The following is a 57671-nucleotide window of genomic DNA, read 5'->3' on the forward strand; positions in this document are numbered from 1 at the left end:
GAGTCTGGGCCGTGTCTCAGTCCCAGTGTGGCCGTTCACCCTCTCAGGCCGGCTACCGATCGTCGCCTTGGTGAGCTATTACCTCACCAACGAGCTAATCGGACGCGGACCCATCCAAGAGCGGATTGCTCCTTTGGTTGTCCGGGGATGTCCCCAAACAACGTTATGCGGTATTAGCAGCCCTTTCGGGCTGTTATCCCCCACTCTCAGGCAGGTTATCCACGCGTTACTCACCCGTCCGCCACTAAGCACTTCCACCGAAGTATCCGTGCTCCGTTCGACTTGCATGTGTTAGGCATGCCGCCAGCGTTCGTCCTGAGCCAGGATCAAACTCTCCACAAAAAATGTAGATAAGCTTGAGTCAAGCTCTCATTAATGAAATCATTGTCCGTCCCGTTTGCACGGGCCAAATTAACTTTGGTTTCGCACGCTTTTGCTTTAACAACTGTTTGATTTTCAAGGACCAAAGTTTCGCGCCGTAACAACCGGCGACAGTGATAAAGTATAGCACCACTTAATCGCTTTGGCAAGAGCTTTTTTCTACCATTTTCACTGGCAGTATTTCTCTTTGGCGCGAAACTTATACTAGCACTAGTTTCTGAAAAGGTCAATAGTTTTTTCGACTTTTCCTCTGGTTCAATTTAATTTTAGCAATTTCCCTTTCTCCCGTTGCCTCTTCCATACTCCAATGCTCAACATGATACCGATGAGACCGATGCCGTAGAGTGCTGCCATTTCTTTAGGCACTGCCGTTAAAGAAGCACCTTTTATACCAACGATTCGGAAGGCACTTAAAAATTGAGTTAATGGTAGGCAATTAGACAGGCCGACAATCAAGGCCGGCATTTTGCTCAGCGGCCACGTAAATCCGGAGATTAGAAAAGATGGTGCAGCAATCAGTAGCAATATTTGGTTCGCCCGAAGCTCATCAGGAACTAACACCGAGATGAGAGATGCCATGCCGACCAACGCCAACACAAATCCGAGAGCAACACAAAAAAGCTCTAATCCGCTTCCACGTACTCCAATTCCGGTCGTCACGTTGGCCAATAAGATCAGGAAGAATATATTTAGCAGGCTGATCGTGAAATAGGGGATGATTTTTCCCAAGACTACCCTGTTCGCAGAAATTCCTGATGCGACCAAAATCATGTTCGTTCCCTTATCTTTTTCCCGGCAAAAGGAACCGGCCATGGTCGTCAACAACACTTGCTGCAGTACCGTCGATACAAGGCCAAAGAGCAGAAAGATGCGATAGTTATAAGTGGGGTTATAGCCAATCCGAATCGTCGAGTTGATCGGCTGTAGGATAGACATGGCTTTCACTGGTACGATGCCGTTGGCTTCCATCAACCGCAGACTTACCCCGGCTGATAAGGTTTGGAGCACCTGGGTAGCTCCCTTGGTCGCGCCGTTAGAGATCAGCATATTTGTTCCGTCGACGAGTGTCATCACCGTCGTGGGCCGTCCATCTTTCACATCTCGGTTAAAGTGTTCCGGAATGATGACGGCCACGTCTGTTTTTCCTTCTTGAAGCCGTTTTTCTGCTTCTTCATAGGAATCGACCAACCCTTGATAGGAGAACAATTCCGATTGGCCAAATTCATTGATCAGTTCGCGACTCAAGGAACTATGATCTTGGTCCACAATGACTAGGGTCATGTCGGTCACCCGCTGACCTGTATACATATAGGCAAAGAGGACGAATGTCACCAGCGGTGCTAGGAAAAGTAAGAAGATGGTCCGTTTGTCCCGCAGGATATGGATGAATTCCTTGGTGGCCATCAGCAAAATCAGCTGCATGGTGACACCTCCTTGAACCGCTTCCCTAAATCGATCTGCGTGGTGCAACGGTATATTTCTTCCTTGTTATGGCTGAGAAAAATAATTCCCTTTAGGAAAGTACCCTCTGCTGCATGTTCTCCTTCGATAACCTTCCAGAATTGCTCCTTGTCTCTTGAAGCCATTTCCCGGGTCGCTTCATCCAGCAATATCAGTTCAGATTCGGTCACAAGAGACGCCGCCAGTTGCAAAAACATCTTTTCCGTAAAGCTTAATCGGCCCGCTCGTTGTTTTCGGTATTCGCTGAGATAGCAAGCTTCTATCGACCGATCGATCCGTTCTGCCCGCAATGCCTCCGGTACGGTATAGAGCTCAGCGACAAACTGAATGTTTTCTTCCACCGTTAAATCGGGATAAAGAAAAAAACGTTCCGGTACAAGACCGATAGTCTGAACAAAACTCAGTACTTCACCGGATAATGGCTGCATCAATCCGGCAGCCACTTGAAAAAACATCCAACGGGCATCGCCATCCGGTAAGTATATTCCTGTTAAGCTTCCAGCTTTGATCTCTAAGGAGATATCCCTTAGTACAGGTCTGTTTGGGAGACCGATAGTGACCTTTTTGAATTCTAGAACCGTTTTATTCATAGCTGCTGCCCTCCTTACTGCGGAGGGGGGTTGTCAATATAGATTCGCGCGGACATGCCGTTTTTCATCAGACCGTTGGTATTGGCAAACTCGATCTTGATGCCGAAGGTTTTACGATCAAAGTCTCCTGAATCCTGACTCGCTTTTTTTGTCGCAAAATCGGCACTGGCGCTGATCCAAGTGAGCTTGCCGATCAAATTTTGTTCGATTCCTTCGATGCGGACGGAAACGTCCTGTCCGATCGTTAACTTAGCCACCTGGTTTTCTGGAACATTGGCTTTTACCCAAACCGTATCGGTATCGACGATCGTCGCAATCGGCAATCCCGCCGAGATCATTTCCCCGGTCTGTACCATTTTTGCCGTTACATATCCCTTTTGAGGTGCCTTGATGACGGTATTGTCTACCATAGCTTGGGCAGCCTCCACGACAGCTTTCGCTTGGTCGATAGCAGCTTCTTTTAATGGCACTTGTGATTTATTGGCAATAGCCAGTTGGACGGTGGCTGCCGCTTGGTCAACTTGGGCTTTGGCACCGTCTATCTGTTCCGGTCTTGTGCCCTCCTCGGTCAAAGACAGTTTTTCTTGAGCCATTTTCAATGTCGCCTGGGCGGCGTCCATGGCCGATTTGGCGTCATCACGAGTCTTTGCCGGCGCCGCACCACTGTCAAACAGGGCTTGCGACCGATCGTAATTCAGCTTTGCGTTGTCATAGGCTACTTGCGCCTGCGTTACGGCTGCCCGTAACTGTTCAATCTCCTGGGGACGAGCGCCATTTTGCAGAGCTTCTAAATTGGCTCGAGCCGCATTGAGAACTGCCTGCGCTTGCGAGATCGACCCTTCTACCGTATCAACCGTCAGTGTACGTCCCACTTCGGCCTGGGCAAGGGTCGCTTTCGCTTGGTTCAGTTGTTCCATCAGCTCGCGGCTTTCCAACCGGGCGATTACCTGACCTGCTTCGACAAGGTCACCTTCTTTGACGAGGACTTCCTGTACTCGTCCAGCGATTTTTGAACCGACCGTCACTTCCGTTCCTTCCACGTACCCTGTGATCGGTTCTTTGCCGTTACCGGATCGAGACATCCAGGGAAAAGCGATGAACCCGATCGCCGTCAGCAAAATCACTCCGATGGCAATGACGGCCGTCCGCTTTTTGTCCATGTGATTGCACCCCTTTTATGTACTGACCGGTCAGTCTATTTCCTTATTTTGATTATAGTTCTAGCAATTTTTTTCGTCAACCAACAAAAAAAGCAGGGAACGCGTTCGATTAACACGTTCCCTGCTTTTCTTCGGGAAGAGACGCACCATACAGATATTGTTGAAATAAGAATTCGGTCAGTTCTTTCCGGTCGATCGGTCTCCCCTGGAGGATAACCCGCAGGGAGACGATGGAGACCATACCAAAGAGGGATACGGCGGCCCATTCGGCCGGCATCGCTCGCAGTTGCTTATGAGCGATGCCGGCGTCGATGATTTCCTGGAGCTGATTGAAGTATTTCTGCATGATTTCCCGGAACTGAATCTGACGGTCTGATGTAGACCAGACGCCCTTTAATAAAAGTTGGCAGAATTCCCGGTTCTGATCGAAAAAAACGATCTGGGCTTCAATAGCTCGGCGCAGTTGTTCCACAGGATCGGCACTTTGGTTTCTCGCCTGCTCTACGTGCTCAGTCAGTTGACCGACGCCTTCCTCCATGAGAAACCGGATGAGGTCTTCTTTACCGCCGAAATGATAGTAAAGAGTACCTTTGGCCACACCGGAACGTTCGGCCACTTCATCCATCGTCGCTCGATCAAATCCCTTTTCGGCAAAAACATCGACGGCGCCTTGAAAAATCTGTTTGGCTTTACGCACGTCCCTAACCCCTTTTTCGATAACTCGGCTGTCTTATCTTATTCGTCATCTTCCTCGCGCATAGCCACGCGGGCCACGGCGACGACTTTATCGTTGGGGTTGATTTTCATGATGCTGACACCTTGAGTCACCCGGCTGAAGCGGCTGATCTCGTCCACGTTGAGGCGAATGATCACGCCTTCCGCCGAGATGACCATGAGCTCGTCGCCAGGACGAACCACTTTGATGCCAGCCATGAGACCAGTTTTTTGGGTCAAGCGCATGGAGATAATTCCTTTGCCGCCCCGGTGCTGGCTGCGATATTCTTCGACGGCGGTCCGTTTGCCCATGCCGCTTTCGGTGATCATGAGCAGATCGATCTTATCGTCGTCTTTGAAGGTTTCCATGGCGACGACAAAATCGTCTTTGGACAATTCTATCCCTTTGACGCCACGGGTCGTCCGGCCCATCTCCCGCACATCCCCTTCAGGGAAGCGAACGGCCATGCCGTTACGAGTCGCCAAGAGGATATCGCTCTCGCCGTCCGTGAGTTTTACGCCGATCAGTTCGTCACCGTCGTCCAGCGTCAGCGCGATGAGCCCCTCTTTCCGGGACGAATCGTACTGCTGCAATACGGTCTTTTTGACGATCCCGTTCCGGGTCGCCGTTAACAGGTACTGATCTTTGCTAAACTCTTTGACCGGAATGACGGCATTCACTTTGTCGTCGCCGGTGATATTCAGGAGGTTGACGATGGCCGTCCCTTTAGCAGTCCGGGACGCCTCCGGAATTTCGTGGGTTTTCAAGCGATACACTTTCCCCTTGTCGGTGAAGAACAAGAGATAGTGATGTGTTGTCGTGATAAATAAGAGTTCCACAAAGTCGTCTTCCTTGGTCCCCATGGCGGTGACCCCTTTGCCACCCCGGCGCTGGGCCTTGTATGTATTGACATGCAGGCGCTTGATATAGCCGTTATGGGTGATGGTGACGACCGCGTCTTCTTCAGCGATAAGATCTTCGATATCGAAGTCACCGGCACCCGCGGTAATTTCGGTGCGGCGGACATCGGCAAATTTCGCTTTAATTTCGCCGATCTCTTTTTTGATGATGTCCAGAACCATTTTTTCGGAATTCAGTACGGCACGGAAGTACGCGATGCTGTTAAGGAGCGACTGATACTCTTCTTCAATCTTTTCCCGCTCCAATCCGACCAGGCGTTTTAAGCGCATATCCAGGATAGCCTGAGCTTGTTTTTCGCTAAATCCAAACTCGCCCATCATCTGGGTGCGAGCCACATCTTCCGTTTCAGAGGTACGGATGATCTCGATGATGCGGTCGATGTTATCGATAGCGATGCGCAAACCTTCGAGGATATGGGCACGAGCTTCGGCTTTTTCCAAGTCATAACGGGTTCGCCGGACGATGACATCTTTCTGGTGTTCCAGGTAATAGTAGATGATGTCCCGCAGGTTCAACACCTTGGGCACGTTATCCACTAAGGCCAGCATGTTCACACCAAAAGTATCCTGCATCTGCGTGTGCTTGTACAACTGGTTAAGCACGACTTGTGGGTTTACATCACGCCGCAGTTCAATGACGATCTGCATACCTTTGCGGTCTGATTCATCCCGCAGGTCCGTAATGCCGTCGACCCGTTTGTCCCGCACCAGCTCGGCGATGCGCTCCAACAGTTTCGCCTTGTTTACCTGATAGGGGATCTCATGGACCAAGATGCGCATCTTGCCGCCGTTCATTTTCTCAATACGGGCCTTGGCACGCATAATCACGGAACCCCGGCCGGTCAGATAGGCTTGACGGATCCCTTCTCGTCCCATGATGAGTCCACCAGTCGGGAAGTCAGGTCCTTTGATCGATTTCATCAGGTCTTCTGTCGTCACATTCGGATTGTCGATCATCATGAAGACGGCATCGACGACTTCGGAAAGGTTATGGGGCGGGATGTTCGTCGCCATCCCGACGGCGATCCCAGATGATCCATTGAGGAGCAGGTTGGGGACTCTTGACGGGAGAACGATAGGCTCTTCCCGTTTTTCGTCGTAGTTAGGTTTAAAATCGACGGTGTTTTTCTCGATGTCGGCCAAGAGGTAGCTGGTGAGCCTGGACATGCGCAGCTCTGTATACCGCATGGCCGCAGCCGGGTCGCCATCGATGGAACCAAAGTTGCCGTGACCATCGACCAGGAGATAGCGGGTGGAAAAATCTTGGGCCATGCGGACCGTGGCGTCATAAATCGCCGAATCGCCGTGAGGGTGATAACGACCCATAACGTCACCGACAAGACCGGCAGATTTACTATAGGGCTTGTCCGGTGTCCGTCCCGTTTCATGCAGCGTGTAGATGATGCGCCGGTGAACCGGTTTGAGTCCGTCCCGCACGTCCGGGAGCGCCCGGGATACGATGACGCTCATCGAATAATCGAGGAAGGACTTCTTCATTTCGTCTTCGAGTTTTATCGGAACAACTTTACCAATAATATCGGCCATGGGTTTATTCACCTCAAAGTATTTCCACTAGACCCACCTTACCATTAAGGTGCTCATCTTTACTATTATAACCAATCTTTGTTCATAGTTAAAGTTATGCGCTTGGATGAAGTCCTGCCAAACCCATTAATTTTCCCTCTAGAAGGGTAAATACCCCGTCGATTTGAATAAGTTCGCTCGCTGCGGAAAAACAGTTTCGGGAATATTCGCCCCATAGAACATCAAGATCGCCAATGGCACGAATGTAAAAATTTGCACCCACCTAACAGATAGTTCAAGGATGACAACAGTAATCACATGAATCTGGTTGAAGAATTACATAAAAAAATAGGCATAAAAAGACCGTCTTGGTGTTTGACTCCAAAGACGGTCCTTCACTTTTGTTATAAAAGTTTATTTGGGCCCAAAAATTCAGCCTATAAGGGGCTGAGTTCCATTTACATGTTCCTGCGATATTTGCCGCCTACTTCGTAAAGAGCAGCTGTAATCTGACCCAGGCTGGCCACTTTGACCGTTTCCATCAATTCGCTGAAGATGTTGCCACCGTGCCGGGCGACCTGTTTCAGTTTTTCCAGTGCCGCTGGGGCAACGTCTAGGTGTTTTTCATGAAACTGGCGCAATTGTTCAATCTGCTGCTGCTTTTCTTCTTCCGTCGCCCGGCTCAGTTCGATTTCATATTCCTCTACACTGGCATTGGGATTGAGGAAACTGTTGACGCCGATGATGGGCAGCTCGCCGGAATGTTTTTTCATCTCATAGAGCATTGATTCCTCCTGAATCTTGTTGCGTTGATACTGCGTTTCCATGGCACCTAAAACGCCGCCCCGCTCGCTGAGACGGAGAAACTCTGCCAGCACCGCTTCTTCGACCAAGTCGGTCAACTCTTCAATGATGAAAGCACCTTGCAGCGGATTTTCATTTTTGGCCAAACCGAATTCCCGGTTGATGATGAGTTGGATCGCCATGGCCCGGCGAACGGAGTTCTCAGTCGGCGTCGTGATTGCTTCGTCATAGGCGTTGGTATGTAACGAGTTGCAGTTGTCGTAAATGGCCATCAAGGCTTGTAAGGTCGTGCGAATGTCATTGAAGTCCATCTCCTGGGCATGGAGGGACCGTCCAGACGTTTGAATGTGATACTTCAGCTTCTGGCTGCGTTCGTTGCCGTGATATTTGTTTTTCATGACGACAGACCAGATGCGGCGAGCCACTCTGCCCATAACCGTATATTCTGGGTCGAGACCATTGCTGAAGAAGAAGGATAAGTTGGGCGCAAAGTCGTCGATGAGCATGCCCCGGCTGAGGTACGATTCGACATAGGTGAAACCGTTGGCTAAGGTGAAGGCCAGTTGGGTGATGGGATTGGCTCCCGCTTCGGCGATGTGGTAGCCAGAGATACTGACCGAATAATAGTTACGGACACGATGTTGGATGAAATACTCTTGAATATCGCCCATCATCTTCAAGGCAAATTCCGTCGAGAAGATACAGGTGTTCTGTCCTTGATCCTCTTTCAGAATATCTGCCTGTACGGTTCCGCGAACTTTTTGAAGCGTCTCCGCCTGCATGCGACGTCGCTCTTCCTCGCTCGGTCCTCTTCCTTGGGCCTCAGTAAACGCATCGATTTGCTGGTCAATGGCTGTGTTCAGATACATGGCCAGCAAGATGGGAGCCGGACCGTTGATGGTCATCGAGACGGAAGTACTCGGTGCCAGAAGATCAAATCCGGCATAAAGCTTGTTCATATCTTCGATGGTGCAGACGTTGACACCGCTGTTGCCGATTTTTCCATAAATATCGGGGCGAATGTGTGGATCTTCCCCATAGAGAGTGACACTGTCAAAGGCGGTGCTCAGCCGTTTAGCTGCATCATCTTTGCTAAGGTAATGAAAGCGCCGGTTCGTGCGTTCCGGTGAACCCTCACCGGCAAACTGCCGTTTGGGATCTTCCCCTTCCCGCTTGAAGGGAAAGACACCGGAGGTATAGGGGAATTCACCGGGGACGTTTTCCGTTAAAGCCCAGCGCAGGATTTCTCCCCAGTCTTCGTAATTCGGCAAGGCCACTTTAGGAATGCGGCTGCCCGACAGGGTCGTCGTATACAGTTGGGTGACGATCTCCACATCCCTGACTTTGTTCACGAGCCGGTCTTTCCGGTAGGTTTCTTTCAGGCAAGACCAATGGCCGATGATTTTTTTGCAGTATGGGTGCAGTTTTTCTTCGTAACGGGCGATTTGGCCATCGATCTCTAAGACAGCCGCCGCAGTCAAACTGTCCGAGGCAATGGTGCTATTTATATCGCCCTCTCTATGGCATAAACCTGCTTGGGCTTTATTTCCCTGTAGTAAGGCTTCCTTGGCTCCTCGCAACTGATAAAGCTTGCGGGCGACAGCTGTTTGTTCTCGGACAAAAGCTTTATACTCGTGAACGGTGCTGACGATCTCGGCGAGATAATTGACCCGATCCGCCGGGATAAGGCCGCATTTTTTGGGAACGGTCTCTTTATCGATCGCGAGTTTTTCCCTGTCCACCGACCAAGGCAGGCCCGCCCTTTTGGCAACGATGTCCATCAAATGCGCAAAGAAAAGATTCGTCCCGGGATCGTTAAACTGGCTGGCTATGGTGCCGAAAACAGGGACCTGATCGTCTGACCTATCAAAGGCGTTGTGGCTTCTTCGCCATTGTTTTCGCACGACCCGCAAGGCATCTTCAGCACCACGGCGATCAAACTTGTTTATGACGATGGCATCGGCATAGTCGATCATATCAATCTTCTCTAATTGCGTAGCGGCGCCGAATTCACTCGTCATCACGTAGAGAGCGATATCGCTCACCTCGATGATCTCGTGGTCCCCTTGACCAATCCCCGATGTTTCGACGATGATCATGTCGTAGCCAGCCGCTCGGACCACCGTAATGGCATCTTCAATCGCCCGGCTGATTTCACTGCGAGATTTGCGCGTCGCCAGGGAACGCATGAAGACTCTCGGGTGGTGAATGCTGTTTAGCCGGATGCGATCACCGAGCAAGGCCCCACCCGTTTTTAATTTTGTCGGGTCGACCGAAAGGATGGCCAGTCGTTTTTCTGGATACTGTTCGAGATATCTCCGGACAATTTCATCGGTGATAGAGCTTTTGCCGGCTCCGCCTGTGCCGGTGATGCCGATGATAGGCGCTTTGCGGCAGTTCTCTCGCAAATTTGCAAAAAGAGAGGCAACTTGGCTGTCCTGATCGTCGATATTCTGCTCTGCCCTGGTGATCCAGCGAGCTATTGTTAAATTGTCTGTATTCTCAGATATCACTTTTGCCTCTAACCTGTTTCCTTCGGCGATGGTGGAGAAATCAGATCGCTCGATACAGTAGTTGATCATCCCTTGAAGTCCCATGCGCCGCCCATCTTCCGGCGAAAAGAGTTTACAGATACCGTATGCTTCAAGCTCACCTATCTCCCAGGGAACGATGACACCGCCACCGCCACCAAACACGCGAATATGATCAGCACCACGTTCTTTCAAGAGGTCGATCATGTACTTGAAGAACTCTAAATGTCCCCCTTGGTAAGAGGTGACAGCGATCGCTTGTGCATCTTCCTGAATGGCTGCGTTAACGATTTCTTCGACGGAGCGGTTGTGACCGAGATGGATCACCTCAACACCGCTCGATTGCAGGAGGCGGCGCATGATGTTGATCGTCGCATCATGGCCATCAAAGAGGCTGGTAGCGGTTACAAAACGAACGTGATGGCGGGGACGGTATACCGATTGGTCCATACTATTTTTCACTCCTGTTCTGATTATTAGGAATCACAAACAGATCACATCGGCCGCTGCGTCCGCCAACAGCAGGGAGCAAGAATGCCCTGGCGCCGAGCGGGACAGGTCTAGTACTTTCATCCCTGAATGGTACCTTGTCATAGGTTGAAGACTCTTATCGGTTGAGTGCATATACTTTTCTAGTTTATGGTATGAAATCCTTCCGTATTTGATTAAATATTTAGAAAATTTCATGAATTATAGAGCCCAATTATTTCAGCTTTGCCTTTACAAACAAAAAGACCCTCTCGTCTCAGAAAGACAAAGAGGGCCTTGGCAAAGGTCATTGATTAAATATCTAGGTTCCGGACATCCTTGGCATGGCTTTGAATGAATTCGCGCCGCGGTTCTACCCGATCACCCATGAGGGTGGTGAAGATACTTTCCGCTTCCGCAGCATCTTCCATGGATACTTGCAAGATCGTTCGATGTTCCGGATCCATCGTCGTATCCCATAACTGCTCCGGATTCATCTCTCCAAGACCTTTGTAGCGCTGAATGGTGACGCCGTCCCGACCGTTTTTCTCGAGATATTGGTTTAGTTCGTTGTCGCTATAGTAATAGCGCACATCTCGGCCTTTTTTCACTTGGTACAAAGGAGGTTGCATGATGTAAACATAGCCGTGTTCGATGAGCGGCTTCATGTGGCGGAAGAAGAACGTCAACAGCAAGGTGCGGATGTGACTGCCGTCGACGTCAGCATCGGTCATCAGGCAAACACGATGGTACCGGGCTTTCGTTAAGTCAAAATCCTCACCGATACCCGTACCTAAAGCCGTAATGAGAGCCCGGATCTCTTCGTTGGACAAAATCTTATCCAAGCGAGATTTTTCCACGTTGAGAATTTTTCCGCGCAGCGGCAAGATGGCTTGGAAACGCCGGTCGCGGCCTTGTTTGGCGCTGCCGCCAGCAGAATCACCTTCGACGATATAGAGCTCGCACATGGAAGGATCTTTGAAGGAACAGTCGGCTAGCTTTCCAGGCAGAGAGGTGCTTTCTAAAGCGCTCTTACGGCGGGTCAGTTCCCGGGCCTTGCGTGCCGCTTCTCGGGCCCGCATAGCGCTAAGTGCCTTTTCAATGACTCTCTTACCGACAGAAGGGTTCTCCTCCAGGTAGGTACTCAGTCCTTCGGAGACACAGGAATCGGTGATCCCGCGCACTTCCGAATTGCCCAGCTTCGTTTTCGTCTGTCCCTCAAACTGGGGCTCCCGGACTTTGACGGAGACGACAGCGGTGATGCCTTCACGAATATCTTCACCGCTCAGATTGCTGTCATTTTCTTTGATTTGGTTTATGCGGCGTCCATAGTCATTGATCACCCGGGTCAGGGCTGTCTTAAAGCCCGACTCATGGGTGCCGCCTTCCTGGGTATTGATGTTGTTGGCGTAGGAAAAGAGAGTTTCCGAATAGCCATCGTTGTATTGCAGGGCCATTTCAACATGGACGCCCTCTTTTTCGTTTTGAAAGTAAATCACATGGGGATGGATCAGGTCTTTGTTGCGGTTTAAAAATTTGACAAAATCGATGATGCCGCCTTCATGGGCAAAGATACTTTCTTGCCCAGTCCGCAAGTCTTTTAGGGTGATCTTGACACCCCGGTTCAAAAAGGACAGTTCCCTCAACCGGTGGGAGAGCGTTTCATAGCTGTATTCCAACTCTTCGAAGATCAGCGCATCCGGTTTGAAATAGATCGTTGTACCGGTACTTTCCGCATTGCCAACGACCTTCAGATCGGTCATGGTGACGCCCCGTTCATAGTACTGCTCATGAACTTTGCCGTTACGGCGGACCGTCACTTTCAGCATTTCCGAAAGGGCATTCACGACGGATAAACCGACACCATGTAAACCCCCGGACACCTTATATCCTTCGCCGCCGAATTTTCCGCCTGCGTGCAGAACAGTCAAAGCCACTTCGACAGCTGGTTTTCCCATCTTGGGGTGAATATCTACAGGAATTCCCCGGCCGTTATCGCTGACTTCGATGCTGTTATCTTCGTGAATAATGACTTCGATCGTGTCACAATAGCCAGCCAGCGCTTCATCAATCGAGTTGTCTACAATCTCATAGACCAAGTGATGCAGGCCTCGGGCGCTGGTCGATCCGATGTACATCCCCGGCCGGCGACGAACCGCCTCTAAGCCTTCAAGTACTTGAATCTGACTGGCATCGTATGTCGATTCTCCGTTCACGGTCCAGGTCTCTTGATCAGCCACCCGAAAACCCTCCCATCAGGCAATACAAAAATACCGGACTGAACCCCTTCCGGTCTTCCAAAAGCATATTATAGCATACTTTACCGATTTACACAAATTTCTCAGAATCCTGGCTATTTCTGTGCTTCTTCCCAGGCTTTCAACATCGTTTTGATGTTATTGCCTCGTTTCATCAGGGTCATCGAGGAGATGGGTGAGAGGTAGATGTAATCGGTGGTGACGACAAAGGATTTCTCTTTTCCCTCTTCCGCAATCCGCTTGACAAAGCCTTCGTCCCGTACCGTCGATAAAAACTCCTTCGTCGTCGCCGCCTGCGTCGATGATTCCAGGTCGATGATCGCGATAACATCCTCTTTCGGGACGATGATTTCCCCGCCGAGATGTAAAAACATAGGTGGACCTCCTAACTATCCCTTTGAGAAACCTGTCCCGCCTGAACTTGATAGATGCCGGCTTTGGCCAGCAGTTCTGCCGGAAACGCCTGCAAGTGGGTCGTCGTGATAAAGACCTGAATATGTCGACGGTCCAAGTCAGCGAGCAACTGCTCCCGACGGGTCGGATCGAGTTCACTCATGACGTCATCGAGCAACACGAGGGGATATTCTCCGCGGCTTTGCTGAATAAAGGCGATCTCAGCCAGCTTGAGCGATAAGGCGATCGATCGCTGCTGCCCTTGGGAGGCGTATAAACGAGCTTCACGCCCCTGCAAATATAGCTGCAAGTCATCCCGATGCGGGCCGGTCAACGTAGCATGACGGGCGATCTCTTCAGCCCGGCGCTCGATCAACTTTTCCCGATAAGCTTGCGGCCATTTCCCGCGATCGGCCGGCAGCGAAAAAGAAGAACGATAAGTAAGCTCCAGTTCTTCCTTATCCCGGCTTAAGCCCCGGTAAATCTGGCGGGCATGAGGTGCGATCCGTGCCACCCCGTCAAGGCGACGGGCGAGAACTTCCACGGCGAGCGGGGTGATCTGCTCATCCCACAGTTCTAGTTCGGCCGGTTTTGCTTTTCCCTCGCGAATTCCCCGTAAGATCGCATTGCGCTGCGTCAAGAGACGGCTATAGCGGGAGAGCACATCCCCATAAGCCGGTGATGCCTGGGCGAGTTCCCGATCGAGAAAACGTCTTCTCTGAGCCGGCGACCCCTTGACCAGGGATAGATCTTCCGGTGAAAAGACGACCGTGTTGATCGCGTCAGACAGTTCAGCCATCCGGCGAAGCTTGCGGCCGTTGATACGGGCCAGCTTTTTTCGCTCGCCGCCGTAGGCGAGTTCCAACGTCACTGGGTGAGCAGAAGAGAGGCCAGTCGCCTTGATGCGATAAAACTCCTCCTGCCACTGCACCATATCGGGATCGCGAGCATCCCGGTGAGAGCCGCTGCCGCTCAAGAGGGCGATGGCCTCCAACAAGTTTGTCTTCCCTTGACCGTTTGGGCCGACAAAGATATTCAACCCCGGCTGAAAGGACCTATTCAGTTCTTGGTAATTACGAAAATGAACCAACTCAATTTGTTGGATCTCCATGTGCCACGCCCATTTTATCAATTCTGAATTGAATATATCGAGTATAGTCCAATTTTACTACAGTGATGTAATTTTTTCCAACAAGCCTGTATATACTCCAATAGGAGCCAGCCGGAAGAAAAGCTTTCCTCCGGCTGGCCTGATGGATATCCACAACGTTTTTTTTATGCTGATCGTTCTTTCTTTGGGGAGCATTGTTTCGGAAAATCGTATTAGCAAAAGTTATTCACAACGGTCCTACCCCGTTCCAGGGAGCGAGCTAGTTCGTAAAGATATCCACAGTGGATAACTTATACGGTCCGCACAGGCACGATGAGATAGAGGTACCGCTCTTCACCGACAGGGCGCAGTACACCGGGAGCCAAGGTGGCTGTTAAATCCATATAGACATCGTCGGTAGTGATCACCTTCAACGCATCCTGAAGGTAACGGTAGTTAAAGGCGATGGGAATCGGATCGCCGCCCACATCGACAAAGACTTCTTCGTAGATATGGCCCACTTCCGGCGAGTTAGCCCGGATCGTCAAGGTGTTTTTATCGCTGGAGAGCTTGATAATGTTGGAACCTTCTTTGCCGATGGCTGCAAGAGAAGCCCGGTCTACCGAATCGGCTAAGGCTTTGACGGAAACAGTCATCCGGGTTTTGTAATCTCTAGGGATAACCTGTTGATATTTCGGGTATTGACCTTCGATAATGCGCAGGATGACTCGCATGCGATCCGTTTCCAAGAGCGCCTGGGACCGAGTGATGGTGATCTGTAAAGAAGCTTCATCATCGCTCAGCAGCCGTGCCACATCGGACAAAGTTTTGGCATGCAGGATCACCTGCCGGTTCTGCTGGATCACTGATTCGGTAGCTTGGCCGGACAAAAGCGCCAACCGGTGCGTATCGGTAGCCACCCAGCGAACCTCTTCCGGCGAGATGTCCCAAAGAACCCCTGTAAACCAAGGCCTTGATTCATCGGTCGATGCAGCAAAACAGACGAGCCGTGTCATCTCTTTGAATTGTCCTTGGGTCAAGATCAGGTGGTCGCCATCCAATATTGCCGGAAGTAAGGGGAACTCCTGTGGATTCATGGTGTTTAAAGTCAACTCGGATCCATGGTAGCGAACCTTTAAGGCCGGCGTTTCTCCGGAAATATAGAAGGTGATCGGGCCTTCCGGCAAACGGCGAGCCATTTCGTTAAAAATCCGAGCGTTGACGACTGTCGAACCTGTTTGTACGGTCTTGACAGGAATGGTGTACTCAATCCCCAGTTCCATATCTGTAGCAACTAAACGCAAGACATCGTCGAGGGCTTCCATGTATATTCCGCTGAGGATAGGAATAGTGGCGCGGGACGAAACTGCACGGGAAACGGCGTTCACCGCTTCAAGCAGTTCACCGCGGGAACAGGAAAACTCCATGCCGTGGAACCTCCTTGGTTTGGGCCTTTTCTCCCTCTTTTAAAAACAGTAGTCATCGTAGGGAGCCGGGATATGTGGAAAACTCCGCCAAAATCTTGCCAGATTTCAATTGGAGCTGTGGATAACTCTGGGGATAAGTGGACTATTCGGGGGATAACTTTTAAGTTCTTTGGATTTTTTCTTTTAAAAGTTGAATAGTCATTTCTAACTGGGGATCTTTTTGAATATCTTTTGTGATTTTTTCATGGGCGTGAATGACCGTTGTATGGTCTCGGCCGCCAAATTCTTCACCGATCTTCGGCAAGGATACATCGAGCATCTCCCGGGACAGGTACATGGCGATTTGGCGGGGGAAAGCCACGTCGCGGGTACGCTTTTTCGCTTTAAAATCATCGACCTTCATCGAAAAGTGTTCCGCCACCACCTCTTGAATCAAGGCGATGGTAATCACTTTAATCCGATGGTTCGGGATGATGTTGCGCAACGCTTCTTCCGCTGTGTCTGCATTGAGCGGTTTTCCGCTCAACGATGCAAAGGCCATCACCCGGTTGAGGGCGCCTTCTAACTCCCGAATGTTCGATTGAATCGTATTGGCGATGAAGACCATGACTTCGTTAGGTACATTTAAGTTTTCCAGGATAGCTTTTTTACGTAAAATCGCGATTCTTGTCTCTAAATCAGGCGGATTGATGTCCGTAATCAAGCCCCACTCGAATCGGCTGCGCAGCCGGTCTTCCAGAGTGGGGATTTCTTTTGGCGGGCGATCAGAGGAGATGATGATCTGTTTACTTGACTCGTGAAGTGCGTTAAAAGTGTGAAAAAATTCCTCTTGTGTACGTTCTTTTCCAGCCAAAAACTGAATATCGTCGATTAGGAGGACATCAATGTTCCGATAACGGTTGCGAAATTCAACGGTCTTATCATCCCGGATGGAATTAATCAGCTCATTGGTAAACTTCTCGGAAGAGACATAGACGACGCGAGTGCTCGGCCGCTGATCGATGACGAAGTGACCGATGGCCTGCATTAAATGAGTTTTCCCCAAACCGACGCCGCCATAAATGAACAGGGGGTTATACGCTTTGGCCGGTGATTCGGCGACGGCCAAAGAGGCGGCATGGGCAAAACGGTTTGAGTTACCGACGACAAAGGTGTCGAAGGTGTACTTCGGGTTTAGGACCGGCGGGTCTACATCCTCGACCGGTGCCGCTCGCCGGGGCGAATCGGCGGGGCGGCGTGGTTCCTGGTTCGGTGAGAAAAAACGCACGTCCACCGTATCACCCAATACCAGGGACAGGGCATTCTTAACCAATGTAGCGTAGCGGTTTTCTAACCAATCTCGGGCCAAGTCATTGGGAACGCCCACATGTGCTTCCCCGCCTTGAAGAGCGATCAATTGCGTGTTTTTCAGCCAGGTATCAAAACTGGCCGGCTTCAGTTCTTGTCGTAAAATTTCCAGCGTTTGTTGCCATAGTCCGGCAAGCTGTGATTGCACCACAGGTACCCCCAGTTCGGACGTTATTCACAGGGATTAATCGATTATCCCCATTCCGACCGTTTTTCTATCTAGCGTTATATATAGTAGGATAAAGGCTTCAATTTCGGATTATCCACATTATGCGGCCATGTGGACGAAAAAAATGGGGGATGAAAAAGGAGAGGCGATAAAATAATTTGTAATTCTGTCGAAGCTGTGAATATAAGACGGAAAAACGCACATTTTATCCACACGCTGTGGAGTAAATTCGGGAAAACCGCGTGGTTCGTCGAGTTATCCACCTGTGGATAATATTCATTCACAATTGTACCGTGCGTGAGAGTTATCCACAAGGGGATAACTTTGAAAAAATTCCCCTCTCTTGGCACCGTGGCTCAATCTTGACTTTTCTATCGATGCTCCACTATAATGTAAATTGTTTGTCTCGAGCCGCCAGGGCATGTGTTGTCTATTGCGGATAGATTTGTCGAGAATGGTAAAAGCTAAGGAGGTGTAAAAATTGAAACGCACCTATCAACCGAAAAATCGTAAACACAAGCGCGTTCACGGTTTCCTGAGCCGTATGAGCACGCCGAACGGCCGAAACGTTTTGAAACGGCGCCGTGCAAAAGGAAGGAAAAAACTTAGTGCATAAGGCCGCTTCGGGGGCCTTCTTTTGTTTTCCGGGGGGTGACGAGTAATGCTGGCCCGGCGCTATCGCTTGCGTCGAAACAAAGATTTTCAATCCGTCTATCAGCGAGGTAAATCCTACGGCGGAAAGTTTGTCGTCTTGTATCGACTCCAGCATCGATCCCCCTCGCCTTCTTTATCTAAAATGAAACTGTCTCGTCGATTTGGGTTTTCCGTGTCGAGTAAAGTAGGTAAAGCGACTGTACGCAACAAGATAAAACGTATCTTTCGAGAGATCTGTCGCAGACACAAAACCCAACTACTGGATGGTAGTGATATAATTTTAATCGCCCGGTCAAAAATAAAAGGAATTCCCTTCCGTTTAGTCGAAGAAGATGTCATCAAATTATTTAAAAGGGCCAAGCTCTGGACGGGGGGATAAGATGCGGATAGTTGATCTGTTTATCGCTCCGATCCGGTTTTATCAACGTTATATTTCTCCACTAAGCGGACCTTCTTGTCGGTTTGTTCCCACATGTTCGGAATACGCTATTCAGGCGCTGCAAAAATACGGCGTCATAGTAGGTTTGGGGAAAGCAATTTGGCGTTTGCTCCGTTGTCACCCCTTTCATCCCGGGGGATATGATCCCGTATGACCGTCTCCGATCGAGCGGTACATAAGTAAGGAGGAATGCGCGTCTTGTGGGACCAGTTGGTTAAGTCATTTACCGATATGATCGAGTTCTTTTACTCCATTACGGTTACCGCCGGAGTACCGAGTTACGGACTGGCTATCGTACTGATCACCATCGTGATCAAAATGCTGCTTTATCCGTTGAGCGCAAAGCAGATGAAATCGATGAAAGCTATGTCTGAATTGGCGCCGAAACAAAAAGCAATTCAAGAAAAATATAAAAAGGATCCCCAAAAAGCCCAAGAAGCCATGATGGCTTTGTACAAAGAACACGGTGTAAACCCCTTAAGCGGTTGTTTACCCTTAGTCATTCAGTTTCCGATCCTGATCGCTTTTTACAACGGATTAAGGAATTTTCAATTTCAAAACGAAGCCCATGCTCAATTTTTATGGGTACCGAATCTCTCTCTTGTCGATCCCTATATTCTCCCCTTACTAGCTGCTGCAACAACCTTCTTACAAATGAAAGTATCTAGTCCTACCACTTCGACCGGTAATGCCCAAGCCGAGCAAACGCAAAAAATCATGCTGTATGTCATGCCGGTCATGATTGGCTGGATGGCTCATAACTTTCCCGCCGGCTTGTCCCTCTATTGGGTGGTATTCAACACGGTCGGTATCCTTCAGCAACTGTACATCAACCGGAGCCTGAACGTGCGGAAGGGAGAAGGAACCGCTTAATGACCGAACCGATCACTTTGGAAAAGACTGCAAAAACAGTGGAAGAGGCTGTTCGTGCCGGACTGGCTGAATTACAGCTCGAAGAAAAGGATGTAGAAGTTCTCGTCCTGGAAGAGCCGTCGAAAGGTTTTCTGGGGTTGATAGGGACAAGGCCGGCGCGAGTGCGTTTAACCGTTAAGCCTGATCCAGTCCGGGATGCCGTCCGTTTTTTGAAGGATGTATTCCGTACCATGGGTGTCGAGGCGGAAATTGTACCCGAATGGCGCGATACGAACTTGTTTATTGGGTTCAAAGGGGACGACCTAGGCATTCTGATTGGTCGCCGCGGTGATACCCTGGACGCATTGCAGTATCTTGTCAATTTGGCCGTCAACCGGCAAGGGCCGGAACGGATCCGTATTGTTCTCGATGTAGAAAATTATCGTCAGCGCCGGGAAGAGACACTGGTGCGACTGGCTAAACGACTTTCCGAAAAAGTGATCCGGACAGGTTCACGGGTGGTGTTGGAACCGATGAGCCCGCAGGAACGACGGATTATCCATACGGCCCTACAGGGAAATCCGAAAGTCGTCACTTATTCCGAAGGGGAAGAACCCTTCCGAAAAGTGGTAATCGGGCCCAAGTATGAGTCCAAGCGTCCCCGGACGGAGACAGCGGCACCATCTCGATTTGATCCCCGCCGGTCCACCCGTCCCTACAGGAGTGATCATAAGGATAATTATGCGACGGGGGCACGGGTCAACTCTTACGGGAAACAGACTCCCCTCAATGGGAACGATGAAGAAATCCTTTAGTATGTGTATCTACAATTGAGGAAATAATAAAAAAGCGCCTAGGCGCTTTTTTTCCTATCTGTTGGAAGAGGGATGTTCATGGTTGGCGATACCATAGCTGCAGTAGCTACTGCGATTGGTGAAGGCGGAATCGGGATTGTTCGTGTAAGCGGTCCTGACGCTAAAGAAGTGATCAAGAAAGTCTTCCTTCCTCGCTACGGCAGCAGCGTCGACAGTTGGACTTCTCATACGCTTCATTTAGGTCACGTCATTCACCCGGATGACGGTCATGTGATCGATGAAGTGTTATGTGCCTGGATGGCTGGACCTCGTTCGTTTACAACGGAAGATGTGGTCGAGTTCCATTGTCATGGCGGTTCAGTCCCCGTTCGAGAGACATTGAATGCGGTGCTCCGTGCCGGTGTTCGTTTAGCTGAACCGGGTGAGTTTGCCCGTCGTGCTTTTTTAGGAGGTCGCCTCGACCTGGCGCAAGCGGAGGCGATCATTGGTATTATTCGAAGTAAAACGCGGGACGGACTCGGCGCAGCTGTTTCTCAGCTCGAGGGTCAACTTTCCCGTCGTATCAGCAAGGTACGCAATGAAATCCTGGCCGTGCTGGCGCACTTAGAAGCGCTTATCGATTTTCCTGAAGAGGATTTACCGGATATAACACCAGAACGTCTTTCCAAGGACGTTCAATCCATCTCCACGGAAATTCAACGCCTTCTAGATCGGTCTCAAACAGGTCGTGTATTGCAAGAGGGTTGGAGAACAGTCATTGCTGGTCGACCAAATGTGGGTAAGTCTAGTTTGCTTAATGCCTTGCTTGATGAGCAACGGGCGATTGTGACCGATATTCCCGGAACGACACGCGATGCAATTGAAGAATTTATTGAAATCGGCGGTATTCCTTTACGATTGGTCGATACGGCGGGTATCCGAGAGACGGAAGATCTTGTCGAGAAAATCGGTGTGGAAAAGACTCGCGAATATATGGAAAAAGCCGATCTGGTACTATACGTGTTGGACGGGTCCGATGGGCTCTCCAATGACGATGAGGAGCTATTGCGCTCTCTTCAGGATCGGCCATCGGTTGTGTTAGTTAATAAAAGCGATTTGACTGTTCGCCGTCTTGACGAAGAGCAACTTCAATCGGTCGTCGGAGATAAGCCGGTTATCTTCATGTCTGCAAAAGAGGGATGGGGATTAGAGGAATTAGCGGCGCAAATTCGTCGTCTTGTTTATAAGAACGAAGCGGGAAGCGTGCTTTCCGGAATGGATCCCAATGAGAGCCGCCTTGATTTGATTACACAAGCCCGCCATCGAGAAGCGTTGGAACGTGCCCAAAGTCATGTTCTCAGTGTAAAGTCAGGATTAGAGATGGCCTTAAGTCCTGATTTTTTGACCATTGATCTGAAAGCGGCCTGGGAAGCCCTCGGAGAGATCATCGGCGAGACTGTGGGCGAAGATATATTGGATAAGATATTCTCCTCCTTCTGCATTGGGAAATAAGAGTTTTGGAAGACGAGGGTGTAGCGATGTTGGAGTACCTAGCCGGTCAGTATGATGTGATTGTTATCGGAGCAGGTCATGCCGGCTGTGAAGCCGCTTTGGCGGCGGCTCGAATGGGATGTAAAACCTTGATTTTAACGATCAGTTGGGACAATGTAGCCTTAATGCCTTGTAACCCAGCTATCGGTGGTCCGGCCAAAGGTCACTTGGTCCGGGAGATTGACGCCTTAGGCGGTCAAATGGGTTTGACGATCGACGCCACAGCGATCCAAATACGGATGCTCAATACCGGGAAAGGACCTGCTGTCCATGCCCTGCGGGCACAAGCTGATAAAAAGAAATACCAACAGTATATGATTCAAGTTCTTGAGCATCAACAGAACCTGGATGTTCGTCAAGCTATGGTCGAATCGATACGGGTGGAGCAAGGCCAAGTCCAAGGTGTACTGACACAGACGGGGGCTTTTTTTGCTGCGCCGAATGTCGTCATTACGTCAGGTACATATCTGAAAGGCCGGATCATCATCGGTGATCTCCATTATCCCGGTGGTCCGAACGGCTATTTTCCGTCGACTGAACTGGCAGCTTCTTTGCGAGACATCGGTGTTCAACTGGGACGGTTTAAAACAGGCACGCCGGCACGGGTCGACGGGCGAACCGTCGATTTCACGAAGATGGTGGAACAACCGGGTGACGAGGATCCTTTGAATTTTTCCTTTATCTCACCTCGAATTGAGCGAAAGCAAATCTCCTGCTGGCTTACGTATACGACGGAAGAAACCCATCAAATCATTCGGGATAACCTGCATCGTTCACCGCTTTATGCTGGAGTCATCGAAGGGACTGGACCTCGTTATTGTCCATCCATCGAAGATAAGGTTGTCCGCTTTGCCGATAAAAAAAGTCATCAGGTCTTTGTGGAACCGGAAGGTGCCAATACGCATGAGATGTATGTGCAAGGGATGTCGACGAGTCTCCCCGAAGATATACAACTCGCTATGCTTCGCTCCATCATCGGAATGGAAAACGTGAAGATCATTCGTCCCGGTTATGCGATTGAGTATGATTATGTGGTCCCTACCCAACTGAAACTCTCTTTGGAACACCAGACGATTCAAGGATTATTTACGGCCGGTCAAGTTAACGGCACATCGGGGTATGAAGAAGCGGCGGCTCAGGGGATCATTGCCGGAATCAACGCGGCATGCCGGGCCCAAGGAAAAGAACCTTTTATTCTCAAGCGTTCCGATGCTTATATTGGTGTCCTGATCGACGATCTGGTCACAAAGGGTACGAATGAACCTTACCGAATGCTCACCTCAAGAGCAGAATACCGGTTGTTGCTTCGTCAGGATAATGCCGATCAACGTTTAACCCAAATTGGTCGTACGATCGGCTTGGTCGATGATATCCGCTATGAACGATTTCAACGTAAAATGGATCGGGTGGGACAAGAAAAAGAGTTATGGTCAAAAACATTTGTCACACCCGGTAATGCACGGCTACAAGAAATCTTGGAACAAAAGCAAAGTTCTCCTTTGACCAAAGGATTATCGCTTTTTGATCTGCTTCGCCGACCAGAACTGACATTTGATGATCTTCATTCCTTATTGGAATATGATGAGGCTCCGGAAACAGTTGACCCCGAGGTAGCCGAGCAAGTGGAGATATCGGCTAAGTTTGAGGGGTATCTGGTCAAACAGCAGGCGCAAGTAGAACGGTTCAATAAGTTGGAAAGCCGACGGTTACCTCCTGATTTGGATTATGCATCGATCGGAGGACTTTCTACCGAAGCGAGACAGAAACTTATGGCTCGTCGTCCAGAATCACTCGGACAAGCTTCGCGCATCTCCGGAGTAAACCCTGCCGATATTTCTATACTGTTGGTTTATCTGGAACAACGGCGTCGTCGGGATAACGGAGGAAACGGTGAATGACCGATCCGGAAAGCACTAGTAAAATGATTGACTGGAACAGTGATCAAGTAGCGCTATTTCAAGAACAGCTTCGCCAAGGAATGGCCCTCTGGGATCTCCCACTTACACCGTCATTAGAACAGACCTATACAGCTTATGCGATTAAACTTGTTCAAACGAATGCGCAGATGAACTTAACAGCCATAACAGATCCGGCTGGTGTAGCTGAGAAGCACTTCGTAGATTCCTTAAGTCCCTTTCTCTTACAACTGCCTCAACTAGATGGTATGCTGCGAATCGCTGACGTAGGAACGGGTGCTGGTTTCCCTGGACTGCCTATCGCAATGGCACGACCTCAGTGGAATTGCGTTCTTATGGACTCTTTACAGAAACGATGCCGTTTTCTATCAGATATCGTAATGGAACAGGGCTTGAAAAACGTAGAAGTTCTTCATGGTCGTGCAGAGGATATAGGTCAACAACTTCAGCAACGGGAAAAATTTAATCTTGTCCTTAGCCGCGCAGTGGCTCGACTCCCCTTATTGTTAGAGCTATGTTTACCATTGGTTAAGGTTGGAGGATTATTCATTGCTTTGAAAGGTTCCGACGGTCCCGCTGAAGTGGAGGAGTCTCGAAAGGCATTATCTGTATTGGGTGGGGTTATTGATCATGTAAAAGAAATGAGATTGCCTATTTCTCAAGATGGACGTACACTTATCGTCGTGCGAAAAACAAAGGGCACACCGAAAGCATATCCTCGCAAAGCAGGAACACCGAGTCGGAACCCCCTTATATAGGGGGTTCCAAATGTTTTATATCCCTTTAATGTTCTACGTGGAACACGAATAGGTGTTCCCCTTTTATTTCCCTTTATAAGGGACTAAAAAAAACATACGAAGGTGATTCTCTTTGGAAGGGGGGTAAATTCATTCTTACCCCCTTTATACATTTCTCAAAGGGGGTCATTTTTTTACCTTTTCATCACTGTGAAATCTGTCGGAAAGGGTGTTTAAGTTGAGCAGGACTTACTCTTACCGTGTTGAAAATGATAGGAATGAGTTTCTTTATAATCGTGGGTAAGGGTGGTGCATCCGTTGGCAAACATTATTGCTGTTGCGAATCAAAAGGGCGGCGTAGCTAAAACAACAACTGCAGTAAACCTAAGCGCCTGTCTCGCTGAAGCTGGTAAGGAAATTTTACTTGTCGATATGGATCCGCAAGGAAATGCTTCAAGCGGTTTAGGAATTGATAAAGTTCGTGTTCGTCATTGTATTTATGATGTGCTTATCAATGGTGCTCCGGCCGATTCTGTAATCGTCCGAAGTGATTGGGAGCATTTGCATATTCTCCCGGCGACGATTCAATTGGCTGGTGCAGAAATTGAGTTAGTCTCAGCGATCTCTAGAGAAGTAAAATTAAAACGTGCCATCGATCCGCTTCGATCCCGTTTCGATTTTATCGTCATCGACTGCCCGCCATCGTTAGGCCTGCTGACACTAAATTCATTGACTGCAGCTGATTACATGTTAATCCCGATCCAGTGTGAGTATTATGCACTGGAAGGTTTGGGACAATTGATGAGTACGATTAAACTGGTGCAAAAGCATCTCAATAATGACTTGAGTATCCTTGGTGTTTTGCTCACGATGTTTGATGCTCGGACAAACTTATCGATTCAAGTCGTCGATGAGGTCAAAAATCACTTCCCTGATGAAGTATTTCGTACTATTATTCCGCGTAACGTACGGTTGAGCGAGGCACCCAGTCATGGGCAACCGATCATCGCCTATGATCCGAAATCCCGCGGCGCTGAAGTGTACCGTGAACTGGCAAAGGAAGTGTTACAGCGTGTCTAAAAAAGGTTTAGGTCGTGGGCTTGGCAAGGGATTGGAAGCTTTGATTCCGTCAATGGCCGAAACTGTTGACGATGGAAGTTCTATAATAGAAATTAAATTGGAGCAGATAGTACCAAATCAGAATCAACCTAGAAAATATTTTGACAGCGAATCATTGGATGAATTGGCCCGTTCCATCTCAGAGCATGGTGTCATTCAACCGATGGTCGTCCGAAAAACTGGGAAAGATCGTTATCAATTGATCGTTGGTGAACGGCGTTGGCGTGCCTGCCGACAAGCAGGTATTGAAAAAGTCCCCGTAATTATTAAGGAGTGGGACGAACAAACTGTAGCTGAAGTCGCATTAATCGAAAATATACAACGTCAAGATTTGAATCCCATCGAAGAAGCGTCGGCATACCGTACTCTGATGGACGAGTACAATGTAACACAGGATCAATTAGCCAAACGCCTCGGTAAAAGCCGATCTTACATCGCTAACACCTTGCGCCTTCTTCACCTAGCTGAACCTATACGTTCTTTTATCGCTGAGGGTAAACTCACAGCCGGCCATGGTAAGGTCATTTTGAGTATTGAAAAACTTGATGAACAGAAAGAGCTAGCTGAACAAATCATTGAAAAGGGCTGGTCTGTTCGTCGAACCGAAGAAGAGATACGCAATCGGATTTATGCCCATGATCAAGATGAAGTAAATACGAACGTACAGATTCAAAACTCTGCAAATATGGATTCCTCAACGCAAAATGCAGTATCGAATATAGTGCCTCCTGTTTTAGATTCGAGCTCAAACGTTATGGGTGGGTTGCCAACGGATTCTATTGTTTATCCAAAACCCTTTTCGGAGGCATCCATTTCTAACATTAACTTGAATTCAGATTCTACCCCTAATACTAATGGTAACGTAAATTCAAAAACAAATCCTATGAATACTCCCTTAATACAAAAATCCCCCGAATTGATCGCGATGGAGGAAAAACTGCGTTCTTGGTTACAAACCCAGGTTCGAATTCGTTCGAATGGATCAACGGGAGTGATTGAAATCAATTATTATAACGACGAGGATCTGCAACGCCTATATGACAACCTAATTGGTCAAGAGATTAGTAATTAAAAATGTTCCACGTGGAACACTCCGAGATGAGCACATGATTGAAGATGTGCGAATGGGTAGGAGCCAAAAATGTTCCACGTGGAACACTCCGAGATGAGCACATGATTGAAGATGTGCGAATGGGTAGGAGCCAAAAATGTTCCACGTGGAACACTCCGAGATGAGCACATGATTGAAGATGTGCGAATGGGTAGGAGCCAAAAATGTTCCACGTGGAACACTCCGAGATGAGCACATGATTGAAGATGTGCGAATGGGTAGGAGCCAAAAATGTTCCACGTGGAACACTCCGAGATGAGCACATGATTGAAGATGTGCGAATGGGTAGGAGTCAAAAATGTTCCACGTGGAACACTCCGAGATAAGCACATGGATTGAAGATGTACGAATGGGTAGGAGTCAAAAATGTTCCACGTGGAACACTCTGAGATAAGTGCTTGGATTGAAGATATGCGAATAGGTAGAAGATAAAAATGTTCCACGTGGAACATCTATAGATTTCTTGCGTGTAAGGGGATGACAAACTATTGATATACATGGATAATGCGGCTACAACTTGGCCAAAACCGGACAATGTTTGGGATGAAGTGTTGCGAGTCGGAAAAAATATCGGCGCCAACCCCGGGAGAGCAGGACACCAAATGGCTATTGATGCCGGTCGGGTGATATACAAAGCGCGTGTAGCTATCGCCCGGCTTTTTCATTTATCCGATCCCCTCCGAGTTATCTTCACCATAAACGCGACAGAAGCTCTTAATTTGGCCATCCTCGGAACAGTAAAACCGGGGGATCATGTGATTACGTCTCAATTGGAGCATAACGCAGTCGCTCGACCTTTGCGATACTTGCAAGACAAAGGGGTGGAAGTCACCTATCTACCCGGGGATGAGTATGGGCGCATTTCCCCCGATGAATTGCGGCAAAGCCGAAAAGCGAATACGAAAACGCTTATTCTCAGCCATGCTTCGAACGTGACTGGAGCATTACAAGACTTGAAAGCGCTGTCTAAGACAGCAAAGGAATTAGATTTGCGCGTGATGGTCGATGCTGCACAGACTGCCGGTGTGCAGCAGATTGATATGGAAGAATGGGGAATCGATCTCTTGGCTTTCCCAGGTCATAAAGGACTCCTCGGACCTCAGGGTACGGGAGGATTATGTATTGCCCAAGGTATAGATGTAGATCCCCTCCGATTCGGTGGGACCGGTAGTCAAAGCGAATCAGAATTTCAACCGGATGTTCTGCCCGATCGTTTTGAAAGCGGTACCCCAAATACACCTGGAATCGCTGGATTAGCCGCGGGATTAGAGTTTATCGCCCAAACAGGTCGGGAAAAGATTGAATCTCATGAATCGAAACTTACCGAACTAATCCTGAACGGTTTAGGAGATTTAGAAAAAATTAAGGTATATGGACCTCCAGTGAAAGAGCCAAGGGCAGCCGTCATATCCTTTAACGTAGATGGGATGGAAGCTGCAGAGATGGGTTTTTTATTAGATCAGGTCTATCAAATCGCCGTTCGAACAGGCTTGCATTGTGCACCAGTGGCACACCGAAAAAATGGGACCCTTGAAACGGGAACTGTGCGCTTAAGTCCGGGTTATTTTAACAGCGAAGAAGAAGTGAGGGATGTTCTGGCTGCCATCAAAACACTGGTGGAAGAAGCTAGATAAAAACATATGATAGGTACAATCGTAAATGCCGCTGCCGTCATCGGAGGTGCCCTCATGGGCACTTTATTTCAGAAAGCTATTGCAGAAAAGTACAAAATCACCATCATGCAAGGAATTGGCCTATCAGTAGGACTTATTGGGATTCAAATGGCATTGCAGACGAAAAACCCTTTAATCGTTGTCACTTCCCTTGTTCTAGGAGCGATCACCGGGGAAACTATCGACATAGAGGCACAATTAGAAAAAGTCGGCAAATACTTGGAGAGCAGAGTAGGTTCAGGCCACGGAGATGTAGCTAAGGCCTTTGTAACGGCCAGCCTTATCTATTGTGTCGGAGCTATGGCGATCATGGGATCGATCCAAGACGGTCTAACAGGAGACTCATCCATCTTGTTTGTTAAATCCCTTCTCGACGGCATCACTTCTATCATTCTGGGATCTACACTCGGTATTGGGGTAGCTATTTCATCTATCCCTGTATTTTTATATCAGGGAGCTATTACACTCCTGTCCTCCTATATTCAGCCATTGCTTAAACCGGCGATGGTTACCGAGATGACTGCCGTAGGCGGTCTTCTGATCCTCGGGATTGGCACAAACATACTTGGAGTAACTAAACTGCGTGTGGGAAACCTACTTCCGGGAATTATCGTCGCAGTAATCGCAGCCGGGTTATTTCCGCCGGCGTAAGTTAGCTACATAAAGGGGATGGTCAGTTGGATACGCATACAACACCTTATGTGGCCATCAGTCGACCGCAGTTGATCGAGAACATTCGTCGTATGGCCGAGGAATGTAGCAAACGAAACATAAAATTAAGACCACACTTTAAAACTCATAAAATGATCTCCATTGCCCAAATACAAACGGAATGGGGAGCTATAGGTTTTACTGTAGCCAAATTGACGGAAGCTCAAGTGCTCATCCAAGCTGGTTTCAACGATATTCTCATCGCCTATCCCCTCTGGGGAGAAGATAAATGGAATACCTATAGGTCCTTATCGAAACAAGCTGCACTCTCCACCATCATAGATTCAACGGAATCCTTGCGAGCATGGTCCGAACAAGCCAGACGAAGTGGTCAACCGATTCGAGCTTATGTCAAAGTAGACAGTGGATTGGGACGAGTGGGTTATCCACCGGGAGAAAGGCTAAACAAATTGGTACGACGTGTCGCAGCTTCGGAAGAAATAGAGTTTTTGGGACTGTTGACCCACTCTGGTCATGCCTATGGAGCAAATTCTCCCTCTATACGGGAACAGATCGGTCGAGATGAAGGAAAAATCCTAATGCAAATAGCCGAGTCAATGAGGGCAGAGGGAATTAAAATTCCAGAAGTCTCGACGGGTTCCACACCGACAGTGGAGTTCAACCTTCAGACACCAGGAGTCACTGAGGTCCGACCGGGTAACTATGTCTTTAACGATGCAACACAAGTACGGCTCGGTGTAGTGCCGAAGGAACGGTGCGCCTTACAGGTCGTAACGACGGTTGTCTCGCGACCGAATGAAAACCGCTGTATTATAGATGCTGGTGCAAAAGTACTGGCGCTCGATCAAGGTGCACACGGGAACCATGCCGATATCGGTTACGGGATCCCTTCCATTGCCGGTTGGAAACTATCAAGGCTTTCGGAAGAGCATGGAGTTTTGGAACGTATCGATTCAACAGCTCCGCAAGTTTCAGTGGGAACTCAAATGACGATTATCCCGAATCACGCCTGCCCCGTTGTCAATTTAGCCGACCGAGTCATTCTTGTCGACGCGCAAGGAACTTCGATCGATATTTGGACCGTCGATGCCAGGGGATGCAGTCAATAAAATAAATAAAAAATGATGAAAAATAATAAAAATAAAGAATGAACATTTAAAAGTAAATTTAAGTTTACATCCAAAATTAAATTTAAAAAACAAAACGGCGATCTGAGTTATTATTTCAGATCGCCGTTTTTTTATATAACCGAAGCAATGAATCTTATTTATCCGTAACAGGATTCAAGCTTCCTGTTCGATATCCCTCTAAATCAATCGTCACATAGCGAAAACCAAGCGATTTCAACTTAGACACCATCAAAGAAGTCTGAGCAGCATTCAAGAATTTTTCCATTGAATCACCAGCTTCAATTCGTGCGATTTCCCCATGATGGCGTACACGAATGTTGTCATAACCAAGGGTACGCAAATATCTTTCCGCTTCATCCACTTGGAGTAATTTTTTAGGGTCCAAAGGAGTACCATAGGGAATCCGAGAGGCCAAGCAAGCCATACTGGGATGATCCCATGTCGGTAGACCCATCATTTGGGACAAGCAACGGACATGTCTTTTACCCATACCTACTTCCGCCAGTGGACTACGAATCCCCAACTCTTTCAGTGCACGATGACCGGGCCTGAAATCGAGATGATCATCCACTTGCTCACCATTTAGTACTAACGGCAGTCCTTCCGCGCTGGCCAATTCCTTTAGAGACTGAAAAATCATTTTCTTACAATGATAACAGCGCTCCGGGGGGTTAGAAGACACTAGAGTAGAAGACAGCGGATCCATATTTACGACTCGATATTCTGCTCCGATCTGCCGGACTAAACTAACTGTCAGATCGAGAGTTCCTACTGGAAGAAGTGGTGAGTCCACGGTACAAGCAAGCATCCGGGGTGTAATAGACAAGGGAGAGTTGTCTGGTTTAGGAATGTTGGATTCATTAAGCTGTGACTTCACCCACGTATCGTGCCACGCCGCCAATAAAAAAGTGCTGTCCACTCCTCCAGAGAAAGCTAACAAAGCGGATGGAATTTGGAGTAGAAGTTCTCGCAGTTGGGAATACTTGAGAAGGGATTCGGTTTGAATGTCTGGTAAGTCAGCATGACGATGGAGTTTCATTTAATGCCCCCTTTCGTTTCGATTATAGCGGATTTAAGCTTGTTTTCCGAGTGACATAATAAGACTTGTTAGCAAGAGAACTTGTCGAAATACAAAGGAAATGAGCTAAACATGTGGAATTAAACTAGTCGGATGAAAGGGGGAGGACACTTGCCAGTATACTTACCATGGATTACAGAGAATATCAATGGACTCGTCGTCACCAGCCTGGGATTGACCTTGATTAGTACGGTACTGCTTATCTTTATATATCAGCGCTTTCGCAAAATCACTGCGATGTACGGCGATTTGATGAAGGGCCAAGAAGGACGCAATCTGGAAGAACTTTTGCTGGAGAACCAGCGTGTCAATATGGATGCTTCCCAGCGTCTAACTCAACTGGAGACGGCAGTGACCAAACTCGAAACAGATAGCGAAGAAATGGTTCGCCATATCGGGATTGTTCGTTTCAACGCTTTTGAAAATGTGGGTTCCGATCAAAGTTTCTCCGTGGCCCTGTTAAACAACCACTATAACGGTGTGGTGATCAGCAGTCTTTATGGTCGTGAACTATCCCAAGTGTATGCCAAGCCGATTCAAAAGGGGAAATCAACATATCTGTTGACCAAAGAGGAAGAAGAAGCCCTGGCGAAAGCAATAAACAAATAAGACAAAAAATCAACATCGATTTTCCGGAATTTTACTGTGGCAGCAGGAAAAGTTGAGGCGATGTCGAATCATCATGTTTATGGATATTTATACCTGGGGGGTGATTTCCATATCCAAAGATGATTCGCCGCGCCGGAAACGCCAGAAGCCCATGACGATTATGTTTGTCCCAGGCACCGGCGAAAAGTCTTTCAGTATCAACTTATCCCCCGAACGGGCACGACAGATGCTGATCGGCGGTATCATTGCAGGTGCATTTGTAGTCCTGTTGTTGATATTGTCCGTCTATACATTGACCCAGCTGTCAGAACTGCACAGACTTCGCAGCGTCAATGAAGAACAGGCTCAAAAAATTGAAGAACTGCAACAATTCACGGTGACCGTCCAAGATCGCTTGACTAAGATTAAGCAATTGGACAAGCAGATACGCCGAATGGTCGGAATCGACGGTGAAGAAGAAAAAGCGATTGCTCCACCGGCCAAAGATTCGGAAGTCATTGAGGATTCCAGCTTGGTTGAACCGGGAGACGAAAAAAATAATCTGCATGCCTTTGTCATGCCCTCCCGTTCTGGAGGGACAGTTCCCGTAGCGATGTCGATGAATCAAGAAGCGTTTGAATTAGATGATGTAGAAAACCTATCTGTTTTACTGCATGAATACTATGAGGAACTAGATCAAAAAGCAAATGACTTGCAACAATTGGACAAAGAAGTGGGGGAACGGCTCAATTACCTCGCGGCTGTTCCGTCCACCTATCCTGTACGAGGCGAGATCACATCACCTTTTGGAGCAAGAAAATCACCCTTTGGGGTGAATAAAGAATTTCATACCGGACTTGATTTGGCTGCGGACTACGGTACGCCAGTCCGTTCCGCCGCCAAAGGAAAAGTCGTTTTTACGGGTTCGAAACCGGGCTTGGGGAACGTTGTGGAAGTTGACCACGGCTACGGATTCACAACTGCGTACTGTCATCTATCCGCAATCACTGTGAAAGTAAATGATACGGTGGAACGTGGGGATCAAGTCGGTAAAGTCGGCAACAGCGGACGGAGCACTGGACCCCATTTGCATTTCATGGTCAAAAAAGACGGGCAACTCCAAAATCCAGAAACGTATCTGATTCACTAAACGGAGGCGCGATTTGATGTTTGGGCGTAAAAAAGAATCAACCATGACAACGATCGAACGTGTAGACACCGTCATCGGAAAAGAATCTCTGTTCACGGGTACCTTGAAGGCCATGGGCAGTGTTCGAATTGACGGTCAACTAAATGGAGAAATCCTGGGGAAAGGCGATATCGTCATCGGTGAGACGGGTAAGGTCGAAGCCGCCATTGAGGGCCGTAATGTGATCATCGCGGGGACCCTACGGGGCAACGTCGATGCTAGTGGTCGATTAGAAATCGCGTCGACGGGGCGTCTATACGGCGACCTGCAAGCGGCCAGTTTAGTGATCGACGAAGGAGCTGTGTTTCATGGCAGTTCTCGAACCGAACGGAGTCATGCTGCCATCGCTGAAGATGCCAATGATGTAGAAGAAAGGCAGGTAGAAGGCTTGCAGGTGGAAGGGGCGCGGTAACCACCCGCCTTTTTCTTTTGCCGAACTATTAGGGCCAGTTCGGTCCGAGCCACAAGTAATCGGCAGCCGGAGCGGATGCGTTATAGGTGAGTGACGTGACCGGCTGCCGGCGGGTTGCTTGATAATAGCCGAACAATATTCCTCGGCTGATGTGATCAGCCAGTCTGACGACTGCCGATAGGCGCGTGTTTTGTAAGACCATAAATTCCATAAAACCGCCGACATTGACGATGCCGGTGATATGAAGATCTCCGATTACAGGGAGGTCTTTTTTTACGCCTGCACCGGGGCGCAACCCACCGAGAGATAAGGTGACTTGACCGACTTGATCGACCCGACCGAGCGAAGCATCAACAGCAATAACCAATGCATCGGGATGAGCTTCTTCGATCGCTTTTTTTCGTTCGACTAGATTAGTGGCGTGAATGGGATCATCCAAGGTCCCGTAAATATGATAATAAGCCGAAGCCAGGGGTTTCAACTGAGTACCGACAAGCGGACCGAGACAATCGCCTGTGGAGCGATCGGTTCCAATGCAGACGATGACCCGTGGACGACTGAGGCTCGGATCTAAATAGAGAAAGAGTTCGGCCAAGGCCTCACCGATCTCATAGGCGCACCGCCGATCAGACCCGGTAAAATAATGTTTTTCTCCTGCCAGCAGGTGTTGCCATTCTCGTCTATTGGCCATGACGATACTCCTTTCATCCAGTTTTATTATCATCATGCCCCTGCGAAAGGGAAATTAAACCATCACTCCTATGGAATGGGGGAAGAAAAATGGGATTCCTCTGGCAGGTTCAGGTAGCGTCTGTTTATGTTGGGGCTGTATTGGGCGCCGGATTTGCCTCCGGACAAGAGATTATGCAATTTTTTGTCCGTTATGGTCCCGCCGGTGCGGGTTCCGTCGTCTTAGCTGGTGTTCTCTTTGGCCTGCTGGGGCCTGCAATCATTTACGTCTGCCGCCAAAAAGGGGTGGCCCAATACCAGGACCTGATCAACCTCATCTTTGGATGTCGGTTAGGGCGAGTCATGGATGTGGTCATCGCCTCATCTTTATTTGTCGGTATCATGGTCATGCTATCCGGTACAGGAGCCCTGGTAGAGCAGCAATGGGGTTGGCCCTCTTGGATCGGAGTGACTGGAACGGCGGTCCTTGTTACCGCTTGTCTTTGGTGGGGTTTAAAGTCTTTAGTCTGGGTCAATACCATCCTTGTACCTTTGAAATCAGTCATCTGCCTAGCGGTGGCCACAGCTGTCGTAGTTTGGATGCCGCCGATAGACACGGGTTCCTTCGCATCGTTCCATGGAACAGAAGCGATTCCGGCGATGTCTAGTTTGCATAATCCTATTGAAGCGACGGAGGTAAGTGGAGGCGGACTCTTGCCGTCATCGCCAGCGCTGAGCGCTTTTTTATATGTTTCCTTTAATCTCACCATGTCTCTCGTCGTCTTAGTGGCTCTCGCGCCTCAAGTTCGTCATCGCGGAGGATATTTAGGCGCAGCCGTGGGCGGGCTTTCGCTGGGATTTTTCGCTTATGTCTTAACCTTGGCCATGCTACATTATGTGCCTGCCATCGAAGGCTACCCAGTGCCCATGTTGTTTTTAGCGGGTGCCCTGCACCCTTGGACAGGTGAGATATACGCCTTTTTGCTCTGGCTGGCCATGTTTACAGCTGCTCTTGGCAGTGCCTTTGGAGCTGCCTTGCGGCTCTCAAAAATGGAAAAAGGGCCGCATTATCGAAAAAGTTTATTGTTTTCCATCATCGTCGTGGCTCCCTTCGCCTTGCTGCCTTTTTCCGAACTAGTGGCCACGTTGTATCCTTTTTTCGGATATGTGGGACTTCCCCTGATCATTGCGATCGCCTGGGTGGCACTGAGAGAGTTATTTCATACTCGCACCAAAGATATTTCCATTTAATACCAAATTGAAGACGCTATATCCTATGCAATGTGCGGTCCCATCGAACCGGGCTTCCCAAAAGCGCGAAAAGATTAGAAAATAGATATATCGTCAGCAGAGATACGAGGGGGCCCTATCGTGGCGAAGAACAGGGTAACTCATGAAGAACACCACATCATCATCGGTACGGCCGGCCATGTCGATCATGGAAAAACCCAATTGGTAAAAGCGTTAACCGGTGTAGATACAGATCGACTGAAAGAAGAAAAAGAACGGGGTATCTCCATTGAACTTGGATTTGCCCCCTTTGTCCTTCCGAATGGACTGCGCGCTGGCTTTGTCGACGTCCCTGGCCATGAACGTTTCATCAAACAAATGCTGGCCGGGGTCTCCGGGATGGACCTGGTAATGCTCGTCATCGCCGCCGATGAAGGGGTCATGCCCCAGACGCGAGAGCATCTCGATATTATTGAACTGCTACAGGTGCCTCGGGGAATGGTCGTATTGACAAAGGCTGATCTGGTGGACGACGAATGGCTCGAACTGATGGTTGAAGAAGTCAAAGAATTCTTAGAAGGAACCAGCCTGTCCCAGGCACCGATCATCACCGTTTCATCGACAACAGGAATTGGATTGCCTGAACTAAAACAATGTATCGTCGATAAATCTAGTCATCTCCCTCGACGTCCACTTGCCGGTGCAGCTCGACTCCCCATTGACCGGATTTTTACGGTCTCCGGCTTTGGAACAGTCGTGACCGGCACCTTGGCTTCCGGCGTCATCAGCGTCGGCGATACACTTTCCGTCATGCCTGCTGACTGGCCGGTACGTGTGCGAGGTCTACAAGTGCACGGAAAAAAAGTGGACGCTGCCCTAGCCGGGCAGCGGGTGGCGGTCAATCTTTCCGGCGTTGAAGTAAGCCAAGTGGTCCGAGGCGATGTGCTGGCTAAGCCTGGGTTATTCACACCGTCTTATCGAGTAAGTGTACGACTAAAAACATTGCCGGGAAGGGACAAGCCCCTCAAAGAACGGGAACGGATACGCTTTCACAGTGGAACTCGAGAAACACTAGGACGTATCTCCTTGCTCGATCGGGAAGAGCTGGTGCCGGGAGAAGAAGCCTACGCGCAAATCCTATTGGAAGAGCCTATAGTCACCGTAAAGGGAGATCGCTTCGTCATTCGCACCTATTCTCCGGCTCTAACTGTAGGCGGTGGGCAAATCATCGAGTCAACAGCGATAAAACTAAAAAAACATCGTCAAGATGTCTTGCAAGCTCTCGCGACAAAAGAAATGGGGAGTCCTGTTGAACGATTGACCCAACATCTCAACCAAACAGGGATTCCCCTTTCCTTGAGTGAGGCCGTCAAAGTGCTCGATGTAACGAGAGCAGAAATCGAATCCATCATCAAGGAAATTCAATCCTCAGAACTATCCTTGGATATTGCCCTTCTTAAGGGTGACAGTGAGCCATATCTTCTCGCGGCGACAAGATATGATGGACTCGTAAAAGCCATCGAAAAGGAACTGGGGCATTTTCATCAAAAATACCCCCTTCGTTTAGGCCTACCGAAAGAAGACCTTAAAGGGCGACTGACGCCCCTGTGGGGCCAAAAGGTCTATAGTGCACTTCTGGCGACCCTCCAGGAAAAAGGGAGGATTACTCTTCAAGGAAACCTTTTAGCGTATTCTGGATACGTTCCGGTACCGCAGGGAGAAACGGCTCGGCGACTAAATACTTTAGAACAACAGTTTGTTTCTTCCGGCCTGCAACCACCTACTCTGAGCGAGTTGACGAAGGAATGGGTCGAGGGGGAGCATCGTCCTCACTCTGAATTGGAGGAATATCTAAATTATCTAACGGACACAGGAAGAATTAAAAAAATTACAGACGAATTGCTTTTTCATAGACAAGCCAATCAAGACTTTATCGATACAGTCAAGATGGGACTTAAGACTAAAGGAGAATTAACGGTAGCCGACGTGCGAGACCTGACCGGGAGTTCCCGTAAGTACATCGTTCCCTTATTGGAGTGGTTGGATCGGGAACGAGTGACTCGGCGAGTAGGGGATAAACGGGTAGGGTTCATGCCAAAGACCTGAATGCTTGCCGATCAGATGGTTCTTTCGTCTGAAATAAATTTAGGTAACAATTGGAAAAATGGTCATAGCATTGGTGGTCTTTACATACCCTCTTCAATAGAGAGAGGAGGGTTGTCTTTGATTTTTATCACAAAACGTACCTTGATTACCGTATTTGGACTAATGTTTCTCATACCCGGGCTCTTCTACGTCAGTTGGATGAAAGCCGTCTCTGTGATGGCACCGGGAAAGCTGGACGGCCCCCCGATTATGATCGAAGTGGCCGTGGAACTTACCGGGCCGGTAGCACCTTGGGGCCAGGCAGCCATGAAAGGGGTCAAGATGGCTGTCGAAGAGGCAAACCAAATAGGGACAAATGGTCGCCGTTTTGAAATCACCACCGTAGACGCCAATGACACGACCGGATTGTCTGGAATACCAGAACAGGTACAAAAAAATGCCGCCGTTGCCGTTCTCGGGCCCATCACTCCGTCCAAAGCAGAAGCGCTGATCAAGACCGGTCTCAAGGTTCCGCTCGTTAGCCTATCGACCAGCCCGTCTATCCCTACCTTGGGGGAAAAGGTCGTACAGGGAACCTACAATGATGAACAACAAGGAACTGCGGCTGCACAGTATGTCGTCAAAAGCGGCTATCGGCAAGTCCTCCTGGTGACCGAAGAAAAAAGCGCCTATGCTCAGTCTCTTGCTCAGGCTTTTCAAAAGACCTGCGAGGAACAAGGTGCTAAAATGGTTAAAGAAGTTAGCTACAAACGAGGACAACAAGATTTCAGCGCGATCCTAACGGAAATCCAAAAAGAAAAAGCGGACCTAATCTATTTGCCCGGCTACGCCAAAGAAGCGAGGGCCTTCTTACAGCAGGCCCGGCAAAAAGGAATTGAGACGCCGATCATCGGCGGTGACGGACTCGAGTCAGTCGCCAAAGAACTGGCCAACAAAGAAAAGACAGGAGACTCCTGGCGGTTGTATTATACGACGCCGAACTTTATCCCCACGGGACAAGCCGATGAATTTATCCAAGTCTATCAAAAGCGATATAACGAATCGCCTCAGCCGATGGCTCTGTGGGCTTATGAAGCGACACGCGGTCTGATCAATGCACTTTCTACGCCGATTGTCCAAAAAGATCCGTCGAAATTAATGCAACAGATGGCTATTTCCAGTTGGCCTGTCGCCGGTGGACGGATGCGAATCGATGGGGATCGCCATGCTATGCGACCTATGGCGATTATGGAGTTTAGTTCAGAACTTCGCCTGGTCGACGTGATTCCTCCCAACCAGTAAATAATCCGAATCGTCATGTTTAAAGGGCGGTTGACGTAGGCAAGAATACCTCCTGTAAGGGAAAACGCCTTAAGGAGGAGAACATCTTGTTCCGCAACCGCGTTTCTCCTGCCTTCCAGGTCCTGACCCTTTCCACCTTACTCATCATCCTGCTGGGTGGAGTGGCCTTCTACCTGCCGCACTTGGAGGCCCGCACGACTTCACCCTTACCCCTGCTTCGGTTGCATGTGATCGCTCCATCGGACGATCCGGCAGACCAAGCTTTGAAGTTAAAAGTTCGCGACGAAATCCTCGCCTATGTGGACCCGCTACTCGCCGGTTGCCACTCCGTTGAAGAATCCCGGGAAGTGGTCCTTGAGCATTTGGATGAAATCCAGAAGAAAGCAGAGGAGCGAGTTCAACAGGAAGGCTATAGTTATAGCGTGGCACCGCAAGTAGGCCGGTTTCAGTTCCCTAAAAAGGTCTACGGCCATCTAGTCGCCCCGGCTGGTGAATACGAAGCCCTGCGTGTCGTTATCGGCGAAGGCAAAGGAGCCAACTGGTGGTGTGTACTCTACCCGCCCCTGTGTTTAAGTGATCGAACGGGCGCTCAGGTAACAGTCCCTGTAGCTACGGTTGAGAATGGAACCGTAAATGAAGGTCAACCAGAGATGGCGAAGGTTGAAATACGCTCAAAGCTTTGGGACTGGATACAGGAAAAAACGCAATAACACAGGAAAAGTAAATGCACTCTCTTAATAGAGCAAAAAACCTCCAAGCACTATCGCTTGGAGGTTTCCTTTTACCCAAAATTACAGGTTGTTCTTATACCTATGTAGGGCCCACGAAGGCCGTCACCGACACGTTTTCCAACCATGCTCTCGCACGTGGGCACCTTGTCACTCCCATTTGTCTTCCCGTCGTAGCGGGCCTGACAGCCGTAAGCGATCTTGGTTCCCTAAATAAAACTTATAGATTGAAAACATTAATCGGCAACGTACCCAGCAGGTACCGCCGGTGTCTCACCGACAAGATGTATTGTACCTAAAGCAGTGAAAAATGTCACTAGGGCGTTTTTGGAAATAAGGACAAGTTTCAATTCTTCTCATTAGAGAATATGCATATTTCGTAAACTAGACAGGGAGGAATCTGAATGTACGATCCCATGGGCCACCAGGGCCATCATTCCCGGTTACTCGAAACAATCCAAAACTGTGAAGCTACCTGCGAACACATGGTTACCCATGTGGCCTGTCTCCATGACATACGTCAGCGCTCCCGGCAACTGTTGCTTCTCCGAGACTGCGCCGATATTTGCGGGCTCACAGCGAAATTCGTCGCTCGTCGGAGTCCCTTTGCCCGGCAGTTGGCTCATGTTTGCGCTTGCATCTGTGAAGCCTGTGGGAAGGAATGTTCTCGATTCCCCGACCGGGAATCGCAAGAGTGCGCCCGGATTTGCTTCCATTGTGCGAGAGAATGCGAAGCCTTTGCGATGGGTAGATAACAGGGAAGCAAAAAGAGAGTTATTCATCCGGCACAGAGCATGTAAGGACTCGCTTAAAAAAGGCGAGTCTCTTACATTTCAGCTTCGTTAAGGTCCGCTTCTAAAACGTCAAGGTGGTGAACAATCTGGGATAACTCGTTAAAAAGCAATGCACGGTCTTCCATAACAGCTTGGTGAACGAGAGATCGGGCCAGTTGTACCACCCTCTCTTTGGTGTTGAGTAAAGAATTCTTAGCTTCAGAGAGGGCTTTTTCGTATTCCACTTTGGATTTCATCTGGAAATCGTGAAAAAAAGCATCTCCTACGTTAATCCACTCAATATCTTTTCCGCTGCCCGAATCGAATTTTACCTGATCATCTAAGTACTTCTGTTTAAGTTCGGCTAGCGTTTTCTCCATGATAATCCCCTTTATACGAGAATAGACAAAAAGTCGAGAGATGATGAAGTCACCGTCATCGTCGTGAAGAACAGGAATATTTATTTTTTCGACAATTAATGCTATCATAGAGCAACAGATAAGTTACAGTATCTCATTTCCAAGGCGATTAGCCCCATTTTATTTACTCGACAGAAGCGATATTTTGTACATGGGAGTGAATGGGTCCTGGTGGGCTTCACGGGCTTCAAACCCGGTTGGCGCGCGGCTAACCCGGGCGCGGTAGGTTCGATTCCTACGCACTCCCGCCATTAAAAAAACGAATAGCAATGTCACTTGAAGCATAGTTTTGCGAGACAGCAAAACTATGCTTTTTATTTTGGAAATGCAAAACTATGGTTTTATTACGAAGGGTATACGTTTTTACTTTGAATTAAACGTTAACTCGCCCTATTTTAATTATAACAAATAAAAGATGGTCAATATAGACTATTTATTCTCATTTACTACTGCTAAAATGCAATAGAACTTTAATAAGACCCGTTGGAAGGAATTATGCGTATACGGTTAAGAGATGTACTTCGACGTGTTTTCTGTAGATGGTGTTTTATACCGAGCATTCATTTGTCTAGCGATTATATGCATTATTATAACTCGCAATAAGTGGATTAAGTGATCGCCAAATATAGTGGATAAATATGTTAAAAATCCGGTAAACTAACTTCAAATCATATTACAAGTAAAGCAAGCGGTGAGCACTCGCAACGTTCTTGTACGGTCTTGCTTCCATGGTCTTTTCTTTCAGGATCAAACAGTAGTATCTACCGCAATGCCTACCATTATTTGTGTTTTATATGGGTTTAATTTACATGTTTAGGTTTGAGATGCAATAGTTAGGAGAGATATAGAATGAGTTCATTGGTTCTCGGTTTTCAGGAAGTGGAAAAAACACAGCTTTTGCTCGTTGGCGGAAAAGGATTAAATTTAGGGGAACTATCAAAAATTCAAGGAATACAAGTTCCAGAAGGATTTTGTGTTACAACAGTGGGATATAAAAAGGCCATCGAAAACAATGAAACGTTTCAAGCATTGTTGAATCAACTAACACGGCTAAACGTAGAGGATCGAAATCAAATTGGAGATATCAGCAGGAAGATTCGACAAATCATTATGGAAGTGGAGATTCCTTCCGATGTTGTGAACGCAGTTGCTCACCATCTCTCCCAGCTTGGCGACGAAGATGCTTATGCAGTGCGTTCTAGTGCGACGGCTGAAGATTTACCCCATGCCTCTTTTGCCGGTCAGCATGACACCTATTTAAATATCATCGGAAAAGATGCGATCTTACAGCATATCCGCAAATGTTGGGCTTCCCTATTTACGGATCGTGCGGTGATCTACCGAATGCAGAATAGATTTGATCACCGCCAAGTTTATTTATCCGTTATCGTTCAAAGGATGGTTTTCCCACGGGCTTCAGGGATTTTATTTACCGCTGATCCGGTTACTTTTAACCGGAAGTTGCTATCCATTGATGCCAGTTTCGGACTTGGTGAGGCACTGGTCTCTGGGTTAGTATCTGCCGATTGTTATAAAGTACGGGAAGAGGAAATCGTCGATAAGATGATAGCAACCAAAAAATTGGCTATCTATGGACGAAAAGCAGGCGGAACAGAGACACAGCCTATCCATTCTGAACAGCAAACGATTCAAACTCTGACTGACCAGCAAATTTTACAACTCGCACGCATAGGAAGACAGATCGAAGCTTATTTCGGGTACCCCCAAGATATCGAGTGGTGTTTGGTCGATGATACATTTTATATTGTCCAGAGTCGGTCAATCACTACTTTGTACCCCATCCCTGAAGCGAATGATCAAGAAAACCATGTCTATTTATCTGTTGGCCATCAACAAATGATGACCAACCCCTTGAAACCATTGGGAATGTCTTTAATGGAGTTAATATCTTATGGTCGCTGGTTTAAGGCTGGTGGAAGGTTGTTTGTTGATGTGGCACAAATGCTGGCTTCTCCAGACGGCAGAAAAACGTTATTAAATAACATGAGACAACTCGAACCGCTCACAAAAGACGCAATGATGACCATAATAGAGCGAGATTTTATAAAATGTTTACCAAATGATAAGAAAGAGCGAAGTTCTGGTAATAGCGATAAGGTTAACCCGCCTGCAGATCCTCAAGCACAAATCGAAAACAATCCGTCAATCGTTTTTGATTTGATCAGTAAAAGTCAAGCCTCCATAGAAGAGCTAAAACAAAACATCCAAAGGAAATCAGGAACAGATTTATTTGATTTTATTCTAGAGGATATCCAGGAATTAAAGAAGATTTTATTTGACCCACAAAGTTCAGCTGTATTTATGTCTGCCATAAACGCATCATTGTGGATTAATGAAAAAATGGATGAGTGGCTAGGTGAAAAAAACGCAGCAGACACCCTTTCTCAATCTGTACCCAACAATATTACTTCGGAAATGGGTCTGGAGTTATTGGATGTGGCAGATGTGATTCGCCCTTATCCGGAAGTAATCGATTATTTACAACGTGTAAAAGATGACAACTTTTTGGATGAACTGGTTAAGCTTAATGGTGGGAAGGAAACCCAAGACGCCATCTACGCTTATCTCGGCAAATACGGGATGCGATGTTCTGGGGAAATCGATATTACTAATAGTCGTTGGAGTGAAAAACCATCTGCTCTTGTTCCCATGATTCTCAATAACATCAAAAACTTTGAGCCGAATGCAGCCCATCGGAAATTTGAGCAAGGGCGACAGGAAGCTTTGCAAAAAGAACAAGAGTTATTAGAGAGATTGAAGCAATTACCGGATGGTGACGAAAAAGCCAAAGAAACAAAACGAAAGATCGATCTAATCCGGAATTTCATCGGTTATCGTGAATATCCGAAATACGGCATGGTTAGTCGCTACGCCCTGTATAAGCAGGCTTTACTGAAAGAAGCCGAACAACTCGTACAAGCCAACGTTATTCTGGAAAAAGAAGATATATACTATCTCACTCTGCAAGAACTTCGCGAAGTCGTACGCACAAAAAAACTGGATTACCAGATCATCAACAAACGAAAAGACGAGTACAAATTTTATGAAAAACTAACTCCCCCGCGTGTGATCACGTCTGATGGTGAAATCATTGCGGGTAAGTACAAACGAGAAAATCTCCCCGCCGATGCTATTGCAGGCCTACCTGTTTCTTCCGGAGTTATCGAGGGACGAGCACGTGTCATCTTAAACATGGAAGATGCTAATTTAGAAGATGGAGATATATTAGTCACCGCCTTTACTGACCCTAGCTGGACTCCATTGTTTGTATCCATAAAAGGTCTGGTCACCGAAGTTGGTGGATTGATGACTCATGGAGCCGTTATCGCACGTGAATATGGCTTACCGGCCGTTGTCGGAGTAGAAAATGCCACCAAGCTGATCAAAGACGGGCAACGAATTCGCGTGCATGGAACAGAGGGGTACATCGAAATCTTGTAATCGCTGAAAACGCAAACGGTGTCAGCATACGTTTGCGACGAAACTCTTTACCGATAGCGGTGGAAGAGTTTTTTTTTGCTTCCAATTAGAAGGGTGCCGTAGTAACAATAACAAATTAATCAAAGACAATAATAATTTATTGTAAAACGATAAATCGCGTGTTATTATCGATTTAACAAATAAATAAGTGAGGTGCATTTTATGAGCCGTGAAACACTCTTTTTGAAATTAGCTGTAATTCTTATGGGCTTTCCCGCTCTTGCGATGTGTATATTTTTGGTGCCTAAGATTGCGAATTTAGCGGCGAAGTTGTTGCCAGATTGGGCCTACATGAAATATCTCGTCTCCCTTGATTTGTATGCAACGGCGATACCTTTTTACTTTGCTCTGTATCAAGCTTTTAATCTACTTAGCTATATCGACAAAAACGAAGCGTTCTCGGAACTATCGGTCAAGGCTTTAAAGAATATAAAAAACTGTGCGATTGCAATCGGCAGCTTGTATGTGGCAGGCATGCCACTCTTTTATCTTATGGCGGAGGTCGACGACGCCCCGGGTATCATACTCATCGGAATGGTCATGATTTTTGCTTCGCTGGTGGTTGCGGTTTTTGCTGCTGTTCTTCAAAAGCTATTGAAAAATGCCATAGATATAAAATCTGAAATCGACTTAACGGTTTGAGGTAAAAATGATGGCAATCATAATTAATATTGATGTGATGTTGGCTAAGAGGAAAATGAGTGTTACGGAACTTTCCGAACGGGTTGGGATAACGATGGCTAATCTCTCTATACTGAAAAACGGAAAGGCAAAAGCGATTCGATTATCGACGCTAGAGGCGATTTGTAAGGCGTTAGACTGTCAACCTGGAGATATTTTAGAATACAAACGTGATGAAAACAGTTAAGGATAATATAGTCTGGCTATTCAATATTTTGGAGGATAATAAGGATTACTATGACATTTATCAGGGAAGGTATAACCATGGACATTAGCCATTCAATTATTGAAAACATTGACAACCCCCATGAACTGGAAAGGTTGTTTAGAAAAGAACCCGAAGCTTTTAAAAAGTCATTCCTACACGCTTGGGGGCAAAACCCGGAATCACAGGTTCTTGCTGTTTGGCACGAAAGATTGACTTTTAAGGAAAGGCCAAATACAGAAAAGGCTTCCTTGTTCCAGAAGGATTTTTTATCCATGGGTGTTTTCGCAGTTCTGGCCGGGATATGCACTCGGATAATTCTGCATTTCGTCGAACAGCAAGTCATAACCCCTATTAACCTTGTTTTTGGTATACTTCCCTTTATGGCCGCATATTTTGTTTACAATAATGCCCCCAAAAAAAGTTTACTTTACACCCTTTCATCCCTATTTCTAGTCTCTGGATTTTTTCTCAATATACTGCCACTGGATCATACGGATAGTATTATCCTGGCTTATCTACATCTTCCCATTTTCTTATGGGTATTATTGGGGTTTGCATTTACAGGAAATGAATATGGTAAAGGTAGCGCAAGATTAGCCTATCTTAAATTTAATGGGGAATTTTGCGTACTCTACGCCAGCATGGCCATCAGTGGAATGGTTCTAACAGCACTAACCATGCAGTTATTTCGATTTGTCGGCATGGATATATCTGAATTCTATTTCGAAAATGTCGTTTTGTTTGGTGCTGCCGCACTCGCTATTGTGGCTACTTACCTAGTATCAAGGAACCTTAAACTAGCTAAAAGTATTGCTCCATATATAGCTAAAATTTTTAGTCCTCTTGTATTAGGCACGTTGTTGGTCTATCTTATAACGGTTATTTGGGTCGAAAAAAACCCATTCTTGGACCGAGATTTCCTCATATCCTTTAACGGAATACTCCTTAGTGTATTGGCCGTCACCATATTCTCCATTACCGAAAGTGGTACAGACGAGAAAAGGAACATCTCTGATTATATTAATTTTGCCCTGATTGTTCTGGCTCTGATCATTGACAGTGTGGCTTTATCATCGATAGTGTTCAGGCTTTCTTCTTATGGGATTACGCCCAACAGACTTGCTGTCTTAGGCGTAAACATACTGATCTGGGCCAATCTAAGTTGGATTATGCTCTCCTATCTGCGGTTTCTACAAAACAAAACCGGACCTTCAACCATCCAAGACGCTGTTACTGAGTATTTGCCGGTCTATGGACTTTGGGCAGCCTTCGTAACGTTTATTTTCCCATTAATTTTTTAATCGCAAGATTCTGTGTGAACTAATAGATCGAACCCGCTACGGGTCAACTCAGCATGAACAAGGCCGGATAAAGTAAGTCACTTATCCGGCCTTGTCATGCTGATATTTTTTTTGAGTCGATTACCTGTTAAACAATTTCATTAAATTCTTTTGTGTCACATCGATCGTTTCATGCTTCACAGAGGTTGCTTCAAATCTCATCAAGGAGAAAACGATCTGTATACAGAAACTGATTCCGAAAGCGGCGAGAACGGTCCCTATACCCACGGGTCCACCGAGTAACCAACCGGTCAAAACAACAGAACCTTCAATAAGTCCACGACAGAGTCCCACGGGGAGATTGGTTTTCCGTTTTAAGGCAACCATAAGGCTATCCCTAGGACCTGCACCAAATCCCGAATGAATATAAAAGTAAGAGCCAAAGGAAATCGTAAAAAGACCTGCAATTAACACGAGCGCTCCTAAAAAAAATCCGCTGATTTGAGGAATTAGATCTAGTGACAATAATAAATCAATAAATACACCGATCAGAATCATGTTTAAAATAGTCCCTAATCCAAGCTTTTCTCCCATCAGTACCACAAGCACGCAGATAAATAGGCCTGTAAGAATCGAAACATTACCGATAGTCATACCAATAGTATTTCCCACACCCCAATGAAAGACTTCCCACGGCGCAAACCCCAGGTTAGCCTTCATGGTAATGACAACTCCTATTGCATATAAAAAGAGGCCTATTAACAGATGAATAAACCTCTTCAAATAATTATCCATACTAATATTCTCCTATAGTATCCAAAAATCGATATGTGTATTAAAAAAAGGCGTTTAGATCGTCTTGCTTAGATTATATAAAGAAAGCGGGCTCTATTTCAATAAAAGATTGAGGGTTCAAACACAATATACCGATTGAGGATATACAATATATTGGAGTGGTTTGTTAATAATATCCAAATAGCACTTTCAAAGATGAGGGATTGTTTATCGCCGCAGAAACTTGTGGACGATTCGAGTTAGAGGGGGGTGACGTTGATGGATAGCTCCAACCTGGATTGTCCAAAACAGTCTGTCAATGCGTTGGAATGGGTAGAGAAGGGCTCTTATGGTGAATCCGGTGCAAAATATGTACCCATTTTTCCGGAACATATCCTTTACAGGGCTCAGCCCAACACAATCGATAGTCATGTTCACCGGGCTTTTCAAGAACAAGAATTCCACCAGCCTGAGACCTTTGTTGCCCTGATCCCTAAGGGGAGAGTTTGTGGTTCAAACGGTTTTATCATTACACCGGACAATAAATTAATTTATGATTTATCTAACTGGTTTAATACCCCTGTCGAAGCACACCCCATATTGTTACAGACCCAATTGCCCCCGAATAAACATCTCGAAGGTTCAATCGCTGTACTCGCAACGGCCGGTTGGTGGAACTATTATCATTGGATGTTTGATGCATTACCGAGGTATGAGGTTCTTCGTCGCAGTGGCTTTAGAGCAGATAAATATATTGTCAGTTACTGTAATCTCCCTTTTCAAACAGAGACGCTGAAAATCCTTGGCATACCTAGAGAAGATATGATTGTGGCGCGTGACGAATTTCAACTTCAGGCGGACGAACTCATCGTGCCTTCATTTCCAAGCTGTCTTCGTAAAATCCCCAAATGGTCATGTCAATTTCTAAGAGATCTATTTCTTCCTCACCTAGACATGAATCAAAGAAAAAAGGATTTACGAATATATGTATCCCGTGCAAAGGCCTCATTTCGTAAATTAGAAAATGAGAGTCTTCTGGAGGAGAGACTATCATCGCTTGGTTTCGAAACAGTATATTTGGAAACACTCCCCCTGCTGGAACAAGTAAGTTTGTTTGCGAATGCTGATATCGTAATCGCTCCACACGGAGCAGGCTTAACGAATCTTGTCTTTTGTCGACCTGGCACTAAAGTGGTTGAACTGATGGGACCAAAGTATATAAATAATGTTTTCTGGGCCTTAAGTAATCAGGTGGATTTAGATTACACCTACCTGATTGGAGAAGGGGAAGAACCGCCGAGTGATATTAACCCTTGGGATTCAGGAAACTCTCGTGCTAACTTCACCATTTGCCCTCAAAAGTTTAAGACAGTATTGCAAAAAATCGGTTTGGTATAAAGGATAAATTTCTTACTGCTCTCGTATAGGTACAGGCGATGTTTTCTACTATTCGCATCCCCTATAATCAGTTCATCGTTTAGGATTCGATCTTTAGGCAGCGTCCCTGCGGGTAAAAAGCGACAAGAGTAGTATCTCTCGTCGCTTTTTTATTCTATCCGTTTGCATTCGAAAAAAACTGCTCATGGAGGTACAAGACAAAGGGATTCTGAAAATTACGTCGAATCATTATATCAAGTACTTTGTATTCTCAAAACACATGCCGAGCGGAACTATTAACTGATTCTAACAGATGAATCATGGTTCCTTATTTTGATTAGTAAAAAGGTAATATTACGCTTGGTTTTGTGATTTTTATCACGTCATACAGAGCCCTTTGTTTCCTATACTCATGTTAGAAAAGGGAAGGAGGATAGCAGAAAGTGGCTTGCCTCGACAGACATTCTATAGAAGAAGGGAGGGAAGTGATCATTGGACCTATCAAAAAAAGTCAAAGTCGGCATTCTCTCCGTAGTTATTTTGCTGGCGGCGGCCGGGGCAGCAACAGCGACCATGCATGCGGTCACCCATGATTCTTCCTTTTGCGCATCCTGTCATGTTATGCAAAACTATATGGCTTCCTGGGAACACTCCTCCCACCGTGAAGTGGCTGGGTGCAACGACTGCCATACGGATCAGCGCAATTACCTGGCCAAGACTTATTCCAAAGCGACCGCAGGTGCCCGACATGCCTTTATGAACGTCATTCAGCCGCCCGAACATTTGAAGATGGTCGAATCGAGTAAGGAAGTGGTCCAGCGAAATTGTCTGAGATGTCATGACAGCCTTGTAGAAAAAACAAGATTGGCTGAACAAGAGGCAGAGTCAGATCGCAAGTTTTGTTTTGACTGCCACCGTTCCACACCTCACGGAAGAGAACGCCCTAGCCCGCCCTAGTCTGTTCGTTACAGACCTTCAAGGTTGAATCTTACAGGATAGGAGAGAGACAAGGATGGCCAAGAAAAAGTGGATACTCGCTGGATGGATGATCCTGCTGGTCGCCTTGATGGGGATGACCGTCGTCGGTTGCGGGAAACAACCGTCATCGACGTTAGGACCCATCAATACGGGATTGGCTCCAGACGAAGTAGATATCCAGAAGTTTGCTGTGCTTTTCCCCCATCAGTATGACTCATTCATGAAAAATGCCGAGATGAGTACGGTAGGCACCAAATACGGCGGTAACCTAGAAAAAGACAGTCACCTTGAAAAGTATCCCTATTTGAAGACGCTCTTTGCCGGATATGCCTTTTCTTTGGAGTATAACGAGGATCGGGGCCACGTTTACACGATGCACGACTTGGCAACGATTAAACGAGTCACGAGCCTGCCGAACGGTAAAAAGCAAGTCGGCTCCTGTATGACTTGTAAGAGTGCCGAAGTCCCCGGCATGATTCAGAAGATGGGCTTAGACTATTATTCAACCCCTGTAGAAGAACATCTAAAAAATATGAATCATGGTATGTCGTGCTCGAACTGCCATGATCCTCAGACGATGAAACTCCGTGTTGTTCAGCCGGCCTTCATCGATGCGATGAAGCGCCGAGGTGAGGATGTAACGAAAGCGACACAGCAGCAACTTCGTACATATGTCTGTGCTCAGTGTCACGTGGAATACTATTTTAACCCTACCCGTCAGGGCGAAGTCACCTTCCCCTGGGATAAGGGCTTTACGCCCGATCAAATGGAGCAATACTACAACGAGATCGCGGCAACACAAAACAAGTTCACCCAAGACTGGAAGCACCCCCTTTCAGGAGCGCCCATGTTGAAAGCACAGCATCCGGAGTTTGAAACCTACCAAGGCTCCATTCACCAGATCAATGGCGTTTCCTGCGCAGATTGCCATATGCCCTATACGAAAGAAGGGAATCAGAAGATATCCAGCCACCAGTGGACGTCTCCCCTCAAACAGATGCAGCAATCTTGCACCGTTTGCCACCGGGAAGACGTGGACACGCTGCGCAACTACGTGATCAGCAAACAGGACTTAACCTTCGAGATGCTCAACAAGGCCGGTTCCGCGAACGAAGTTGCGGCCAAATCCATCGAGAAGGCAGTTCAAGCGGGAGCTACCGATGCGGACTTAACCGAAGCACGGAAACTCCATCGTTCTGCCCAGTGGCATTGGGATATCGTGGCGGCGGAAAACTCGATGGGCTTCCATAACACACCGCTCACCATGAATACTTTATCCAAGGCCATTGACTTGGCGAATCAGGCAACTATGGCGGCTGCCAAAGCCGGTAAGTTCAATGATATCCCTGCACCGACTCCCTATAGCGACTATATTAATGAACGGTTGAGTACACAAGGATGGCCCAAAGATAAAGGTGTAAAAATGCCACCATCCGATATGAGTTGGAAATAACCCATTAAGAATACCGACCAATATCTGTTTCCTAGGGACAGCGTAATGCTGTCTCTTTTTTTATCAACCGAACAGACGAATCGTCGGGGCAAAAATAAAAAAATGGCAAGGAATGATACCTTGCTATCTCTTGAGGATGCTATTTGCTTACCCATGGATCGTCTGGGCAACTGCCTGTGTAATCTTGGATGGATCGTGGGTATTTTTGGACGCCTCGACAATCACCCGATAAATCTCCATGGCAGAATCAGCAAATGCGTTCGGCACATTGTCTCTTCCACGACCATTATGGTCCGCCCATACTACTGTGGCAAAACCGTCAACACCGATCGGGTTCTTCGCCGCCCCTAGGATGATCTCTGCAATTTTACCAGCCTTTTTGGCGGTATGTGCAGCCATGTGGTAGCGGGCAGCAAATCGAGCAGACGCAACCCAATCCTGTGGGAGCCCGTATTTTTCCCCGAGAGCGGGAATCATTTTAGCCCCTTCGTTTTCGTGGCCGATATGGCGGGGCCACAAGGAAGGATCAGTGACCCCCTTGCCAATATCATGAAGCAATGCAGCACAGAGCACTCGAGGTTCGCGAGTACGCTCGGCCGCCTTTCCAAGCACCAATGCGCTATGAATCCCGGCACACCCTTCCGGGTGATATTGTTCTGGCTGTCTCACACCAAAAAGGCGGTTAAGTTCAGGAAAGACTTTGGCCAATTCCCCGGATTGGTGAGCGTCGATCAGAGCCGCTGCCGGAGCATCGCTCGAAAAGATATGTTTTAAAAAGTCAACGGTATTCATTTTAGATATCCTTTCTCTCAAGATGAGATGACACCAATTTATATTTACTGCGGAATAGGAAAAGTTTTTTGCCCTTTTTTGATTGAGTCTGTTATAGCTTTCCCAGTTATTAAGTCCCTCATTTCACTATTATACGGGATGTACGAACTCTTTTCGTATTGGATGTTATTTTTAGATCAATAATTTAAGGAGATGGGCGGCCCACCGCTAAGGGGCTTGGAAAAATATATTTGAGCACTAAGGTCACCGAATAATATTGGAACGAAAACAGAATGTTAGATATAGGTGAAGCTAAGTGCTTTAGCCCTGTTAGGGTTTCGCTTTTTCGGCAAGACTAGTTAACAGTTTCGCATAATTGGGGGAGTTCAATCATGAAAAGTCCCGATAGAGAAGAGAGAGTCCGTACATATATCGCTCAGCTTTCTTCGGAATATGGCTTTGCATGGTCAGAGGAAGAACTGAAGGACCGTAGCCAGCGGATTATATCGGTGCTTGAAAATGAAAAAGAGCGAATTCGGGAAGAATTACTATCGGAAAAGCCGACACTGGGAGATAAAGAGGATGAGTTGGAAGCAGCCTTAGAAGAGATGGTCCAGGCCAAGGAGCAGGAGGGCATCCGATTCTATTTGGAAGGAGTGTTGTTCCGGCAGATGTTAGAGTCCCATAGAAAAAATTCCCCGGACACCACGATTCAGAAGACGATGGAGTATGTCTTTGACTCGCGGGGGAATGTTCGGATTTGTGAGGACCGTGTGCGTGTCGGGATGATTCGGCACTTGTTGAAGCTGAAGATGGCTTCTACGGGAGTGTTTTTGAACGTTAGCCAAATCGAAGACTCGGCAAACATACTCGCTAACGAAGAGCAATTACACATTAAGAACATCGTAGAGAAGGTCGTTACAGAGTTGCCATCAGCCCACTTTCGGTACAGTGATTTACTCGAACATATCGAAGACCAAATGTCATTTTTACGGGAAAAGAATATCGATGAGTATTTAGCGGGAGTTCGGGAGCGCAGGCAACAAGAAGGTAGGACCTATCATTCCCCACACCCAGCATTACCGCAGCAATTGCAGGGGAACGTATACATGTTTCCAATGCAAAAATAATCGCGTAAAACATTAATCAATAAAAGATCAAAGCGAAGAGGGATGACTGCATTAGATATTGCGGCGTCCCTCTTTTTTATTGCGATTCACTAAGAAGAATAAAATATAAAATGCGGATATAAGTGTAGCAGGATTTAGACCGGAGCAGCGGAATAAGGATAGTAACGAAAACTATCTATAAAAAAGAATATCTTGGCACTCATCCATTATTTCCCTTACCTATTGTCCCGAAAAAAAGCAGCCCTACGAGGGGGAGCGGGCATGAGTATAGTATCCAAAACAAAAACCTTAAGGCAGCTTACTTTTCCCGAACTAATGCTGCTCTTTGCGTTGACGATCCTAGGGCTTCTCGGAAACTATTTTAGTTTAAACCTCTTTTTCGGTGTGGACTTTCTCTTTGGCAGCATCGCCACGATGGTTGTGCTGAGGTTATATGGCTTGGAATACGGGTTGGCTGCCTCAGCTATCGCAGCCAGCTACACCCTTTGGCTTTGGAACCACCCCTACGCGGCGATCATTATCCTGTTGGAAACATTGCTCGTAGGTATTTCCATTCGACGTCGGAACCACAGCCTCATCGAGGTTACCACCGTTTATTGGCTGGTTATAGGCATGCCCTTGGTCTGGATTTTCTACCACGGGATCATGGATGTAGACCCCATATCGACCCTGTTGATTATGTTAAAACAAGGAACTAACGGCATATTCAACGTGGTAATTGCCAGCTTGCTGATCATGTACTTTCCCTTTCACCGGTTAGGTTTGCCGGTAACAACCTATAGACAAATCCCCTTAGCGCAGTCCTGGGCGATTTCACTGACCGCCTTCGTCCTTATTCCCTCAATATTAATGATGACCATATACAGCCGGGACGAATTCAACAAAATCGAAGATGAAATCGAAAACCAGTTAACCAATGTGACCAATAATACGACCAAAAGGCTGGACATACGCTATCAGGAAGCCCTTCATTCGCTATCGGAAATCGCTCGTATCGGTGCCGAGACAGATATGAAACCGGTACGCAAAGTCCGCGATGCTTTAGAATTAATGCAAACGCTGCGAATGGATGTTATATCTGTTTATCTGTTTGATTTGAACAACAGGAAAATAGATGCCTGGGAATCACCGCAAGAATCGGTGCCCCACCGAGTGGAACAAGCGCCGGTAGGAGTTTCGCGGTACCCGGTGAATACAACGGAAGAATATGTCAGCGATGTAATGATTCCCGGTGTTGATATGGCTGTCCCTGTGATAAAAGAAAACCATACCATTGGGACGGCTGTTGGGCGGATCAATCTAGACTTTTTAAAACAAAACCTGTTTACCTCCCTCACAGGTTCGTATGACCATGTTCAGATTACCTTATTAGACCCGCAAAAACGGGTATTGGCGAGTACCCGAAAAGACCTTTCCTTCTTACAGATTTATCAGTACGACCAAGAAGGGATCGCAGAGCCCTGGAAAGAGGGCATGTGGCGAAGGGCTCCAAAAGATCAAAATGTCCCACCTGTGAGCATTTGGCGGGACTCGGTCTATCTCCGAGATAGCACCGTTAGCCCACAGTTACCGTGGAAGATCGTTGTGGAAATCTCGGTGGCTCCGTTTCAAGAACGTTTGATGAAAAGCTATATTCGTAACTTCATCACCATGCTGATCTTCACCTTTGGGGCCTTAGCCATCGGAACATGGTATAGCCGGAAAATGACCCATCCCGTGGTGCAATTGGCCGGGGTCACCCGGGGTCTTCCCGATAAAATAATGTTCCAACAATCGACGGAGTGGCCGAACAGCCAAATTGAAGAATTAAACGAATTGATCTCCAATTATCAAGGCATGGCCCAAGCGCTACAGGAGAAGTTTCTGGAAATCAAAAGGGTCAACGAAACCTTGGAAGAGAAGGTCGAAGAGCGGACCAGTGAATTGGCGGAAGCGAACCGAGTGTTTCGGCAGGAGAAAGATTTTATTACCACTGTGTTGGATACTTCCGGAGCGCTTGTCCTCGTGACAGAACGACAGGGTCGGATCGTCCGGTTTAGCCGGGCCTGTGAGGAGGTATCGGGATATACCTTTGCAGAGGTTCAAGGGCGACCATTCTGGGACTTTTTGTTACAGTCTGAAACAGCGTCCCTGCTGAAAGAGGCCTTTGCCGATCCGAATTCAGAGCGATTCCTCCGCAAAAATCAGAATCAGTGGATCACGAAAGACGGTAGATTGCGGATGATCGCCTGGTCGAATGCGCCGCTCTACGATAGCCTGGGCCAAGTGAGGTATATAGTTTCCACTGGTATCGACGTGACCGAACAGAACGAAGCAGAAGAACAACGGTTACGTCTAGCGGATGAGTTTAAAAAGACGATACAGATGCTGCCGAACATCGTTTTCAAAGCGGTCCGACAACAAGACGGCCATTTTTATCTCACCTTTAACGAGGGAGCCATGGCCGAAAAATTTGGACTGACGACTGAAGTGGTGAAAGGAAAGCCTGTCGAGGAGGTTCACCCGCCCGAATTTTCTCATGTGGCTCTGCCGTCTTTAGAGCGAGTCTATCAAGGGGAAATTACCGAGTTCATCACCACCCTTGGTAGGCAGGTTTTCTACAACTATGCAAAGCCTTTTTATGAAGAGGAACGTCCTGAACCGGTCGGTGTCGTTGGATTTGTGTCAGATATTACGGAACTCAAAAAGACCGAAGCGGAATTGGTCAAGCAAAAGGGTCTCCTAAACATGCTGCATAATGCGGCCTCCCGTTTTGTCGAATCGGTTCAGCCGAAGCAAATTTTTGAATATATGCTCTCTGAATTGTTGCAACTCACCGGCAGCCGGATGGGCTATCTCGCCGAATTGGTCATGGATGAGCAAGGGAATCATCTGCTGCAAAACCACGCCATCTTCAATATGACCGATGATAGAGAGAAGTCGCGTTCATATGATATAAATGATGTCCGGGCGTTGGAGGTTCGGAAGTTAGACAGCTTGTTCGGAAGGGTTATCGAGCGCAGAAGCCCCTTGCTGATCAATCGGAAGGATGAATCCGTCCATGTTCCGATGCCTGTCGGACACCCTGCCATCGAAACATTGGTAAGCATCCCCGTATATTATGGAGATGAAGTGGTCGGTTGTTATGGCGTGGCCAATTGCCCCGATGGTTATGATGATGCCGTTGTAGAGTTTTTACAACCCTTTACATCTACTTGTGGCATTATGATCAACGCCTTGCGTTCCAATCGGGAGCGGGCCGAGGTTCAGAAAGAACTCATTCGGGCGAAACAGGCCGCAGAAAAAGCCAATCAAGCGAAAAGTGACTTTTTAGCGGTGATGAGTCATGAAATCCGTACTCCGATGAACGGAATCATCGGAATGACAGAATTACTGCTCGAATCTCCATTAGACGAAGAGCAACGAGAATACGCCCAAATCGTTCACGAGTCGGCCGAACTCCTGTTGACCGTCATCAACGATATCCTCGACTTTTCGAAAATTGAAGCCGAAAAGATGGAGTTGGAATCAGTCCCCCTTCAAATTCAGTCCATTGTCACCGGGGTGGCAAAATTACTGCAAAGTAAAGCCCAGGAAAAAAGGATTCAATTGACAGCTTCTGTAGACGAGCAAATCGGCAGACCGCTGCTGGGAGACCCCTTGCGACTGAAGCAAATCTTACTTAATCTCGTCAGCAATGCTGTTAAATTCACTGAACAGGGAGAAGTGACCGTTTCAGCGAGAACACTGTCCCAGGCAAATAACGCTGTCAAGATTCGCTTCGAAATCAAAGATACGGGAATCGGAATTGCCAAGGAACTGCAAGAGCGCCTTTTTGAACCTTTCACCCAGGTCGATGGTTCCACCTCTCGCAAGTACGGCGGAACGGGATTGGGACTGGTGATTTCTAAACGGCTCGTCCGGATGATGGGTGGAGACATGGGCTTTCAGAGCGAATTGGGGCAAGGAACGCGATTCTGGTTCGACATCGCCTTCCCCTACGCCGAAGAAGCAGCGGAGCCCTTTGCCTTTACTACTGATGGAGTGGTTATGGCGGAGAGTCGCTCCCCTATAGATGAAGAAGGAACTTCATCACGACCACGAATGCAGGTAGATCTGCCGATACTCCTCGTCGAAGATAACCCGGTCAACCGGAAGCTGGCGACAATTCAACTAACGAAGCTCGGGCTGAATGTTTATCCCGTCAACACCGGGCTGGAAGCGATCGAGGCGGTGTCGCGGAACGATTTTGCCCTCATCTTGATGGACTGCCAGATGCCGGGTATGGACGGGTTTATGACCACAGAAATGATCCGGGAAGAAGAAAAAGGTTCCGGCAAACACATCCCCATTATCGCCATGACGGCGATGGTGATGCAGGGAGACCGCGAGAAATGTTTGCGTGCAGGGATGGACGACTATATCAGTAAACCGGTAGAAGCGAAAGAGTTGGCGAAGATCTTGGAGCGGTGGTTGAGACGAGGTATGAAGCAGGGGGCATCGAAAAATGATCAAGAGCCGAGGACAGAGGCGATGAAATCACCGGAAGAACGGGCAGCGACCAGATTGGACCAAAGGGAAACGAAGATAGTATTGAACGTTCTCGATGGGGAGGTTTTAGCGAGCCTTCGAGAACTTGCCAGTGAGAGTGAACCGGACTTCTTGAAAAATATCCTCGAATTGTTCAGGGAAGAGTCATCCCTTCTGGCGAAACAATTGAGCGATGGACTCGCTCAGACACGTTTTAACGAGATCTCAGCGGCGGCCCACGCATTAAAGTCGAGCAGTGCAAATATTGGAGCCTTAGGATTATCACAACTAAGTGCTCAGTTAGAAAATGCGGCTAAAGCGGCAGAGGTGACTCTGGCGAAGGAGTGCTATCTAAAATGGCAGTCCGAGTATCAACAAGTACTTCACGAATTGGATATGGTACAGCAAAAGGAGGAACCGGAGAAAATTTAACCCCCCTTGCCAGGATAGGGCCGTCAATGGACGGCCTTTTTTGTCGACCCGATTTCCGAAAAATTGTAACAAAACTCAAAAAATTGTCGAAAAGACGGTTGTTTGAAGGTAAAATAACCATTATGCTAAGAGTAGAAAAAGGAAGTGAAAAAGATGGATTCCATTATCCGCGAATATATCCTTTATTACCTGGGCTATCTCATTTTTGATGCTGCGGT

General features: G+C 47.5%; 47 protein-coding genes, 1 tRNA gene, 1 rRNA gene and 1 other RNA gene (1 of these 50 running past the window's edge). 32 read left to right on the forward strand and 18 right to left on the reverse strand.

Annotated features, from left to right (window positions below; genetic code table 11):
* From H1S01_RS12905 to dnaA, 12 genes are all read right to left on the reverse strand, one after another.
* Window positions 1-342: ribosomal RNA gene (locus H1S01_RS12905) — 16S ribosomal RNA — on the reverse strand; the annotation flags it as partial.
* Window positions 343-636: 294 nt separating this feature from the next.
* Window positions 637-1803 (reverse strand): ABC transporter permease, encoded by a 1167-nt coding sequence (locus H1S01_RS12910; RefSeq protein ID WP_188040869.1) that lies wholly within the window; start codon window positions 1801-1803, stop codon window positions 637-639.
* A complete protein-coding gene (locus H1S01_RS12915) occupies window positions 1794-2432 on the reverse strand; it encodes an ATP-binding cassette domain-containing protein (protein WP_188040870.1) in 639 nt (212 codons plus the stop codon). The genes H1S01_RS12910 and H1S01_RS12915 overlap by 10 nt, the downstream gene beginning before the upstream one ends.
* 14 nt (window positions 2433-2446) lie before the next feature.
* Window positions 2447-3592 (reverse strand): HlyD family secretion protein, encoded by a 1146-nt coding sequence (locus H1S01_RS12920; RefSeq protein ID WP_188040871.1) that lies wholly within the window; start codon window positions 3590-3592, stop codon window positions 2447-2449.
* 109 nt (window positions 3593-3701) lie between these two features.
* Complete coding sequence (locus H1S01_RS12925) at window positions 3702-4289, reverse strand: TetR family transcriptional regulator (RefSeq protein WP_188040872.1); 588 nt, start codon at window positions 4287-4289, stop codon at window positions 3702-3704.
* A 38-nt stretch (window positions 4290-4327) separates the two neighbouring features.
* Window positions 4328-6772 (reverse strand): DNA gyrase subunit A, encoded by a 2445-nt coding sequence (gyrA, locus tag H1S01_RS12930; protein ID WP_188040873.1) that lies wholly within the window; start codon window positions 6770-6772, stop codon window positions 4328-4330.
* Window positions 6773-7209: 437 nt separating this feature from the next.
* Entirely contained in the window at window positions 7210-10536 is a 3327-nt protein-coding gene (gene icmF, locus H1S01_RS12935) for a fused isobutyryl-CoA mutase/GTPase IcmF (RefSeq protein ID WP_188040874.1), read from the reverse strand.
* A 332-nt stretch (window positions 10537-10868) separates the two neighbouring features.
* On the reverse strand, window positions 10869-12794 hold the full coding sequence (gyrB, locus tag H1S01_RS12940) for a DNA topoisomerase (ATP-hydrolyzing) subunit B (protein WP_188040875.1): 1926 nt from the start codon (window positions 12792-12794) through the stop codon (window positions 10869-10871).
* Window positions 12795-12907: 113 nt separating this feature from the next.
* The gene (gene remB / locus H1S01_RS12945; RefSeq protein WP_188040876.1) at window positions 12908-13186 is read right to left on the reverse strand and encodes an extracellular matrix regulator RemB; all 279 of its coding nucleotides are present in this window, start codon (window positions 13184-13186) and stop codon (window positions 12908-12910) included.
* 11 nt (window positions 13187-13197) lie between these two features.
* Window positions 13198-14316, reverse strand: a complete 1119-nt coding sequence (gene recF / locus H1S01_RS12950) for a DNA replication/repair protein RecF (protein WP_188040877.1) — start codon at window positions 14314-14316, stop codon at window positions 13198-13200.
* Between the two features lie 290 nt (window positions 14317-14606).
* Window positions 14607-15722 (reverse strand): DNA polymerase III subunit beta, encoded by a 1116-nt coding sequence (dnaN, locus tag H1S01_RS12955; protein WP_188040878.1) that lies wholly within the window; start codon window positions 15720-15722, stop codon window positions 14607-14609.
* Between the two features lie 160 nt (window positions 15723-15882).
* Complete coding sequence (gene dnaA, locus H1S01_RS12960; RefSeq protein ID WP_170292100.1) at window positions 15883-17217, reverse strand: chromosomal replication initiator protein DnaA; 1335 nt, start codon at window positions 17215-17217, stop codon at window positions 15883-15885.
* A gap of 502 nt (window positions 17218-17719) precedes the next feature.
* Between dnaA and rpmH the strand changes: the two genes are divergently transcribed.
* The 13 genes from rpmH to H1S01_RS13025 all read left to right on the forward strand — a co-directional run bounded on the left by rpmH (window position 17720) and on the right by H1S01_RS13025 (window position 29865).
* Window positions 17720-17854: a 50S ribosomal protein L34 gene (rpmH, locus tag H1S01_RS12965; RefSeq protein ID WP_012282181.1), complete on the forward strand. Its 135-nt coding sequence runs from the start codon at window positions 17720-17722 to the stop codon at window positions 17852-17854.
* Window positions 17855-17899: 45 nt separating this feature from the next.
* Window positions 17900-18271 (forward strand): ribonuclease P protein component, encoded by a 372-nt coding sequence (rnpA, locus tag H1S01_RS12970; protein ID WP_188040879.1) that lies wholly within the window; start codon window positions 17900-17902, stop codon window positions 18269-18271.
* Between the two features lies 1 nt (window position 18272).
* A complete protein-coding gene (yidD, locus tag H1S01_RS12975) occupies window positions 18273-18485 on the forward strand; it encodes a membrane protein insertion efficiency factor YidD (protein ID WP_155477681.1) in 213 nt (70 codons plus the stop codon).
* A 35-nt stretch (window positions 18486-18520) separates the two neighbouring features.
* Window positions 18521-19204: a YidC/Oxa1 family membrane protein insertase gene (locus H1S01_RS12980; protein WP_188040880.1), complete on the forward strand. Its 684-nt coding sequence runs from the start codon at window positions 18521-18523 to the stop codon at window positions 19202-19204.
* Window positions 19204-19998 (forward strand): RNA-binding cell elongation regulator Jag/EloR, encoded by a 795-nt coding sequence (gene jag / locus H1S01_RS12985; protein WP_188040881.1) that lies wholly within the window; start codon window positions 19204-19206, stop codon window positions 19996-19998. Before H1S01_RS12980 ends, jag begins: the two co-directional genes overlap by 1 nt.
* A gap of 78 nt (window positions 19999-20076) precedes the next feature.
* Window positions 20077-21489 carry a tRNA uridine-5-carboxymethylaminomethyl(34) synthesis GTPase MnmE gene (mnmE, locus tag H1S01_RS12990; RefSeq protein ID WP_188040882.1) on the forward strand — a complete coding sequence of 471 codons (1413 nt, stop codon included), beginning with the start codon at window positions 20077-20079 and terminating at the stop codon, window positions 21487-21489.
* A 26-nt stretch (window positions 21490-21515) separates the two neighbouring features.
* Complete coding sequence (gene mnmG / locus H1S01_RS12995; protein WP_279287004.1) at window positions 21516-23426, forward strand: tRNA uridine-5-carboxymethylaminomethyl(34) synthesis enzyme MnmG; 1911 nt, start codon at window positions 21516-21518, stop codon at window positions 23424-23426.
* Complete coding sequence (rsmG, locus tag H1S01_RS13000; RefSeq protein ID WP_188040883.1) at window positions 23423-24202, forward strand: 16S rRNA (guanine(527)-N(7))-methyltransferase RsmG; 780 nt, start codon at window positions 23423-23425, stop codon at window positions 24200-24202. The genes mnmG and rsmG overlap by 4 nt, the downstream gene beginning before the upstream one ends.
* A 297-nt stretch (window positions 24203-24499) precedes the next feature.
* Window positions 24500-25261 (forward strand): ParA family protein, encoded by a 762-nt coding sequence (locus H1S01_RS13005; RefSeq protein WP_188040884.1) that lies wholly within the window; start codon window positions 24500-24502, stop codon window positions 25259-25261.
* On the forward strand, window positions 25254-26372 hold the full coding sequence (locus H1S01_RS13010) for a ParB/RepB/Spo0J family partition protein (RefSeq protein ID WP_188040885.1): 1119 nt from the start codon (window positions 25254-25256) through the stop codon (window positions 26370-26372). The genes H1S01_RS13005 and H1S01_RS13010 overlap by 8 nt, the downstream gene beginning before the upstream one ends.
* Before the next feature lie 527 nt (window positions 26373-26899).
* On the forward strand, window positions 26900-28045 hold the full coding sequence (locus H1S01_RS13015; protein ID WP_188040886.1) for an aminotransferase class V-fold PLP-dependent enzyme: 1146 nt from the start codon (window positions 26900-26902) through the stop codon (window positions 28043-28045).
* A gap of 6 nt (window positions 28046-28051) precedes the next feature.
* A complete protein-coding gene (locus tag H1S01_RS13020; protein ID WP_188040887.1) occupies window positions 28052-28735 on the forward strand; it encodes a DUF554 domain-containing protein in 684 nt (227 codons plus the stop codon).
* Window positions 28736-28761: 26 nt separating this feature from the next.
* Window positions 28762-29865, forward strand: coding sequence for an alanine racemase (locus tag H1S01_RS13025; RefSeq protein ID WP_188040888.1), 1104 nt, complete (start codon window positions 28762-28764; stop codon window positions 29863-29865).
* Window positions 29866-30019: 154 nt separating this feature from the next.
* On the opposite strand, the gene larE is transcribed toward H1S01_RS13025, so the two are convergent.
* Window positions 30020-30925, reverse strand: a complete 906-nt coding sequence (gene larE, locus H1S01_RS13030) for an ATP-dependent sacrificial sulfur transferase LarE (RefSeq protein ID WP_188040889.1) — start codon at window positions 30923-30925, stop codon at window positions 30020-30022.
* A gap of 150 nt (window positions 30926-31075) precedes the next feature.
* Here larE and H1S01_RS13035 point away from each other — a divergent pair, with 150 nt between their 5' ends.
* From H1S01_RS13035 to H1S01_RS13045, 3 genes are read left to right on the forward strand one after another with little or no spacing between them, the layout of a single operon-like run.
* Window positions 31076-31573, forward strand: coding sequence for a DUF4446 family protein (locus tag H1S01_RS13035; protein ID WP_188040890.1), 498 nt, complete (start codon window positions 31076-31078; stop codon window positions 31571-31573).
* Between the two features lie 52 nt (window positions 31574-31625).
* Window positions 31626-32702, forward strand: coding sequence for a M23 family metallopeptidase (locus H1S01_RS13040; RefSeq protein ID WP_188040891.1), 1077 nt, complete (start codon window positions 31626-31628; stop codon window positions 32700-32702).
* 16 nt (window positions 32703-32718) lie between these two features.
* Window positions 32719-33153: a bactofilin family protein gene (locus H1S01_RS13045; RefSeq protein WP_188040892.1), complete on the forward strand. Its 435-nt coding sequence runs from the start codon at window positions 32719-32721 to the stop codon at window positions 33151-33153.
* A gap of 28 nt (window positions 33154-33181) precedes the next feature.
* Here the strand turns inward: H1S01_RS13045 and yyaC are convergent, their stop codons facing one another.
* Complete coding sequence (yyaC, locus tag H1S01_RS13050) at window positions 33182-33844, reverse strand: spore protease YyaC (protein WP_188040893.1); 663 nt, start codon at window positions 33842-33844, stop codon at window positions 33182-33184.
* 89 nt (window positions 33845-33933) lie between these two features.
* Here yyaC and H1S01_RS13055 point away from each other — a divergent pair, with 89 nt between their 5' ends.
* From H1S01_RS13055 to spoIIR, 4 genes are all read left to right on the forward strand, one after another.
* A complete protein-coding gene (locus H1S01_RS13055) occupies window positions 33934-35073 on the forward strand; it encodes a YkvI family membrane protein (RefSeq protein WP_188040894.1) in 1140 nt (379 codons plus the stop codon).
* Window positions 35074-35193: 120 nt separating this feature from the next.
* Complete coding sequence (selB, locus tag H1S01_RS13060) at window positions 35194-37158, forward strand: selenocysteine-specific translation elongation factor (RefSeq protein WP_188040895.1); 1965 nt, start codon at window positions 35194-35196, stop codon at window positions 37156-37158.
* Window positions 37159-37275: 117 nt separating this feature from the next.
* Window positions 37276-38439, forward strand: coding sequence for an ABC transporter substrate-binding protein (locus H1S01_RS13065; protein WP_188040896.1), 1164 nt, complete (start codon window positions 37276-37278; stop codon window positions 38437-38439).
* Between the two features lie 86 nt (window positions 38440-38525).
* Window positions 38526-39149 carry a stage II sporulation protein R gene (gene spoIIR / locus H1S01_RS13070; RefSeq protein WP_188040897.1) on the forward strand — a complete coding sequence of 208 codons (624 nt, stop codon included), beginning with the start codon at window positions 38526-38528 and terminating at the stop codon, window positions 39147-39149.
* A gap of 104 nt (window positions 39150-39253) precedes the next feature.
* Here the strand turns inward: spoIIR and ssrS are convergent.
* Window positions 39254-39432, reverse strand: a non-coding RNA gene (gene ssrS / locus H1S01_RS13075) — 6S RNA.
* A 139-nt stretch (window positions 39433-39571) separates the two neighbouring features.
* Between ssrS and H1S01_RS13080 the strand changes: the two genes are divergently transcribed.
* Window positions 39572-39922, forward strand: a complete 351-nt coding sequence (locus H1S01_RS13080) for a four-helix bundle copper-binding protein (protein ID WP_188040898.1) — start codon at window positions 39572-39574, stop codon at window positions 39920-39922.
* A 71-nt stretch (window positions 39923-39993) separates the two neighbouring features.
* On the opposite strand, the gene H1S01_RS13085 is transcribed toward H1S01_RS13080, so the two are convergent.
* On the reverse strand, window positions 39994-40320 hold the full coding sequence (locus H1S01_RS13085) for a hypothetical protein (protein WP_188040899.1): 327 nt from the start codon (window positions 40318-40320) through the stop codon (window positions 39994-39996).
* A 192-nt stretch (window positions 40321-40512) separates the two neighbouring features.
* Here H1S01_RS13085 and H1S01_RS13090 point away from each other — a divergent pair.
* From H1S01_RS13090 to H1S01_RS13110, 5 genes are all read left to right on the forward strand, one after another.
* Window positions 40513-40610 (forward strand) — tRNA-Sec (locus H1S01_RS13090).
* Window positions 40611-41208: 598 nt separating this feature from the next.
* Window positions 41209-43821, forward strand: coding sequence for a phosphoenolpyruvate synthase (ppsA, locus tag H1S01_RS13095; protein WP_188040900.1), 2613 nt, complete (start codon window positions 41209-41211; stop codon window positions 43819-43821).
* Window positions 43822-44022: 201 nt separating this feature from the next.
* Window positions 44023-44502 carry a DUF2975 domain-containing protein gene (locus tag H1S01_RS13100; protein WP_188040901.1) on the forward strand — a complete coding sequence of 160 codons (480 nt, stop codon included), beginning with the start codon at window positions 44023-44025 and terminating at the stop codon, window positions 44500-44502.
* A 10-nt stretch (window positions 44503-44512) separates the two neighbouring features.
* Complete coding sequence (locus H1S01_RS13105) at window positions 44513-44728, forward strand: helix-turn-helix domain-containing protein (RefSeq protein ID WP_188040902.1); 216 nt, start codon at window positions 44513-44515, stop codon at window positions 44726-44728.
* Between the two features lie 77 nt (window positions 44729-44805).
* On the forward strand, window positions 44806-46050 hold the full coding sequence (locus H1S01_RS13110) for a DUF4153 domain-containing protein (RefSeq protein WP_188040903.1): 1245 nt from the start codon (window positions 44806-44808) through the stop codon (window positions 46048-46050).
* Window positions 46051-46170: 120 nt separating this feature from the next.
* On the opposite strand, the gene H1S01_RS13115 is transcribed toward H1S01_RS13110, so the two are convergent.
* A complete protein-coding gene (locus tag H1S01_RS13115; protein WP_188040904.1) occupies window positions 46171-46824 on the reverse strand; it encodes a YczE/YyaS/YitT family protein in 654 nt (217 codons plus the stop codon).
* A gap of 258 nt (window positions 46825-47082) precedes the next feature.
* Between H1S01_RS13115 and H1S01_RS13120 the strand changes: the two genes are divergently transcribed.
* From H1S01_RS13120 to H1S01_RS13130, 3 genes are all read left to right on the forward strand, one after another.
* Complete coding sequence (locus H1S01_RS13120; protein ID WP_243237322.1) at window positions 47083-48201, forward strand: glycosyltransferase family 61 protein; 1119 nt, start codon at window positions 47083-47085, stop codon at window positions 48199-48201.
* A gap of 471 nt (window positions 48202-48672) precedes the next feature.
* On the forward strand, window positions 48673-49137 hold the full coding sequence (locus H1S01_RS13125; protein ID WP_188040906.1) for a NapC/NirT family cytochrome c: 465 nt from the start codon (window positions 48673-48675) through the stop codon (window positions 49135-49137).
* A gap of 55 nt (window positions 49138-49192) precedes the next feature.
* Entirely contained in the window at window positions 49193-50611 is a 1419-nt protein-coding gene (locus H1S01_RS13130; RefSeq protein ID WP_188040907.1) for an ammonia-forming cytochrome c nitrite reductase subunit c552, read from the forward strand.
* 147 nt (window positions 50612-50758) lie between these two features.
* Here the strand turns inward: H1S01_RS13130 and H1S01_RS13135 are convergent, their stop codons facing one another.
* Complete coding sequence (locus H1S01_RS13135; RefSeq protein WP_188040908.1) at window positions 50759-51403, reverse strand: HD domain-containing protein; 645 nt, start codon at window positions 51401-51403, stop codon at window positions 50759-50761.
* Window positions 51404-51774: 371 nt separating this feature from the next.
* Here H1S01_RS13135 and H1S01_RS13140 point away from each other — a divergent pair, with 371 nt between their 5' ends.
* From H1S01_RS13140 to H1S01_RS13150, 3 genes are all read left to right on the forward strand, one after another.
* A complete protein-coding gene (locus H1S01_RS13140; protein ID WP_188040909.1) occupies window positions 51775-52512 on the forward strand; it encodes a hypothetical protein in 738 nt (245 codons plus the stop codon).
* Window positions 52513-52773: 261 nt separating this feature from the next.
* Window positions 52774-57453 (forward strand): ATP-binding protein, encoded by a 4680-nt coding sequence (locus H1S01_RS13145; RefSeq protein WP_188040910.1) that lies wholly within the window; start codon window positions 52774-52776, stop codon window positions 57451-57453.
* Window positions 57454-57606: 153 nt separating this feature from the next.
* On the forward strand, window positions 57607-57671 hold the 5' portion of the coding sequence (locus tag H1S01_RS13150) for a hypothetical protein (protein ID WP_188040911.1). Its footprint extends 400 nt past the window's final position; 65 of the gene's 465 nt are visible here — the first part of the coding sequence; its start codon is at window positions 57607-57609; its stop codon lies off the right edge, out of view.

Source organism: Heliobacterium chlorum, from assembly GCF_014502795.1.
Lineage (GTDB): Bacteria > Bacillota > Desulfitobacteriia > Heliobacteriales > Heliobacteriaceae > Heliobacterium > Heliobacterium chlorum.

Excerpts from the sequence above, each read along its gene's own strand:
- H1S01_RS12980 (WP_188040880.1), top strand. The coding sequence starts at position 18,521 with ATGCGCGTCTTGTGGGACCAGTTGGTTAAGTCATTTACCGATATGATC.
- jag (WP_188040881.1), top strand. The coding sequence starts at position 19,204 with ATGACCGAACCGATCACTTTGGAAAAGACTGCAAAAACAGTGGAAGAG.
- rnpA (WP_188040879.1), top strand. The coding sequence starts at position 17,900 with ATGCTGGCCCGGCGCTATCGCTTGCGTCGAAACAAAGATTTTCAATCC.
- yyaC (WP_188040893.1), bottom strand. The coding sequence starts at position 33,844 with ATGGCCAATAGACGAGAATGGCAACACCTGCTGGCAGGAGAAAAACAT.
- H1S01_RS13105 (WP_188040902.1), top strand. The coding sequence starts at position 44,513 with ATGGCAATCATAATTAATATTGATGTGATGTTGGCTAAGAGGAAAATG.
- H1S01_RS13055 (WP_188040894.1), top strand. The coding sequence starts at position 33,934 with ATGGGATTCCTCTGGCAGGTTCAGGTAGCGTCTGTTTATGTTGGGGCT.
- H1S01_RS13020 (WP_188040887.1), top strand. The coding sequence starts at position 28,052 with ATGATAGGTACAATCGTAAATGCCGCTGCCGTCATCGGAGGTGCCCTC.
- H1S01_RS13045 (WP_188040892.1), top strand. The coding sequence starts at position 32,719 with ATGTTTGGGCGTAAAAAAGAATCAACCATGACAACGATCGAACGTGTA.
- H1S01_RS12920 (WP_188040871.1), bottom strand. The coding sequence starts at position 3,592 with ATGGACAAAAAGCGGACGGCCGTCATTGCCATCGGAGTGATTTTGCTG.
- H1S01_RS13115 (WP_188040904.1), bottom strand. The coding sequence starts at position 46,824 with ATGGATAATTATTTGAAGAGGTTTATTCATCTGTTAATAGGCCTCTTT.
- recF (WP_188040877.1), bottom strand. The coding sequence starts at position 14,316 with ATGGAGATCCAACAAATTGAGTTGGTTCATTTTCGTAATTACCAAGAA.
- rsmG (WP_188040883.1), top strand. The coding sequence starts at position 23,423 with ATGACCGATCCGGAAAGCACTAGTAAAATGATTGACTGGAACAGTGAT.
- ppsA (WP_188040900.1), top strand. The coding sequence starts at position 41,209 with ATGAGTTCATTGGTTCTCGGTTTTCAGGAAGTGGAAAAAACACAGCTT.
- mnmG (WP_279287004.1), top strand. The coding sequence starts at position 21,516 with ATGTTGGAGTACCTAGCCGGTCAGTATGATGTGATTGTTATCGGAGCA.
- H1S01_RS12910 (WP_188040869.1), bottom strand. The coding sequence starts at position 1,803 with ATGCAGCTGATTTTGCTGATGGCCACCAAGGAATTCATCCATATCCTG.
- mnmE (WP_188040882.1), top strand. The coding sequence starts at position 20,077 with ATGGTTGGCGATACCATAGCTGCAGTAGCTACTGCGATTGGTGAAGGC.
- H1S01_RS13085 (WP_188040899.1), bottom strand. The coding sequence starts at position 40,320 with ATGGAGAAAACGCTAGCCGAACTTAAACAGAAGTACTTAGATGATCAG.
- H1S01_RS13130 (WP_188040907.1), top strand. The coding sequence starts at position 49,193 with ATGGCCAAGAAAAAGTGGATACTCGCTGGATGGATGATCCTGCTGGTC.
- H1S01_RS13140 (WP_188040909.1), top strand. The coding sequence starts at position 51,775 with ATGAAAAGTCCCGATAGAGAAGAGAGAGTCCGTACATATATCGCTCAG.
- gyrA (WP_188040873.1), bottom strand. The coding sequence starts at position 6,772 with ATGGCCGATATTATTGGTAAAGTTGTTCCGATAAAACTCGAAGACGAA.
- larE (WP_188040889.1), bottom strand. The coding sequence starts at position 30,925 with ATGAAACTCCATCGTCATGCTGACTTACCAGACATTCAAACCGAATCC.
- H1S01_RS13135 (WP_188040908.1), bottom strand. The coding sequence starts at position 51,403 with ATGAATACCGTTGACTTTTTAAAACATATCTTTTCGAGCGATGCTCCG.
- H1S01_RS13080 (WP_188040898.1), top strand. The coding sequence starts at position 39,572 with ATGTACGATCCCATGGGCCACCAGGGCCATCATTCCCGGTTACTCGAA.
- yidD (WP_155477681.1), top strand. The coding sequence starts at position 18,273 with ATGCGGATAGTTGATCTGTTTATCGCTCCGATCCGGTTTTATCAACGT.
- H1S01_RS12915 (WP_188040870.1), bottom strand. The coding sequence starts at position 2,432 with ATGAATAAAACGGTTCTAGAATTCAAAAAGGTCACTATCGGTCTCCCA.
- H1S01_RS13110 (WP_188040903.1), top strand. The coding sequence starts at position 44,806 with ATGGACATTAGCCATTCAATTATTGAAAACATTGACAACCCCCATGAA.
- remB (WP_188040876.1), bottom strand. The coding sequence starts at position 13,186 with ATGTTTTTACATCTCGGCGGGGAAATCATCGTCCCGAAAGAGGATGTT.
- dnaN (WP_188040878.1), bottom strand. The coding sequence starts at position 15,722 with ATGGAGTTTTCCTGTTCCCGCGGTGAACTGCTTGAAGCGGTGAACGCC.
- H1S01_RS13100 (WP_188040901.1), top strand. The coding sequence starts at position 44,023 with ATGAGCCGTGAAACACTCTTTTTGAAATTAGCTGTAATTCTTATGGGC.
- H1S01_RS13145 (WP_188040910.1), top strand. The coding sequence starts at position 52,774 with ATGAGTATAGTATCCAAAACAAAAACCTTAAGGCAGCTTACTTTTCCC.
- H1S01_RS13120 (WP_243237322.1), top strand. The coding sequence starts at position 47,083 with ATGGATAGCTCCAACCTGGATTGTCCAAAACAGTCTGTCAATGCGTTG.
- icmF (WP_188040874.1), bottom strand. The coding sequence starts at position 10,536 with ATGGACCAATCGGTATACCGTCCCCGCCATCACGTTCGTTTTGTAACC.